The sequence below is a fragment of the uncultured Sphingobacterium sp. genome (genome assembly GCF_964277905.1).
GTDB classification, from domain to species: Bacteria; Bacteroidota; Bacteroidia; order Sphingobacteriales; family Sphingobacteriaceae; genus Sphingobacterium; species Sphingobacterium siyangense.
Genome location: NZ_CAXYKD010000020.1, coordinates 57,672 through 115,342 on the forward strand (window position 1 = coordinate 57,672; position 57,671 = coordinate 115,342).

The following is a 57,671-nucleotide window of genomic DNA, read 5'->3' on the forward strand; positions in this document are numbered from 1 at the left end:
GCGAAATATTACCGATCAAACAAAATGAAGGAACAACCTACATGGCTACGGGGCTACAGGAAGGTGAAAAAGTTGTTGTCAACAATAAGCTTTTGATCTATAGAGCACTGAATAATTAATCCGTCTTAGCATTTACACGAATGAACAAATTCATTAAAAATATCATTGCCTTTTCCATTAAAAATAAAGCATTTACCTTTATTTGGGTTGGCATTTTGGCTATAGCTGGTTTCATTAGCTTTAAAAGCATGCCCATTGAGGCATTTCCAGATGTAACCAATACACAAATAACCATCATTACCCAATGGAATGGAAGAAGTGCCGAGGAAGTCGAACGTTTTGTAACGACACCAATCGAACTAGGCATGAGTCCAGTTCAAAAGAGAACAAGTATACGGAGCACCACCATGTTTGGCCTCTCCATTGTTAAAATCATCTTTGATGATGGTGTTGACGACACTTTTGCCCGCAACCAGGTCAACAACCTCATGCGATCTGTAAGCCTGCCCGACAATGTCGACCCTGAAGTACAGCCCCCTTATGGCCCTACAGGAGAGATATTCCGTTATACATTACATAGCGATCAACGTAATTCACGCGACCTCCTTACTTTGCAGACCTGGGTCATTGACCGCGCTTTACGTGGTGTTCCAGGTGTAGCAGATATCAACGTTTTTGGTGGGCAGGATTTGGTTTACGAAATCAGTACTGACCCTATCAAACTAGACAAATTTAATTTGACTCCGTTACAGGTATTTGATGCTGTCAGCAAAAGTAACCTGAATGTCGGTGGAGATGTCATCGAAAAAAGTGGCCAGTCCTACGTCGTACGTGGTATTGGTTTGGTCAACTCAATCAATGATATCGAAAACATCACTGTAATCAACCAAAAAGGGAACCCTGTCTTTGTTAAAAATGTAGCCGAAGTAAGAGAAAGCGCGATGCCCCGCGTGGGCCAAGCCGGTTTTGGTAAAAATGATGATGTGGTAGCAGGAACCATCGTAATGCGGAAAGGCGAAAATCCAAGAGAGGTTTTAACTGCTGTAAAAGCGAAAATAGACGAGCTCAACAACAAAATCCTTCCCAAAGATGTCAAAATGCAAACCTTCTATGACCGTGACAATCTCATGGATTTCACGACTCATACCGTTATGCATAACTTGATTGAGGGTATTGTACTCGTCACCTTAATGGTATTGCTTTTTATGGCAGATTGGCGCACTACGGTCATCGTTTCCATTATCATACCTCTCGCATTACTTTTTGCCTTTCTATGTCTTAAACTAGCGGGTATGAGTGCCAACTTGCTTTCTCTGGGCGCAGTAGACTTTGGTATTATCATCGACGGTGCTGTCGTCATGGTTGAAGGGATATTTGTCATGCTGGACCACCAAGCACATAAGCTGGGCATGGAGAAATTCAACAAAATGGCCAAAGCAGGTTGGATCAAACAGACAGGAACAGGCTTGGGAAAAGCAATCTTTTTCTCCAAGCTGATTATCATCACCTCATTGATGCCTATATTCTCCTTCCAAAAAGTAGAAGGAAAAATGTTCTCTCCACTGGCCTTTACTCTGGGTTTTGCTTTACTGGGTGCATTACTGTTTACTTTGACACTCGTTCCCGCTTTATCGCATATTCTGCTCAATAAAAATGTGAAAGAAAGACACAATCCATTTGTTGAATTCTGGAATAGAATTGTCGCCAAGGGATTTGGATTTACATTCCGAAACAAGCGTCTGAGTATGATCGTTGCGATTACTTTACTAGCTGCAGTCTTATTTTCTGCAAAATTTTTAGGAACTGAATTTTTACCGACATTAAATGAAGGGTCTCTTTGGGTTACTGCCGAAATGCCTATGAGTACTTCTTTACGTGAATCGGTTAAAACTACCAAACTGTTAAAGAGTACTTTGGAAACCTTTCCTGAGGTCACAGGTGTACTGTCGCAAACAGGACGGAGCAACGATGGTACCGACCCCAATGGCTTTGGCTTTGTTCAGTTTGCTGTGGCCCTAAAACCTAAAGAGGAATGGACCCGTAAAATCACCATGGATCAGCTGATCGAAGAAATGGACCATAAACTCAAACAATTTCAGGGTATCACCTATAACTATTCACAGCCTATTTCGGATAATGTCGCCGAAGCCGTTGCTGGTTTCAAAGCCGAAAACGGCATCAAGATCTTTGGCGATAACCTCGCAACCTTAGACCGCCTAGCGAAAGAAGTTTATGCACAGGTCAAAGGTATTCAAGGCATTAAAGAGCCCGGTATTATTCTCAATATTGGTCAGCCCGAAGTGAGTGTGGTATTGGATCGGACCCGTATGGCAGCTTTCAACGTTCTACCGGCAGATGCACAGGCGGTACTGGAAATGGCCTTCGGCGGAAAGACCGCTTCCATTTTGTACGATGGTGAACGCAAATTTAACATTCGCCTACGCTACGCACCCGAATATCGGAAAACAGAAAAAGATATTGCACAGCTGATGGTTCCATGTGGTGATGGCACATTAATTCCATTGAAAAGTATCGCGACCATTGAAAAAGATAATGGTGCTGCTTTTATCTATCGCGACAACATCAAACGCTATATCGGCATCAAATTTTCCATCCGCGACCGTGACTTAGGAAGCACCATTGCTGAAGCACAACAAAAAGTAAGTAAAATTAAGCTTCCGGAAGGATATTCCATTGGCTGGACTGGACAATTTGAAAATCAGCAGCGTGCTACCCATCGTTTAGCACAGGTGGTACCAATCAGTTTGATCGTCATCTTCTTCCTATTGTTTATTCTATTCGGGAATATCAAGGATTCGCTGCTCGTATTGGCCAACGTTCCTTTTGCACTTATCGGTGGAATTATTGCCTTACACGTTACTGGTATGAATTTTGGAATTTCGGCTGGAGTAGGTATGATTGCATTATTCGGGATATGTATCCAGAATGGGGTTATCCTGATTTCGGAATTCCACCAGAACAAGAAGGAAGGTCTACCCAATGACCAATCAATTTATAAAGGTGTAAAATCGCGAACACGACCTGTGGTTATGACAGCTCTAATGGCTTCCATCGGACTATTGCCGGCTGCATTATCAACAGGTATAGGTTCGGAATCACAAAAACCTTTGGCGATCGTCATCATTGGCGGACTAATCTCAGCGACGATATTGACGTTGTTGGTATTTCCAATCATCTACGATATCTTCAACAGAAAAGAAAAGGTACAACAAACAATCGCTGAATAATGTTGTCCATATTTTATATACTATATACTTAGACCATTAAAAGGTCATCGATACTGCCTCATGCTGAGAAGCGGCAGGGCAGTATCATTTTTTTGATGATACTTTTGATGTAACATTTGTATCTATTCCGGCTTAAAAATTTCAAAAACAATAAAAAGCCCTTAAGTTTACAACAAATTACCTTCCATTAAGCGGAAGCTGCTTTTTGGATCACACAAACAAACAAATATTTATGACTATTCTCACCTTTACAATCATCCTTCTCCTGGGTGCTTTTGTAGCAGGACTCCTAGGATCCCTGACAGGCTTAGGCGGAGGGGTCGTTGTCATCCCTTTATTGACTCTGCTGTTTCATGTCGACATCCGTTATGCCATTGGAGCTGCCTTGCTGGCTTCCATAGCGACTTCATCCGGTGCAGCTACAGCTTACGTCAAGGAAGGCATCACCAACATCCGGCTCGGAATGTTTCTTGAAATTGCAACTACCATTGGAGCAGTGATCGGCGCTGTTATTGCCATTTACATGCCTACGAATACCATTGCAATCATCTTTGGTGTTGTACTTATCTTCTCTGCGGCTATGACGGTACGTAAGAAAAACGAACACGCACTTTCCGGCGGTTCGGTCCTGGCAGAAAAATTGAAGCTGAACAGTACCTATCCTGCTGATGGCAAATTAATTCCTTACAAACTTACCAACATAGCCGGAGGATTCTCTTTGATGGGGGTTGCAGGAATACTTTCTGGATTATTGGGCATTGGTTCCGGCTCCCTTAAAGTACTAGCAATGGACAGCATGATGAAAATACCCTTTAAAGTCAGTACCACAACGAGCAACTTCATGATCGGTGTCACCGCAGCTGCTTCTGCAGTGGTCTATCTACAAAGAGGCTATATGGATCCAGGTATTGCTTTTCCAGTTATCCTAGGCGTATTATGCGGCGCCATTACCGGATCAAAGCTCTTAAAACGGATGAATCCGAAGACTTTACGCATTATTTTCGCCGTCGCCATTACATTGGTGGCATTGGAAATGATCTTCAACGGATTCCAGCATAAATTCTAAAAACACGAGTTTACACGATTTAGAATTTTAGGTTTGTAACGTCCTTCCGCTAGACGATGAAGGACATAACTACTCAAAATGAAACAAGTATTTTCGAAACACTATTGGGGAGACAAGGACATCTCACTTTTGGTAGGGCAAATTTTACGTATTGGTGTTATACTCGCCTCCTCTATTCTTATCCTTGGTGGTATCTTCTACCTCATTGTTCATGGACAGGATACCGTACCGAATTACAGAGATTTTGTCGGTGAGGGGAATTCCAACACAACAATTACCGGAATTATTACCGGGGCATTTAGCCGAAATATTCCACAGGTTATACAGTTAGGTGTACTTCTATTGATTTGCACCCCCATTGTACGCGTGATCGGCTCGTTATTTGGGTTTGTCATCGAGAAGGACAGGCTTTACATTATTATCACATTGATTGTATTAACAGTCATTATAGGCAGCATACTCAGCGGAATCAAGGGATAATAAGGCTTTATCTCTTGATCCGCCGCCAGGCCGATTTTTCCAGTGCGTATTCAAAATTTTTACGTTCAGGTTCGTTCACATAGCTGACCATCTTTTCAGCCACTTTAATTGCGCCCAAGCGCTCAACTGCTGTCTGAGAACGATAATTTTCAGCCCCCACATGCAGGTAAATTCGATCCACAAAATTGAAGGCAAAATCAAACATCATCTCTTTGACCAATGGATTGATGCCTGCACCCCAATATGCACGGGCATAAAACGTATACCCAACAAAAATCGATTTTTCCGCTTCATCAAGGCCATAATACCGTGTACTGCCGATGCAGGCACCACTTACCTTATCCAAGATCAAATAAGCAGACTTACTTGCTAAGGCACCTTCAAAAAATAGGCGAAAAACGTCTTCCTTCCAGCGGTCCCTATTAGGATGCTGCTCCCAGATCAGAGGGTCTCTGGCAACTTGATATAGCGTATCAAAATCCGCTGGTTCTATGATTCGTAATACAACCTTATCGTTTTCAAGGGTATTGGGTGCAACAAACTTCATAAGATATATTTATAGTTTTAGCAATCAAATTATTTTAAATCCTACAGAAGATACCAATTATTGATGAAACTATTTGAATTACGGCAATATCCAGTCAAATATTACACCAAAATGTCGATTTCATCACTATTTTGATCAAATTGCATAAAAGCAATAGCCAGCAACTGAATTATTTTAACTTAGGATTGATAGGAATCAAACGGCTTATTAAATTAGCATTGCAAAATTTTGTATTTTACAGCCAAATGGAACAATTCAAGGAATTTGTAAAACAACGCATTGATGTCACTGAGGAAGAACTGAATGACATCGTTTCACGTTATCAGGTAAGGAAAATAAAGAAAAAAGAATACTTTCTCCGGGCCGGCGAGGTGTGCCACCATGAAGCATACGTGATCAGCGGTTTATTTAAATCATTCTATGTCACCGCGGATGGGATCGAACACATTCTACAGTTTGCAATTGAAGATTGGTGGATCGGCGATATTGCCAGCTTTAATTATCAGGAGCCAGCACTTCAAAATATCCAGGCTTTGGAAAACGCTGTGGTACTTACACTGTCAAAAAAAAATAAAGACAAACTTTACGAAGATCATCCAATCTTTGAGAAACTCTCCAGGATAATGGCCCAACGTGCACAAATAGCATCGCAGCACCGTATTATCTCGAGCATAGGTTTTACAGCACAAGAGCGGTATCTGGATTTCATCAAAAGGTATCCTAAAATCTACCCGCGGATCTCCAATATGCAATTAGCATCCTATCTTGGCGTCACGCAAGAGTTTTTAAGCCGTTTAAAAAGACAAATATTAAAGCCGAATCGAAATTCTTGACCTACATCAATTTTTTCGTTGTTAGTTTATCCCACCTTTGCAGAAGCTTGTTCAAACAAACATTTTGAACTTTTGAAGGTTAGATAAATAAAAAGAAAACACATGAATAAATTTTTCCAAATTTTAGCTGTAGCAGTATTAATGGTTAATGTTGCTGTAGCACAAGTAAAATGGTCTGCAGACCCTGCGCATACAAATGCAAGATTCGATGTAAAACACCTTGGAATCAGCTTCGTTGACGGTGAATTCACAAAGGTAGAAGGTACAGTTGAAACTGCAACAGGAACAGGCTTTAACAATGCTAAAGTTAATTTTTCTATCGACGTCAACAGCATCGATACACGTATCGCTGCCCGTGACAATCATTTGAAGACCGATGATTTCTTTGCTGCGGAAAAATTCCCTAAAATGACATTAAAGTCTATCAGTTTTAAAAATGCGAAAGTAAAAGGAAAATATATTATGATAGCAGATTTGACTATTCGTGATGTAACGAAAAAAGTAACTTTCGATGTGACTCAAAATGGCGGAATCATTACCGACCCTTGGGGAAAAACACGTGCTGGCTTTACTGCTAAAACAAAAATTAACCGTCAGGATTTCGGCATGAAATACAATGATAAATTACCTTCTGGTGTAGAAGCGGTTGCTTCTGATGTTGACATCATTGTCAATACCGAATTGGTATTGAACTAATTGAAAATAATAAATCACACAAACTTAGTGGCTATCCTATTTGATATAGGATAGCCACTTTTTTATAAGCCTTTTAACATACCGCCATCCAGGGGAATATTGGTCCCAGTCAGATAACCTGCATATTCGGAGCAAAGGAAAGCGACGAGATAACCGTATTCTTCAGGCTTACCCAGGCGCTGTGCAGGAACCTGTTTTAACCGCACTTGCAACGCTTCCTCATAGGAAATCCCCAGACGTTGTGCATCTAGCTTGGTTAGCGACTGGATACGATCCGTATCAAACAGACCTGTTAAGATGCTGTTGACAGTAACACCGTCTTTAGCGACATCCACGGCCAACGATTTACTCCAGCTAATCAATGCTGTACGGATCGTATTGGACAACACTAAATTAGATACCGGTTCTTTCACTGTTGAAGAAGACACATTAATAATACGTCCGTATCGGTTTGCCAACATATAAGGCAGCGCACATGAGGTTGTGTAACAGTGATTTTGGAATAAGAGTTCAAAAGCATGTTGGTAATCCGCCAGATTTTTTTGATCTATGGTTCCTGCTTGTGGGCCATTCGAATTATTGATCAAAATATCAACCTTATTCGACTCAAAATAATGTGTTATTTGCTTTTTGTATGCTTCGTGATCGTTGTAGTCCACCAGGATATACTGATGCACCTGCCCTTTGGAAGTATCAAGACTTTCACAGGTACGCTGTAGCTTTTCCTCATGTCGGGAAGCTAAAGTTACAGATACGCCACAAGAGGCAAGCACCTGGGCAATACCTGCACCTATACCAGCAGAACTCGCTCCGATCAACGCCTTTTTCCCATTTAGATTGATTTCCATATCTTTTTGTTTTCTATTTTATAGTGAGTATGTATGCATAGCCAGTCATCGTCGCTGAAAATACGTTCTAGATCCGGCTAATCGTTGTCCTTTGCCCGGATCATGGCGACAAATAAATATATGGCAAAGACCCATGCGGAGCCAAGACATATCCAGGCAAAAATGGGAATTCCCCACCACTGCGGTTCTACCCTTGCAACGATAATCATTCCGCCCAGTAAATTGAGTGACATAAACATAATTCCGATGACAATACGATTGACCCCCTTGCGTAAAATGGCATTAAAGGATCGTGCACTGATCAGACGATGGTTGAGTGTAAAATTTCCCGTCCGAAACAAACGTACAAGAGCACGCATATCTTCAGGGAGTTTTTCGACATCGCGGGCAAAAGATTCAACTTTATGTTTTCCTTTTTTGAATATCGCCTCTGGAGAGAGTCGCTCCATCATAATCCTTCGTGCAAAAGGCTTGATACTCTCCATAATATTAAGCTCGGGATATAACTGGCGTCCTATACCTTCCATCAACGAAATGCCCCGCATCAACTGATAGATATATTCCGGAAAATACAAGCGGTTGTCGCCAATGATGTTCCACAATTTATTGAACAATAAATCTAAGCTAAGATCCCCGAGAGACACATTGTCAATCATATCGAAAATCTCATATAGGGATCTTTCAAACCGGTTACGGTCGGGAATATGGCTCACCACCGCAACGTCTTCAATCACATCGGCTAAACGGACAGCATCTTCGGAAATAGCCGATTGAATAAACTCCTCAAGCTGCCTACGGTCTATTCCCAATAATTTACCCATATTTCCAAAATCCAAAAAAGCAATCCGTCCATCCGGCATCACCATCATATTGCCGGGATGGGGGTCGCCATGAAAGAAACCATGAATAATCACTTGCTCAAGGTATAAATTGATCCCATTTTTGACCAGCGTTTGGACATCCATTCCCCGACGTTTAATTTCAACGGCATCAGTTACCTTGAAACCATCAAGATATTCCATGCAAAGAACACGGTCCGAGGAGAGTTCAGGATAAACACGAGGCACCTTGATCAGTTTATTTCCTTTAAAGTTCTTCGTGAAGCGTTCGATGTTATGTCGCTCAATCACCAGGGACATCTCTTCCTGCATGGTCGTAGCGAAAGATTCAACAATTAGCAGAAGATTAAGGTTTTCCAGTACATCATTGTACATGGTCAGGATTTTGGCAATATCACGCATGAGTGCTAGATCACAGCGCATAACCTCATCGATACCGGGACGTCGGACTTTTAAAACCACATGGGTTCCATCTTTTAAGGTTGCGCGATATACCTGTGCAATAGAAGCCGCAGCAAAAGGTTCCGCAGCAATCTCCTGGAAATGCGCCTCAATATCCAGCTCCAGTTCTTCCTTCAGATAAGATTTAATATCCACTTCGAAGGGCGGAACATTGTCCTCTAGACGTTTCAGTTCCTCTACGAGCTCTTTTGGCAACAATCCTTCCCGGGTCGAAGCAGATTGTCCAAGCTTGATAAAAGCCGGACCGAGCTCCTCAAGCGCCATGCGAATACGGGCATAAACACTGATCTCATCGACATCAATAGGATGTTCTACGGCTGATCTGGGTCCTTTCCACGGCAATCGAGCGATTGCATCTTTAAAACCATATTTGGCCAATATACTTAAGATCTGGGAACTGCGCTGTAACTTCTTTGTCGGATTATACATAATGGACAATGATTTTCGATAACAATATACGAAATATCCTCGCGCTATAAACACGAACACCTGTAAAACAAAGTAGATATTTCATATGGTCGCTCTATTCCGTTTCCATTTGATCCAATTTCTCCTTGATCTCCGTGATATACCTACTGTAGTAGCAACGAATCATAATTTCTGTCAGGCCAACAACAAGGACGATAGACACAATTGCCGAAAGAATCATCCACACAATAAAGTTCGGTTCCTCTTGGAAAGTTTCCTTGAAATGGTACAACCGATCAAACCACACCGTTGTCTTATTCTGTGCTATCATAATAAGATATAGAAACAAAGCTTGTGGAATCATCACATAGGCCGCAATACGATAAGTCTCTACGGCATACTTCAAATCGTAATACAACTTGAGCAAGTGTTCTTTAGAAGCCAACAACTCGATCTTTTTCGTGCTCTTTACCAAATAAAAGAACCTCCGGTAATATAAAAGACTTGATAATGATATCTGTACGATAAAAAAGTAATAGGCAAATGCCGCATAACCTTCAATCTTATACATTGGCAAGATAGGCACCAAAAACAAAAAGCCCATACAAACGACCCAGGAGATAAACTCGCGTTTGATATTCTTGCGCAACTTGCCCATGATATTGCCAACTTCCTTATAGTATTTGAGATTTGGATTCTGTAAATCCTCATCTGTAGGCTGTTCCTGCCAAGATTTCTTTAACTCATCAAAATTCATACTTGTATTTTTTAATGATTTGTTGAATTCGCTCCTTCGTGCGGTTTAATTTTACGCGGGCATTGACTTCCGATATACCCAGATTCTCTGCAATCTCGCGATGACTTTGACCTTCCAAAAACAAAAATATCAGGGCTTTTTCAATTGCATTGAGCTCTTGAACGGCCTGGTAAAAGACTTTCAGTTGCTCATCTTTATCGGTATCGTAAGCTTCTTCTGCAAAATCATGCCGCTCCTCTAACGCATCGTAAATCTGATGCTTCTTTTCTTTTTTTAAGAATACCATTGCGGTATTGAGGGCAACACGGTACATCCACGTTGAAAATTTACTCTGTTGCTTAAATGTCGCATAGGATTTCCACAGCTGATACACGATTTCCTGATACAGATCTTGCCGCCCCTCATGATCATCCATATACATACGGCTCACCTTAACGAGAATACCTTTATTCTCGTCAATCAGTCGAAGAAATTCTATTTCCGATGGGTTCACCTAGCGATTTTTCTTTAAATATATTTAGGTAATAAGTATAGCAAACAAACAAAGTGTTACAGCTTTATTTAAAAATATGTAAATTGTTATTAAAAAAGAGACTAATCGCTGAAGATTATGGAGAATATATTTTATCAAGGTCAAATTATATGGGCGCAGATTGATGCAAATAGACATATGCGGCATTCTGCTTACGCAGACATATGCGCTCAGGCCCGTAGTAATATGTTGAACAAAATGGGCTTTTCATTGGATAAATTTGCCGAATTTCATATCGGTCCGATTTTATTCAGAGAAGAACTTATCTATTTTAAAGAAGTACATTTGGATGAATATGTACAGGTAAAAGTAGAACTGACGAAATACAACAAAACAAATAGTCGTTTTTCATTTATACATCAGGTTTTTCGTAATGACGGAGTTTTGTGCTGTACCGTTAACGTCGATGGAGCCTGGCTGGACCTTCAAAAGCGGAAATTAACCAAATTACCAGAAGAGATGGAACCTTATCTCGCCAAAATTCCCCGATCTGAAAACTATACGGAAACTGAATAGTCTTTTCATCATGTCAAGATCATCCTTATAAAAGAAAAAATCCCTCGGAACACAAACGGAACTCCGAGGGATTAAAACATAAACTAAACCTAAAAACTATTGTCTTTTATTCATCTTTTGGTCTTTCCCAAAATGAACTATTTCTTGTGTATTGCTGAATTATTTAACTTCAATCAAACGTTTTGCAATGATTGCATCTTCTTTCTTGCCAACAGTCAAAATTAATATCCCACCTTCATAGGCAGCCTCGATATTGCTGTAATCTACGGTCTCTGGCAATGTAAATGATCTTGAGAACGAAGAGTAATTGAATTCTTTTTTGCTGTATAATTTTTCTTCACTAATACTTTCCTCTTTTTTCTCAGCTGAAATCGTAATTAGATTTTTATCTACATTGATCTTAAAATCAGATTTATCCAATCCGGGCGCTGCCATTTCAACTTTAAATGATTTTTCGGATTCCGATATATTGACCGCCGGCACACGGGATACCAAACGATCTGAGATGAAGTTATCATTGAATAAATTGTCAAATACAGTGTTTACAAATGGATTTACTGCATCAGTGTTTAAACTTTTTGTAGGGAATTTAATTAATGCCATTTTTTGTCCTCCTAATTTTTTGTTTTATTGTTAAGCTTTTTTGTTCTAACTATTTGAAGAGAATTATTCAATTTGCGTACCAGCAGCTTTCAAAAGACAAAATGTCATTTTAAAGTGAAAACAAATGCCATTTTGACTCATTTACAAATTATTGTTAGCGACTTAGCGATCAATCTGTCATCGACACCCCGCCCTATCCTAAATTATCCCCATATACAGACTAACGTATAGGAGACAAAACAGTTTATCAGAAGGTGTTATTTTTTTATTAAGCATCTGAAGCGGAGCGTTCAACTAACAGACTCACGTAGAAGAGAAAAACAGTTTATCAGAAGGTGTTATTTTTTTTATTAAGTATCTCAAGCGGAGCGTTCAAAAAAATCATTAAGGTTGATTTTGTTCCAATGTAGCAATCAATAAGAATTTGACGGCATCGTAAATATAGTCCTTGGCCTCCGCATAGGAGATCCCATAGCGTCGAGGTACGACATCAGCATAATGCGGAAATGGCGTAAATAATTTATCATAATAAGCATCCAACTGCACCATTGTCGGCAGCTCAAAAGCCAAACGAAGCTGAAACCGCCGGATAATGGCTGTATCCAATATTTCGGGATGGTTGGTTGCTGCGATCAATACCGCTTCAGCAGGAAAATAATCGATCAGCTGTATAATGGTATTCACGAGACGACGCATTTCACCCACATCCTTTTCTTCACTAATCCGTGCCTTTCCTATCTGATCGAATTCATCTAAAAACAGAACAGCTTTTTCACGCCCAGCTTTATCAAAGACCTGTTTAATGTGCTGCGAGGTTTCACCAATACGAGAAGAAATGAGGTTGCTCAGATTCAACACATAAATTGGTTTTTCGAGCGCTGTGGCCAAGGCTTTCGCCGTTGTTGTTTTTCCGCAACCAGAATAACCGTGCAGTAAAATCTTATTGCTAACCGGCAGACCATATTGCGAAAGCTCTTTAATATAACGATGCTCTTTAATCAGCTGATGGAGCTTCTGACGGCTCTCCTCTTCCAAGAAGACATCTTCTAAAGCTATCCTTTCTTTATCGGCAATTACAAGATCGTAAATATTCATAATGTTAATTTAAGACTATCAGATAACAGTTGGCAAAACTAAATCTTTCAGCCAGCATATCGCTGATCCAGTTTCAATTTAATCCTTGAAATATTTAAGGCTAACTTGGGAGCAGGAAAGATCTCCACCAAAGGGAGGGTTCGATTTACGTATCACCACTTCGATCGTCACAGCATCGGCCACCCGCAGCCTAATCTGATCTAGTATTTCTGAAGCTGCAGATTCGAGCAATTTTCGTTTAGGCTGCATAACGCTAGCGGTAATCTGATAGAGTTCTTCGTAATTGAGCGTATTTTTTAAGTTCTCTGTCTCCGTATTCAAAAAGGGAAAACATACATCAATAGAAACAAAAAACTCATTGCCAAGCACCTGTTCTTCTTCATAGTAACCTATTGGTGCATAGAATCGGGCTTCTTTCAACGATACTGTTTGTAAAATGGTTGCCATGTACAAACCTAAGGAAATTGTTCCATACAAATGGGATTATTTGTATATTTAGCCATACCAAAAACCGAACAGATGAACTTTTTTTTATCATCAGCACTAGCAACAACGCTCTTATTTAGTGCCACAGCACTGCAGGCCCAAACCAATATGAAAGCCAGTGACACGGAATATTATAGTCCTGTCCCCCCTACATTAACAATCGATCATGGTATTCCCAGCGATGCAATTGTCCTTTTTGACGGGAAGGATCTCAGTAAGTGGAAAAGTGAAAAAGGAAAAGCCAATTGGACTGTAGCCAACAACGTGCTCGAAGTAAAACCTGGAGCCGGAGCCATTGAGACTAACGAACATTTTACCGATTTTCAACTGCATGTTGAATGGAAAAGCCCCGAAGTAATCAAAGGTGAAGGCCAAGGACGCGGCAATAGTGGAATTTTCCTACAGGGGCATTATGAAATTCAGGTATTAGACAACAATAACAACCCAACCTATGTCAATGGTGGAGCGGGTAGTCTGTATAAACAACGTCCACCATTGGCGCAGGTAATTGCACCGGACAAATGGCATGTATATGATATTATTTATAAGGCTCCTCAATTCAGTAAAGATGGAATATTGACCGCTAAAGGAACAGTAACAGTCTTACATAATGGAGTCGTTGTACAAAACAATACCCAAATCGACGGTACCACAGAATATATAGGACTACCTAAGCAGATAAGCCATGGCCCAGGCCCAATTATACTGCAGGATCACGGTGATTTGGTCCAGTTCAGAAACATCTGGTTACGTAAACTATAGGTTTGCAGCAAACAATTTTAGTTAGAAAAGCAACAATTCTGTATTAGGTTTTATAGGGCTATTTCCCTAATTTAGCCCTATAAAATTTAAAAACAAACGGAATGTAATGAGCTCCTTGCGCCATTAATTTCTTACCGCAATAGACTTAGAAGCCTTATGTGAGTGGATTAATGACACGCAAATAACCACTGGAATGGGCTCACTTATGCCGTTGAGTATAAACATTCACACAATATTACAGTTTAATGAAAAGAATTGCGCTATTCTTCTTGTTGGCAAGCTCCATCAGCAGCTATGCACAACGTAACCTCAATTTAGAAGAAACAGTATTTGGCCCCCGAACTTATGCCCCAACATCGATAGCCGGAGCATCGTGGATCCCAAAATCAAACAACCTCTCCTATCTCGATAAATCGTACCAGAACCTATTATCCAAAAGCGCTTCCAATAACTGGAGCGAAACAAATCTCGTATCTAAAACAGATCTCGAAAAAGCACTAAAAACAGCTATCCCGAACGAAACATTTAGTTTGCGCGTATTTCCTTACGACTACAAATGGCGCGACGGAAATGCACTATTACTACAAGTTGAAGGAAAAGATAAAACCTATACGGTAGCTTACAACATTAAATCAAAAAATATTGAAAGTTTTATCGGTAATGACAACAAGGGAGCTAATCGCGAGGTCAGTTCGGATTTTTCAAAAATCGCCTATTTAGTAGACAACAACATCGCAATTGTTGACAAAAACGGCAAAATTACCGCTGTAACCAACGATATAGACAAAGGGATTGTCAATGGAAGCGATTATACCCACCGTCAAGAATTTGGCATCAAGAAAGGAATGTGGTGGAACAATCAAAATGACAAACTGCTGTACTACCACAAAGACGAGACGATGGTTGCCAATTATCCGTTGCCGCAATGGAGTCCCAAAATTGCAGATATCAAATGGATCAAGTACCCCATGACAGGCCAAAAATCAGAAGAAGTTTCTTTGATCGTTTACAATACCACCACAGGGCAAAAGGTAACCCTTCAAACCGGCGAGCATTCAGAGCAATATTTAACCATGGTCACTTGGGATCCTTCTGGTAAATACATCTACGTCGGAGTACTTAACCGTGGGCAAAATGATCTTAAAGTCAACAAATACAATGCAGAAAACGGCTCCTTGGTCAAAACCCTGTTCGAAGAAACTGCGACAACCTGGGTTGAGCCAGAAAACCCATTGACATTTTTACCAAACAAACCGGATCAATTCCTTTATCAATCCGATAAAGATGGCTATAATCAACTTTACCTCTATAACACGGAAGGTAATTTGATCAAAAAATTAGGCTATAAAGATATTGTCATGGAAGCATTCCTTGACTTTTCGGCTGATGGCAACAAAGTAAGTTATACAGGAGTAACCAACAACGGTTTAGATCGCCAATTATTTGAAGTCGATCTAAAATCTGGGAAAACAGTTCAACTAACGAATGAATCGGGCATGCACCATGCTGCGCTAAGCAGCGATGGCAAGTACATCTACGATCAGTATAGTAATTTAAAGACACCAAATAAAATTCAGATCAAAGACGTTAAATCTGCTAAAGAAACAACATTAGTCAATGCAGAGAACCCTTTTGCCGGAAAAATAAATGATCCTAAAATCGAATTTGTACAGTTGACATCTGCAGATGGAAAATACCCATTGACAGGACGTATCATTTATCCCAACGATTTTGATCCTGCAAAAAAATACCCCGTCATGTACTATTTATACGGCGGATCACATTCGCAGCTTGTTTCTAACAAATGGCTAGGAGGGGCTGGTTATTTTGATATGTATATGGCCCAACAAGGATATATCGTGTTCACCATGGACAATCGCGGCACAAATTACAGAGGTCGGGATTTCTATACGGCCACGCATCGCAACCTCGGTCAAAACGAAATGGCCGACCAGATGAAAGGAATTGAGTTCCTTAAATCAAAATCTTTTGTTGACCAACAACGCATGGGTATTTTCGGGTGGAGCTTCGGTGGTTTTATGACGACTTCCTTCATGCTACATCATAACGATATTTTCAAGGCTGCTGTAGCCGGAGGCCCTGTAATCGACTGGAAATTTTATGAGGTTATGTATGGCGAACGCTACATGGACACTCCACAAGAAAATCCCGAAGGTTATAAATTGACATCTCTGCTCACTAAAGCCGATCAACTGAAAGGAAGACTATTGATTATTCATGGCGCCCAAGACCCTGTCGTTGTACAACAAAACAGCATGGAGTTTTTAGAAGCCTGTATTAAAGCCGGAAAGCAAGTAGATTATTTTCTATACCCGACTCATGAACACAATGTGATGGGGAAAGACCGTATTCATATGTACGAAAAAATTGCGGACTACTTTAATCAACACCTCAAAAATCCATCTTAAAACTCAGGCAAGCTAGAAAAATAAAAAAGGCACCTTTCAATATGAAAGATGCCTTTTTTGTTTTATAATGTACAATACGTATCTTTAATGACAACACTTTAACCGATTATCCGCAGGCTTTGAAAAAGAACATTCCTTTTACACTCATTATACTGCGCCTTGCCTTAGGCCTGCTGCTGTTGCTCTTTTACTGGCTCAAAGTGGATCATTTTAAATGGTATGCAATTTCATTTCTTGTAATCGGATTATTAAGCGACATATTTGACGGCATTATTGCCCGTAGGCTAGCTGTTTCTACCACGCTGTTACGCCGATGGGACTCCAGTGTTGATCTCCTGTTTTTTGCCTGTATTTCACTGGTAACTTACCTGAGCTGTCCCGAATTTTTTAAGGATAATGCTGCATTGATTTTGATCCTGGTAGGATCAGAGGTATTAACCTACATCATTAGCTTTGCAAAATTTAAAAAGGAAATTGCAACACACTCCATTGGAGCGAAGATCTGGACGCTGTTTTTATTCGCCCTTTTAGTCGAATTACTGCTACATTGCCAATCAACAATCTTATTTCAATTAACGGTCTGGTTAGGCCTTCTTACACGTTTGGAAATTATTGCTATTATCCTCACGCTCAAAAACTGGTCTAACGACATCCCAAGTATCTACCACGCTATCCAGCTACGCAAAGGAAAGGCGATCCTTAAAAACAAGTTGTTCAATAGTTAATGCGGCTCCTCATCCAAACCTTCAGATAAACTATATAATGTCCAATGTTTTGTTTTTATTGACTGAGATTCTGTCCGAAGCAATTGGATAAAATCCTGCACACCGAGTTCTTCATTCCCATTACCATGAATCAGAACAATACTTCCGTTCTTGGCTTGCTGTCCTTTAGCCAACCATGCATCCGAGCCAACTGCAATAAGACCATAAGACAACAGCCGTTCAATAATATTTCGATCTGAAACTAAGCCCGGACAACGAAAAAAAACGGAAGGCATAAGCCCATTCTTTAGCATCAATTTTTCATTCTCCAATACCTCATAATTTAGATTCGTATTTTTAGACAGCAGAAAATTGGACGTTAAAGGGTTATTATTAAAAACATGGTCGTACGTATGATTGATCCAGGTAATCTTTACACCTTTTGTATCCAATGACTTTAGCCATTTCAGATCTGCAGCATGATTTAGCATCCATTTGCCCGAAACAGAAACGGCCAATGGCAGGGTGCTATCAATTCCCTTAAACGCAACGAGAAGATCCTCAAAAATAGCTTTGTCCAAAGGTTTGTGTGAAGGACATAGATCGATCGTCAAATTAATACCAGCCTCTTTGGGAAGTCTAAAGTTCAGTCCCGCATCCTGTAAGTTATTTTCAGTTTTTCTGACCAAGGAAAAACAACTTTCATATACCGAACCACTTAGACTTTTCGTAACCTGAGCCGCATCTTTGTACAGAACGCTTACTGATCGATCTCCTACTACACGCGTTTGCAATGTAGTAGGATCTACCGTTAAATAATATTTTACAGCATTTTTCGTGAAACTACGGATCCCCACCAAGGACTTATTATTTTCACGAAGGATCAACCACTCGGTTCTGTAGTTTTCCAAATTAGCAAATGAAGCCTGTCCATAAGAGAATAGGACGCATACCAAAAATAGACAAACAAAAATGAGCTGTTTCATCATCAATTACCACTTGTTCTTTTTGACTGTAGATTTGTTGGCCATACCGTCTGCTTGCCATCTTTATCGATTGGCAATATGATCTTTTCCCGGGAGACCAAAGTTGGTTCTTCACAGGCTAGGTAAGTTAAAATCGCAACGATAATGGCATTTTGTTTCACCTCATCAAACACAATCTTATCGTAGGTATCGCGATTGGTATGCCAGGTCACTTTACCATAATCCCAGGAAGTGGAAGAGAGCCCAAAGGCTGGAATTCCTTTTTGAACGAAAGAAGAGTGATCACTCCCTCCCGTCCCCGGCATGCCCGGAAAACTGGTTTGGATTTCATTACGGAACTCTTCAGGCAAATATTGCACCCAGCGGCTAATGTATTCGTAGGACTTTTCAAAACCACTCCCCCCGATACGGACAATTCGCCCCGTCCCGTTATCCTGATTCCATACCACCTGTATATTTTTAGCGATCTCGGGATGGTCCTCGACAAATGCAGAAGAACCGTTCAGCCCCTGTTCCTCACTACCCCAGTTACCGACCAAAATCGTTCTTTTATTTTCGGGATAAACCTTTCTTAAAATACGGACTGCCTCCATCATTGTAATCACCCCGGTAGCATTGTCTGTCGCACCCGAAGCGCCGTCCCAAGAATCCAGATGTGCCGAAAGCACAACATATTCGTTCGGTTTTTCTTTTCCTTTGATCTCCGCAATACTATTATAGGTTTTTGATGTCCCAAGCTCTTTTGAATTTCCCTGTAGCGATACCCGAGGTTTAACCCCATGTTCTGCCATGCGGTATAACAGACCATAATCTTCCAATCCGACATTAAATACCGGAATCTGTTTAGACTTCGCATCAAAAATCCGTGTGATGCCTGGCAGCTCCGTCCAGTAGGAATCAATAACACCAACGGCTCCAGCATTCTCCAGGGCCAATGGCAATGTCCGACGGGTGCTTCCCGTGTAGGACATGCTGCCTTCCCATTTTTTCAACTGATCATTCTTTAAGGTTTGATATTTTTCATAACCTTTCGGGGAAGCAGACTCCTTCCAGTTGGCATCAGATCTTCCCGACAGTGGATTCATCCCAATCAATACAATCTTGCCTTTAACTGATTTTAGCCAGGACTGAAAATCAGATTGGGAGCTAAACAAGGGCATAGCGACCACTTCCGCCTCGATCCCTTTCTCCTTCGTCATAGGACTAAAAGCCAACTGTGTACCTTCTAAAGACTTTATTCTCGGATAGGTCATCGTCACTTGAGAAGTCCCCCGTTCCCAGGAACGCCATTCACCATAAGGCTCATTACGAGCCTGTGCTCCAAGCGCATTATAATTTTTGACAACCCAATCGTGCGCCTGTTGCATTTGTGGACTCCCGACAAGACGGGGGCCAATCATATCGACAAGCTCAAACGCATACTTCTCCAATTGTGAATTTGCATTTGCCTCCTGCACAATTGACGAAACCATCGCGTCTTTATTTTGCGCAAAAATAGTTGGAGCGCTCAATAATAGAAGTGCCAGCCCCAAAGATTTCATTCCATGGTATTTCATTGAATCTATCTTCATCTTTATATCATTATTTATAATTAATTGTTAACCAGCGAACACGATCATCTGGAATATATTGAATTGTACATTCACGTTCCTATTTTGTTCACCTATAGCTAATTCAGAAACTCAACGTTTCCTGTGATTGGTTTTTCCGAAAATTACTAAAGAATATTTAAAAAAACACATTCATTTTTAATCAATTAAATAATATCCCCTTATTTAATTAAAAAGAGAACATAAAAAAGCCTGAAAAGAATCTTTCCAGGCTTTACTAAATATAGATATGAGGGTTGATTAGTTACACTGCTTCCACTTTGGATTTCTCGTAGCTCTCTTGGTGGACTGAAGCTACAGCTCTTCCAGATGGATCATTCAGATTCTGGAAAGAAGCATCCCAAGCCAAGGCCTCCGGTGTACTGCATGCGACAGATTTTACCGAAGGAACAGTTTGTGCCGCCGCTGTTGAAGGAAAATGGGACTCGAAAATTGTCCGATATAAAAACTCTTCCTTATTTTTCGGTGTATTTATCGGGAAGCGCGTTGAAGCCTCTGCAAATTCCTGATCAGAAACTTTATTTTCAGCCTGCTCTTTCAAGGTATCGATCCAGCTATAGCCTACACCATCAGAAAATTGCTCTTTCTGGCGCCATGCGATGCTCTCCGGCAAGTAGTCTTCAAATGCCTTACGTACAACCCATTTCTCCATTCTTCCTTCACGAATCATTTTATCGGAAGGATTGATGCGCATGGCAATATCCATAAATTCTTTATCCAAAAAAGGTACACGTCCTTCTACTCCCCAGGCCGCAAGTGATTTATTTGCCCGCAGACAATCGTACAGATAGAGCTTTTTCAGCTTGCGTACAGTTTCTTCATGAAATTCCTGTGCATTAGGTGCTTTATGAAAATAAAGATACCCACCAAAAAGCTCGTCTGAACCTTCACCCGACAATACCATTTTGATGCCCATTGATTTGATTACACGAGCTAATAAATACATTGGTGTAGAAGCACGTACCGTTGTGACGTCATAAGTTTCCAGGTGATAGATCACATCACGAATAGCATCTAATCCTTCTTGGATTGTAAAGTTGATCTCGTGGTGTATCGTTCCGATATGATCTGCAGCTTTTTGCGCTGCAATTAGATCCGGTGCACCCTTCAGTCCCACCGCAAATGAATGCAATTGAGGATACCAAGCATCTTCTTTATCGTCACTCTCAATGCGTTTAGATGCAAATTTCTTCGTTACTGCGGCAATAACGGATGAATCCAATCCACCGGACAGCAGTACACCGTAAGGTACATCTGACATCAATTGACGATGTACCGCATCTTCCAAAGCTTTGCGTAAAACGGCGATATCGGTCTCGTTGTCTTTTACGACATCGTAACTTTCCCAATCACGTTGGTACCAGCGCTGCGGAGTTTTCCCCGCTTTGCTATACAAGTAATGTCCCGGAGGAAATTGTTCAATCGTCGTACAGAAACCTTCCAGTGATTTTAATTCAGATGCAACAAACAACTGTCCCTGTTCATCTTCACCGTAATATAAAGGGATAATACCCATATGGTCACGTGCAACAAAAAAAGAATCATCACGCGAATCATATAGTGCAAATCCAAAAATACCATTTAATTCATCCACAAATGAGGGACCTTTTGCTAAATATAAAGCCAAAACAACTTCAGAGTCACTTTGTGTAGAAAACTCATAATCAGGAAGGCTATTTCTTAATTCATGGTGGTTATAGATCTCGCCATTAACTGCTAGTACAACTTTACCATCCGGACTGTACAAAGGTTGACTTCCCGATTTGGGATCAACGATAGCTAATCTCTCGTGTGCCAACAAAGCTTTCTCACCAGTGAATATACCCGACCAATCAGGACCACGGTGACGAATACGTTTTGACATTTCTAATACTTGAGATCTCAATGAGCTTGCAGGTTGCTTTAATTCAAAAGCGCCAATAATTCCACACATATTATGAAAATTTTAAATATTTCGTTTTTACATTATGTTATTGACACAAAGTAAAACAATTAAAAACTAAATTCATAATGTTTTTTAATTTTTATTGTGTTTTTATTAAAAATAACTTCACAAACAAACAAAATTATCAACGAAACACTTATTTGTTTACAATTATCACACAATAGATTAACAATTGATCTGCGGATTTATCGTTAAATTGACGTCATAATCAAATAACCAGGACATGGATCTAATTAGAACCTTCTATAGTGAGCTTGCGCTCACACCACAGGAATTAACGGCCATCACGGAGAAACACGAAGCCATAACCGTCAAAAAGGGCGATTTTATATTGACCAAAGGGCAGGTTTCAAATGCTTACTACTTGATTGAGTACGGACTTACACGCTCCTTTTTACATGATTATGAAGGCAATGAAGTTACCATCGGCTTCTGTAGTGACAATGACGTTGTCATTGAAGTGGCTTCTTTTTTTCAACGCAATCCAACGGTGGAAAATATACAGGCGCTCACGGAAACCCGTCTCTGGAAAATAAAATTTGAAGATTTCCAGGAACTCTTTCATCAGATACCTGAATTTAGGGAATGGGGCCGTTCCTGGATGGCTAAAGAACTTGTTCACAGTAAAAATAGAGCTATTGCCATGATTACAGAACCTGCTACCGCCCGTTATCTACGCCTGATTAAGGAAAAACCAATATTGATACAGCAAGCCCCTTTAAAACATATCGCATCTTATTTGGGTATTACCGACACTTCCCTAAGCCGTATTCGAAAGGAAATTGTCCATGGAAATTAGTCCTTTTTAATGAATAAAGGACTGCTTTTTTAAATCTTGCCTTAAGGCAAGATTTTTAAGAAAACTTCAGTTTAATTTTACGAATGTACTCCCAAGCTATTTATTGTAGTCCCCTGGGAAGAATAATTGAGAAAAAGAACGAAAAGAAGTAATCATTATATTCAAAAATCAGAAATCATGGCAAAATTACACGCTTATCTAAATTTCAACGGAAACTGTGAAGAAGCATTCGATTTTTATGAAAAAGTCTTCAACACAAAGAACCCAGGCTACATGCGTTACGGAGATATCCCCGCTGATCCACAAATGCCACCTATTCCAGACGAAGCAAAAAACAAAATCTGTCATACAGCAATTTCGATCAATGGAGACAGTATGTTGATGGGTGCCGATGTCATTCCTGCTTTTGGTCAACAATACATTCAAGGAAACAACAGCTATGTTATGCTGATGTGTGAAAGCACCACAGAGGCAAAAACATTATACGATGCACTGAGTACCAATGCAAAGGCTGTTGAAATGCCGCTCGGCGAAACATTCTTTGCCGAACTATACAGCGCTTTTCAAGATCAATTTGGCATTTGCTGGATGGTTTATTTTGGCGGAAATAAAGAAGAAGATTGCGAAAGTAAGCCTTAAGCCAGCGAAACAGTCCGTAATATATTTGGCAAAAAAAGGGCGGTAACAACAGTTTACCGCCCTTTCTATTTTCGATGACTTCTGCCTATTTAGGCGATCTCAATTGAACCTGTCGCTACAGGAAGTCGTCTATTTCATCTCGAGCTTCCACCCTTCAGATGGACTATTATTTCTTTACCAATACCTCTTGCTCAAACAGGATCCCATCCCAGCCATTTGTCCTAAATTGACGGATGTTCTGATGTCCCTCTCCCTCAGGATTATCGAGTACATTCTGATAATGCTCGGCAAAAAGGCGCAAAGTATCCTCCTGCGAAAGACCATTCAACTGTGCAAAATAGAAAACTTTTGCACTGCCTTGATTTTCTTCTTTCGAATTTTTCAACGTCCCATTCTGAAATGCACTGGGACTATAGCTGTAATGATCGGCAATATGAGCCAATACTTCCTGAAACTGTAATTCGCTTCCTTTTGATTTAATCAATAATTCTGCTGTATTCATCTTGATGTTATACCTTTTAAAATCTATTCTAATATAATTTCTCAACCATAAACCTGAATGAACAGGCATTAAGCGCTCTTAAATAACTCCATGCAGCGAGCCTCCCTTCGCAGCAAGCTGATCCACACGTCTTTCTACCGCTTCATCTTTAATCAAAGCCGGGGCATGATGGGGTTTTGTTCGCGCATCAATAATCAGAGGACCTTCACAACCCCAATGTTTAAATGCTGTAAAACTATTTATTCCATAAATATCATACGCAGGGTTACTCCGGGTAAACGTTGTCCAAACAAAGTTATTGACAGTGGCAGCGGTAAAGTTAGCATCATCACATAAAACAATCAACGGAAAACCTTCCCAGGAACTTGCTGCGGCAGCGCGACACCATTCCGCCATAATTTTCGATTCATGCTCGTATGTGGAGAATACCTGTCCATCTATCGCAATCACACCTGGTATGACAAATTTTGCCTGATTAAAAGGTCGTGGCAGCTCAAAATTGGCTGGCAATTCACGGCCCAAAGTTCTTTTCTTTGAACCAGCGGCAGCAAAAACCACCTTTGAACCAGCATTTAATCCATCTCCAGAATAATCTAAGGTATCAATAGTCGTGTTGGTCTGAAAATGAACATCTCGAGTAAGGTCTATGCGTTCAAGGATATGCCCCAAAAAAGCCGGAATATCATAAATATCCAATTGCGGATTATCTTCATGTGCTGAAATAAACAAATATTTAGCAAGGCTGAGCTGGTTTTTACCCAGTATCTGATTGGCTATTGTTAAAATTTCCTGCGGTCGATCGACACGCTGATAAGGCGTATACCGTTCAGACCCTATTGCAAAAAGCAAGGGATGTACACCAGCCGCATCAACAGCATTAACGGCATGGAGACCTGAAATCTCCTTTGGAATAGCCGCACCCGTAATTTCGTGGATTAAAGCTCCAAAACTAGTATCTTCCTGCGGTGGTCGGCCCACAACTGTAAAAGACCAAATTGGATTTTTCTTGTGGTACACATTATGCACCTTCATCAGCGGAAACGGATGAGTTAAGCTATAATAGCCGATATGGTCACCAAAAGGACCTTCTGGTTTATTTTCGTTGGGATAAACGGTACCTGTAATAACAAAGTCTGCATCCGCAGAGATGCAAAAGCCTTCATCATCATAAAAATAGCGAAATCTTCTATTTCCCAATGCCCCGGCAAAGATCATCTCGGAGAGTCCTTCCGGTAGCGGCATTACTGCAGACAAGGGGTGGGCTGGAGGTCCGCCGACAAAAATACTCACCTTTAAAGGTTTACCGAGCGCGTTTGCCTTAGTTTGATGGACCCCGATACCACGATGTAATTGATAATGTAAACCAATCTCCTGATCGGGCAGATAATCATTACCGGAAAGCTGAATCCGGTACATCCCCAAATTAGCCTGCATAATACCAGGTTTGGCAACATCTTCCGTATATACCTGCGGCATCGTCACAAAAGCGCCACCGTCCATTGGCCAGTTGACAATCTGCGGAAGTTTACTAATTGATGTTTTTCCGTGAAGTATGGGAGCCCCCGACTTTTTTTTCCAGGGTAAAGCTCCTAGGGCGGTCATCGATGAACCAATATATTGAAAGGGATTTTTCAGCACTGCGGCAGGATTCATCTTAACATCCACCAATTTCTTCAGGTGATCCAGCGAATCCCGAAACATAAACTTCGAACGATCCAGCGTTCCAAATAAATTAGATACAGCGGGAAACTCCGAACCTTTGATATTTTCAAAATACAATGCCGGTCCTTCAACATCAAATACCCGCATATGAATTGCAGCCATCTCCAGATACGGATCGACCTCTTCTTTGATCCGGATTAAATGGCCATGTTTTTCAAGATCCGCAACACATGCTTCTAAACTATTGTATCCCATATATTAAATCTGCTTCAACACGTTAATCCACAAATTTAACAGAATAATTTATTAAACAGGATATAAAGAAAAAACCTTTAGCGATCTTCGATCTTGCTCCCCTACCATCGGATACAACCGACATAAGATGGCCAAAACATTCTAAAAGCAACGTTCAAACAAAAACAAGCACATCGAGCAAGGGCTTCAGTAGCCCACTAGGTATCCATGCAGACATAGGATTTCAAAGGAGTAAATTCAAATGCCTGTACCCGTTGCCAAGTTGAATTATCTACATTTTTCTCATAATAAAGTACTCTTCTAAATTCGTCGATATCTTCTTTATTGATATCATTCAACCTTGTCAGCAAGAGTTTAGCAAAAAATTTATTGACGCCTATTTCTCTCTTTTGACTCTCGGAAGTGCACTTGAGGAAATGGTAAAATAAGCCTCTAAACGTCATTTCTTCATTGCCGCCGAGGTAAATAACTTCTGATATAAAATTATTTTCCCAAGGCATTTCCCGCAGCCAGCGGTATACATCGAGCAAAGGCAGCGGTCGAAACTTCAGCGAAGCCACCCAGTTCCAATAAAATATGGTCTGCCGTTTGGCAAGTTTCGCAAATATCCGATTTAAAACACTCTCTTTCCCGATCACGCTACTTTTAATCACAATGGTATATTGGACGCGTAAGTTCTCCAGTAGATTACGTACTGGCTCCAAAAAATGTTCATCCATTAACCGAGCAACATAGATGACACGATTATTGCCGGCACGTTTACAAATTTCTACAAAATTGCGCAGGCCGAGAAGTTCAAGCTGAAGCTGTATATCATTGTCAAGCGAGGGAACTTGTGTAAAATAAATCCCAAAATTGAGATCAGTAATTTGAAAACGCTCGAAAGCTTCCCCTTTCCGCAGCAGGTCCAATTCAAAAAGCTTTGCCGTTACCTTTTCTTTCACTATTTTATTAAAAAGGGATAAGTTGCGCACTAATCCCGTCACATCAAAATCGCTGGATTGCAAATAACAGGATGCCCGTCGTCCCAAATAGGTATTTAGCCCGCTGATTAAAACCTTTTTCATTCGTATTCTCTATTTTTATGGCTATGAAACCATCACGATTTAATGATCCGTTCTCACGATCGTGAGCCATTAAATAAGATCGTTTCTTCCTAGTACGCTGTATTTATGTATTACCCTTTCAATCTCTTAAACGAACAAAATCCCTAGGATGGTTTCATTGGTGATGCAGCTATCTTTTCCATGTTTTTCTTACGCTTTTAATCTGTTACTCCGATCGTCTCAAGAGCAACGGCAATGACCTACAAATATCATAATTCCCTGATTTTAGAACAGAGAAACATCAAATAAGTTTAACACTATTTTTATTTTTTCCTAACCAAAATATAGTAAACCATTCAAACAAGTACCGTCATTGTCCTTTTTTTGTCAATTCGCGCATAAATACTTTCAGGAACACAATATCCTTATATATTTGTAAATCTTCTGAAAATAGGCTGCACTAAAAAGTATTTATCTTCACCTCTATGGACAAAAGGGCTACAATGATCTGGTTTAGAAATGATTTAAGACTTCATGACAATGAAGTATTTTATCAAGCTTCTGAAAAAAGTTCATTTATCATCCCGGTATACTGTTTTGATCCCCGATATTTCGACCGCAATCAATTTGGCACCTTAAATACCGGTGTTTTACGGGCGGCCTTTGTCATCGAAGCCGTAACCGCTTTAAAAGAAAAATTAAAGAGCCATGGTAGCGACTTATTAACTTATATTGGCAAGCCTGAAGATATTATCCCAAGAATAGCACAAAAATACCAAGTCAACGAAGTTTATCACCACCGCGAAGTGGCACTTCGGGAAACTTCTATATCGGAAAAAGTAGAAAGTGAGCTTTGGAGCAGCAAAATAAATTTGCGTCATTTCATTGGCCATACCCTGTACCACAAAGAAGACCTCCCTTTCCCTATTAAAGATATACCCAATGGTTTTTCTATTTTCAAGAAAAAAGTTGAGCGGGAAAGTCTAGTTCGGCAACCAATCCCGTTTCCTACCAATTTCCTTACCCCTCCCCATCTCGAGGACACCAAAATCCCTTCATTAAAAGATTTAGGCTATTCAGAGGAGGAGATCAAATCTGTTGATGACATCTATATTCTCGGTGGCGAAGACACAGCGCTTAGTATTATGCATGCGGTATTGTCAACCTATCCGGAAACGGACCAGGACCCCTTGATTCTAGGGCCTTTTATAGCTTCAGGTGCCTTGTCACCTATTTTACTCTATAACAATATCAAAAAACTTGGTGAAGGTAAAAAGGACAAACGATTTGAAAAAATTGTCGACATCCTTCTCTGGCGCGATTATTTTAGGTTTATGCTTAAAAAATATCCGAATATATTTTTTAAGCCACAGGGCACTAAAAACAGCTCCCATCAGGATCATCCGACCTTAGAAGGAAATGAGGAATTATTTGAAAAATGGAAATCGGGCCATACAGAACATGATTTTATAAACAGTGTGATGGTCCAATTACAGAAGACCGGCTATATCCCCTATCAAGCACGCCTAATCGCGGCCAGCTATTTAGTTCATGAGTATCAGGTAAACTGGCTTCGTGGCGCCTCCTGGTATGAAGAACATCTATTAGACTATTCTCCGGCAACTGTTTATGGACAGTGGTCTCATATTGCCGGGGTTGGGACAAGTGAAAAAGACAATAAGGCACTGGACTGGCAAAAATTGATCAAAACTCATTTCCCAAATGGACTTCCAAAACTGGAGGAAATACTGGTTAAATAAATCTTCGGCAGAAATAAATAATTCCAATAGAAAATAAATTTGTAGTACGCTAGAAGCCCTTTTTAAATCATGCTAAAAATGTTAAGAATTGGATAGATTTATTGATTAAATTATTCAATTTCAGTATTAGAAACTCTTTTTTTATTCATAACTTTGACAAATTTCATAGTTTTAATTGTAAATGGACAATCTGACATATTTGAGTAATGCTGATTCGGCTTATGTCGATGGCTTATATCAATCGTACAAGCAAGATCCCCAATCGGTAGATTTCGGATGGCAAAAATTCTTTGAAGGTTTTGATTTCGGTCAAAATGCTGGTGGAACAACAAGTTCAGTAGGCGAAGCTACTCCTGAGCACGTATTGAAAGAAATCAATGTGCTGAACATGATCAATGGCTACCGCGACCGTGGCCACCTATTCACACACACTAACCCTGTTCGTGAGAGACGTAAATACTATCCTGGAAAGGAATTAGAAACGTTTGGTCTTGCTGAAGCAGACATGAACACCGTTTTTAATGCAGGTGTTGAGGTTGGTTTAGGTCCAGCGACATTAAAAGACATCCGTCAATTGGTGGAGGATACTTACTGCCGTTCTATTGGTGCAGAATTCAAATATATCCGTAACCCAGAAAAAATTAAATGGTTACAGGACCGTATGGAAGCGGACCGTAACATGCCAAAATTCTCTTTGGACACAAAAAAGAGAATTTTAAACAAATTAAACCACGCCGTTGTATTCGAAAACTTTTTAGGCACTAAGTTTTTAGGTCAAAAACGTTTCTCATTGGAAGGCGCGGAAAGTTTAATCCCAGCATTAGATTCAGTCATTGAAAAAGGTGCAGAAATCGGTATCCAGGAATTTGTTATCGGTATGGCTCACCGTGGCCGTCTGAATGTATTGACTAATATCATGGGTAAATCTTACAAATCAGTATTCTCTGAATTTGAAGGTAAGACTTACGCTGATGATCCCGAAGTAAACTTTGGTGGTGACGTAAAATACCACTTGGGCTTTTCATCTGAGGTTAAAACAAACGATGGCAAATCTGTCCATTTAAGTTTGGCACCGAACCCTTCGCATTTGGAAACTGTAGATCCAATCGTTGAAGGTATGGTTCGTTCTAAGATTGATTTCAAATACGAAGGTGATTCTTCTAAAATTGCACCGATCATCATTCATGGTGACGCAGCAATTGCTGGACAAGGTGTAGTCTACGAAGTAACCCAAATGTCCAAACTCGATGGTTACAAAACTGGCGGTACAGTACATATTGTCATCAACAACCAGATTGGATTTACAACGAACTACAAGGATGCGCGTTCTGGAACATACTGTACAGACGTAGCAAAAATCACTTCTTCACCTGTGTTCCATGTGAACGGTGACGATGCTGAAGCGGTAGTTTATGCGATTAATTTAGCTGTTGAATACCGTCAAAAATATAAAACAGACGTATTTATCGATCTGTTATGTTATAGAAGATTTGGACACAATGAGGCTGATGAACCAAAATTCACACAACCATTGTTGTATAAAATCATCGAAAAACATCCGAACCCGAAAGAAGTTTACGCTAAAAAATTAATTACTGAAGGAAGTATTGACGAGGCGTATTCTAAAAATATCGAGAAAGAATTTAAAGCTGAATTGCAAACTAAATTTGAGGAATCTAAAACAGTTGAGGTATTGACTGAAGAGATCCCGATGTTTAAAGGTGCATGGGAAGGATTGCGTCCTGCTAAAAAAGGTGAAGTATTAACAACTTCGGATAAAACGAAAGTTGCAAAAGATCTATTCTTAAAATTAGCGAAAGAAATCACAACCTTACCTTCGGACAAAAAATTCTTCCGCAAGATTACACGTTTATTTGAAGATCGTGCCAAAATGATCACTGCTGATTCATACGATTGGGCAATGGGCGAATTGATGGCTTACGCGACATTATTGGATCAAGGTAACCGTGTACGTATCTCGGGTCAGGATGTACAACGTGGTACATTCTCACACCGTCATGCGGTATTGACGCTTGAAGATTCGGAAGAGAAATATGTTCCTTTAGCCAATATTAAAGGTGGCGATAAATTCTCAATCTACAATTCGTTACTTTCAGAATATGCTGTTTTGGGATTTGAATATGGTTATGCATCTTCTAATCCAAATTCGTTGACAATCTGGGAAGCTCAATTCGGAGATTTCTATAACGGTGCTCAAATCATCGTCGATCAATATTTATCGAGTGCAGAGACAAAATGGAAACGTTCTAACGGTTTAGTTATGATGCTTCCTCATGGTATGGAAGGTCAAGGTCCTGAGCACTCTTCAGCACGTATCGAAAGATTCTTAGAATTATGTGCGGATGAGAATATGATCTTAGCAAACTGTACTACTCCGGCTAACTATTTCCACTTGTTGCGTCGTCAACTTGTACGTGAGTTCCGTAAACCATTGGTTGTATTTACGCCAAAATCATTGTTGCGCCATCCTAAAGTGGTATCACCGTTGAAAGATTTTACAGAAGCTGCTTTCCAAGAGGTAATTGATGATGCAAATGTTGCGGCGAAAGACGTTAAACGCGTCTTATTCTGTTCGGGTAAAGTTTACTACGACTTATTAGAAAAACAAGAAACGGACAAACGCAAAGATATCGCTATCGTGAGATTGGAACAATTATTCCCAATTCCTACAGAGCAATTGAAAGCAATCCGTAAAAAATACAACAAGGCAAAAGAATTTGTTTGGGTTCAGGAAGAAAATGAGAACATGGGAGCATGGTCTTACTACTGCCGTAAACTAATGGGTACTGAGATTGCATTTACAGGTTTTGTTGCCCGTAAAGAAAGTGGAAGTACAGCTACGGGTTACATGAAACAACACGTTGCACAACAAGCAGAAATCTTAAATAAATCATTCGAATAAAAACAATTTAAAATCAATTGCGTCTTATCTATAGGACGCAATTGTCAATAAAGAACATTATATATGAGCTTAGAAATTAAAGTACCAACCGTAGGTGAATCAATCACGGAGGTAACCTTATCACAATGGTTGAAACAAGATGGCGATTATGTGGAGATGGATGAAAACATCGCCGAACTGGAATCAGACAAAGCAACGTTTGAATTACCAGCTGAAAAAGCGGGTATCTTAAGAATCATTGCACAAGAAGGTGATACTTTAGAAATCGGTGCTGTTGTTTGTACAATTGAAGAAGGTGCTGCTCCTGCCGGTGGTTCAGCTCCAGCTGCTGCCCCTGCTGCAGAAGCGTCAAATGCTGCTCCAGTTGCGGCTGCCGCTGCAAAAGATGAAGATCCAGATAGCTATGCTGCTGGTACAGCTTCTCCTGCTGCTGCAAAAATCTTAAGAGAAAAAGGAATTGATCCTTCTACAATAAAAGGAACAGGTAAAGAAGGTCGCATCACAAAAGAAGATGCCGAAAAAGCTCAACCTGTTGCTAAAGCAGCTGCACCAGCAGCAAAACCTGCCGCTGCTCCTGCTGCGACAGTTGCTCCGGTAGCGGGCTCTAGAAACGAACGTCGTGAGAAATTATCTTCATTACGTAAAACAATCGCAAAACGCTTAGTTGCCGTTAAAAACGAAACGGCTATGTTGACAACATTCAATGAAGTCAATATGCAGCCGATCATGGATCTTCGTGCTAAATATAAAGATACCTTTAAAGAGAAATTTGGAATCGGTCTTGGCTTCATGTCATTCTTTACAAAAGCTGTAACAACTGCATTAGCTGAATGGCCTGCCGTGAATGCACGTATCGAAGATAACGAGATTGTATATTCTGATTTCGCAGATATTTCAATCGCGGTTTCTGCCCCTAAAGGTTTAGTTGTTCCGATTATCCGTAACGCTGATGCAATGTCATTGGAACAAATCGAAAAAGCAATCGCTGCACTTGCGGTTAAAGCGCGTGACAACAAATTAACGATTGACGAGATGACTGGTGGTACATTTACAATTACCAACGGTGGTGTATTCGGATCAATGATGTCTACGCCAATCATCAATGCTCCACAATCCGCAATCTTGGGTATGCACAACATCATCCAACGTCCTATTGCTGAAAATGGCCAAGTGGTGATCCGTCCAATGATGTATATTGCACTTTCTTATGATCACCGCATCATCGATGGTCGTGAATCAGTAAGCTTCTTGGTTCGTGTAAAACAATTATTGGAAGATCCAGCTCGTTTATTGTTGGGTGTTTAAACCTCAATAAAATTGGAAATATAAAAGACCTATGCTTTGCGGCATGGGTCTTTTTTTTTGAAAGAGTGTCCTATTATTGGCCAGAAAGAACCTTCAGTTCGCTTTCATTGCTGTGGGTGCCTGCGAAATCATGAAGGTTTTTATTGACATCGGAATAGAAACAATATACTTGACAAATATGAATCAGAGATAGACGAATATAAATCGCCTTTTTAATTTCTCCTTTTTAATTTTTACTTCCATCTTGCTAAAGATCAAGCATATCCTAATATACAGCCGACACTGTAATTTAAAGGCCGGCATACGAATATGAAACTTGATATTAAGCAGACAATATCAAGCAAATGAAGTATAAAATTCTACTAACAACCGTATATCTACTACGCGCTGTAATGACACTGTTTGCCAACATGGCAAATCCAATGAGCCCCCACAGTATAACAGGACAGCTTGTTCCTGCCGCAAAGCTGAAAGTTACCAATGAGCGTATTGACATTCATCTTTTGGCAGACACTGCTGATTATAATTCGGACTATCGCAGTCACTTCAGCATTGTCTATAACATCCATGCAGAAGAGGCTATCGAATTGCCACTGGTATTTCTCGCTTTAAATATGGACGGATTAGATCGCATACTTGTTAATCAGAACGAAATTGAAGGAAAAAAAATGGATCAGCCCGGTTCAAAATTTCCTTTTTTACGTTTAAAGGATGGCTATTATGAAATCAGCTACGACAGCGATGAATGGAAGCGTATTTCGCCGAATGATGCATTTCATTTTACGGCTAAGCTACACAAAGGTGATAACAGTATTCAGGTTCAATACAGCGCTTATATGGGCTATGACCGTCGGGATATTCGGACCAGATACAAAATTGATTACCTCCTATTCCCTTCCAGGTACTGGTCGTCTTTTGGCCCGATTGAACTCTATCTGCACCTCGACGGGAAGATGGATGTACTTACACAGGATCTGGGAACTGCCAAATTACAGACAGATTCCATTGTTCACTGGAGAATTGATCAGGTAGAAAAGAAAGAGAGTTTTCATATTGAAGTTGGCTTAAAAACCTCCATGTTAGCACAAGCGATTCTTTGGGTACATCCCGAGCTGCTCGCCCTGATTGGGTCAATATGCCTGCTATGCCTGCATATCCGCTGTATTTATCTAAAATACAAAACTGGCCGATACCGCTATGCACTCCTACTTGGAAATCTAATCATTCCAAGCTCTTTCTACTTCTTCATCTGGTTTTGGTCCAGTGTGGCCAACTATCTTGTCAATGGAGTCTTTGACGAAAAGTCCAGAGGTTTTATCCTGTTGATCATCTTCACCTTACCCCTGATCTACCTCGTCTATGATTTGATTTTGTTTATTATCGATAGAAGCATTCGCGCTAAATTGAACAGGTAGAAAACCGGCTGTTATTTTTTATAGGTCAGCTTGTTTTCGATCATACGGTTGTTATATTGCTGGATAAAAGCTTTCATCTTGGTCTCCATCGTATCCAATACCGCTGGATGTTGTTTTAACAGATCCTGTTTCATCAAGCGGTCCTTCTTAAGATCATAAAATGATGTCACTTTCAGTCCATCATAAGACATCATATAATCTTTATAGTAGAGATTATAGCTTCCTGAGTTATTATTAAGCACAAAATTATCCTTACCCGGTTTGAAAGCATCTGAACCAAATGCGAAATAAGGCTCATCATAGTGCAGATAATTCAAAATAGTAGGCATAATATCTATTTGCTGTACCAGTTTATCCGCTTTGCCAACTAGATTATCACCGGGTGCATAAAATATAATAGGAATTTGGAAGCCCCCTGCTGCCGTTTGATATTCCGGCAGGTAGCTTACAGTAGCATGGTCTGCACAGATAACAAATACCGTATTCTTATACCAAGACATTTTCGATGCTGTTGCAAAAAATTCACGCAGCGCATTATCGGTATATCCAATGGGTTCCTGTACCGGCAAAGGTCCTTTAGGAAATTTCCCCTGATACTTTTCAGGTACCTTAAATGGGTGATGCGAAGATAAAGAGAAGAAACTAGCGAAAAATGGCTGATGAAACGTGTTGATCTTATTCGCTACAAATTGCAAAAAAGGTTCATCCCAGATTCCCCATATACCATCAAAGTCAGCGTCATTGTTATATTCGTTTTTACCAAAATAATGCTGGATACCCGCCAGTTTCATATAAGCGGAGAAGCCCATGCTGCCATTGGGTGCTCCGTGAAAAAAAGCCGTCTCATATCCCTTTTTCCCTAAAAGCTTCGCTAAGCTTGTGGTTTCATTTCCAGAATATATCGAAAGCACAAAAGGCTCACCTATGGAAGGAATGCCGGTAATGACTGATGGTAAAGCATCAATTGATTTACGGCCATTGGCATAGGTATCTGTAAATGTGTAAGCATTGCGGATTAATGAATCCAAAAAAGGCGTATAACCTTTGTATTTTCCACCTTGGATATCTCTATTCAACTCACCAAAATGTTCTTTTGCAAAACTCTCCAAAATCAGAACGACGACATTTTTCTTCGCAAAGGGCTTGTCTGATTGTGGCACATGAATAGGGTTGTATAACTGTTCAAGCTCTTGTTCGGAATAATAATGGATAGGTTTAAGATTGACAGCCTTTAAAGTTTTCAATATACTGAATGGCGTATTCAGCACAATATTCATTTCTTCCGGTGTCTCCACATAATCACCTGCATTGCTCAATGTAATGGGACGGGTACTATGGGCCCAACCGCCACGCACACCACCAATGAAAAGGAAGGCCGTCAATAAAAACAAAGGCAATTGGATCAAAAATGACTTCCAGCTATATTTCGTAGTCCTTTCAATTTGAATAAGTTTATACGATTTAATCAAACCATACACCACCAGTACCAACACTATAATGAGATACCAATAATCCAAAAAGAAATCAAAAGCCAGCTTCATCAGGTTGGATTCATTGGAAAATTGGTCAATTACCGTTCCTGTCGTCCTTTTTAGGGTAAATGGATAGTAGGCAAAATCAATCAGATTTAACGCTATACCAATTGAATTGGTCACGACAAAGATCCATTTTGCAACTTTTTGATAGATTTTATTCGATTTAAACGGACCTGGAACAGTCAGCATCACAATATAAAGAATATTAAAATACAGCAGGGCTACAATGTCGAATCGTACACCACCCGCAAACATCACCAAGAGCTTACCTGCATCGACATGAGGAAATAGGGAAGCATTGACGCCATAAAACCCCAATCGCAATAACGCATAGATGACCAAAAGAAAGATAAAACGAATTGCGACAGCAAAATAAGGTGCAAATACTCCTCTTAATTTCATAGCTCTAATATTTTAAAAATTCACGATATACGTCTTGATAATACGCTTTGCCGATATTCAATAAGCTGTCTGTTTTGCCAGCGGGATATTCCTTATTGGACCTATAATTAATAATCCGTCCTACATTATCAAAAGAAACAGCCTGTTGAGGGGTAATCACTCCAAAGGCATCTTTGGAATTATAGAACGCTATTTGAGGTGTCGTCGGATTAAAAAGATCCCGGCTCCAATGATAACGATCTGTAGGGAGTTTCAGTTGTGTCAATAAGGTAGTCGCCAAATCCGTTTGATTGCCGATTCTATTGAATATTTTCCCACGATATTCAGGTTTGATCACATCACCGAAAAAGATCAGCGGAATATGAAAGCGATTGGGGTGAAATAGCTCCCATTTTTCTGAAGGAAGGCGATGGCCATGATCAGCCACAATTACGAAAAGGGTATTTTTATACCAAGCTTCCTTTTTAGCTTTATTGATAAAATCAAAAACAGCTGAATCCGTATAGTTTGCCGTACTTCGGAATTTATCCGCATTGGTAGCATTGCCAAATTTATAGCCGTGTTTTAACTCAAATGGTTCGTGATTAATTAAGGTAAAGATCGTCGAAAAGAAAGGTTGTTTTTCTTTTTTAAAATCCTTGATCATCTGATTAAAGACCACATGGTCATATACACCCCATGAGGCACGTTCTGCATCCAATCCAAAATTGGCATTATCCACCACCCTAGACATCCCATGCGTCAGCATATACGATTTAAAATTGTAAAACTCGCTCTGACCACCATGATAAAATGATGTTTCATAGCCGGCATGATCGAACTCCTGACCAATGGCAGGCATATTTTCATGTTTGTCGATATACTTGATAATACTCTCGGGTCCTTGCGCCGGAAAACCGCTCAACACCGCTACCATGCCCTTATCGGATCGATCAGCAGCAGAATAAATATGGTCAAACAAAATACCGCCTTTAATCAATTCTTCCATGTGTGGCGTAATTCCCTTTTCCCCGCCAAGAGACTGAATGAGATCGCCGACAAAACTTTCCAACATAATAATAACGACATTCGGACGAGACGTTGACAATACCTCAACGGCAGAATCAGGTTGGCTTTGAAAGGCGGGTCGTAGCTTGTCCTGAATATCCTTCTGATCCGCGTAATAATTATAGGGGTTTTTCAGTTTGGTACTTTCGGCAAAGAAATCCCGTAAAAAAGACCATTGGGTATTAACCGCTGCATGATTATAAAACGTGTCCTCGGAATAATAGGCTTTACTAGGGTTTAGTGTCGCTCTCCCATATCCACCGCGGATAAAGGTAAAAAGCACAAAAACTCCGATCGCCAGTTTGAAAAAATTACCTACAGGAGATTTGATATTGAAAAAAGAGACTTTTTTAAACATCCAGCGGTACAGAAAATAACCACAGAATATACCGATCAACATCCCAACGATGGGGAGAAACACCGGCGTGGACTCTGCCGAAGCTACGGCTCCCGAAGGTGAGGCAAAAAATGCATCGATGGCACGTTTAGAAATTTTGTCACCCCATTCCCGGTAGATGTTAACATTGATAAAGCTTGTCACAAAGAACAATACCAGAACAATAATGGTATAGATATCCAGGATCAGCCGTTTGGGTTTCAGTTTTGGGAAAAAACTTAACATGCAATACACAAGAAACGGCAGCGCACATATATAGGAAACAGCAGAAAAATCCAGGTTCAAACCGTGGTAATAAATTCTGAAAATCTCCGTAAAATTCGAAAAACCTATTTTCTCAAAAAAAGCAGTAACAAAAATCAATCTATCTATAAAACAGATAATTAACCAGAACAGAAAATACTGTGTTAAAGCTCTAAGCTCATTCGCAAATCGTTGCATCCCTTCGTGTAAAAATAAAACAGGCAAATTTACATTAATTTACATGAAATACGGGCTAATTACTTAGTAATATGAAGAAAAGATTAAAAAAGTATAAATCCTGCGTTATGCTTTACCTCACTGCAATAACCGACTCTTTTGCTTAGGAGGATCATCAATGAACTTATTGTTTAACCTTTATTCATAACTTCTTTTTGTTTGAGAACAAGATCAATGGATTACTAAGGAAAATAACATAGAATTCCTTACTTTTGTGTTCCTTAAAAGTTTGAATACAAAAATTTAAAATGAGCATAGCGAAAACTTACAATCCAAAAGAAGCTGAAGAAAAATGGTACAGCTATTGGAAAGCGAATGGATTTTTCCGTTCCACCCCGGACGAACGTGAACCTTACACGATTGTGATGCCTCCTCCGAATGTCACGGGAGTATTGCACATGGGGCATATGCTGAATAATACCATTCAAGACGTTTTGATTCGCCGCGCACGTATGCAGGGAAAAAACGCTTGTTGGGTACCGGGGACCGATCACGCCTCCATTGCCACTGAAGCTAAGGTCGTCGCTATGTTGAAAGAACAGGGAATTGACAAACGATCTTTATCGCGTGAAGATTTCTTAAAACATGCTTGGGAATGGAAGGAAAAATACGGTGGTATTATTCTAAAACAACTCGAAAAACTTGGCGCTTCCTGTGACTGGGATCGTACACGTTTTACCATGGATCCGGAGCTATATCAATCTGTTATCCGCGTATTCGTAGATCTATATCGTAAAGGATTGATTTATCGTGGTTACCGCATGGTCAACTGGGATCCTGAAGCAAAAACAAATATCTCAGACGAAGAGGTTATTTATAAAGAGAAAAACGGCAAATTATACCACCTGAAATATCAGGTTGAAGGAACAGATCAATATATTGTTGTGGCGACTACCCGTCCTGAAACCATCTTTGGTGACACAGCGGTGTGTATCAATCCCAATGATGAGCGCTACACCTGGTTAAAAGGAAAGCAAGTCATCGTGCCGATCGTTGGCAGAAAAGTGAACATCATTGAAGATGAATATGTCGACTTGGAGTTTGGTACAGGATGCCTTAAAGTTACTCCAGCGCACGATGTGAATGACTACGCACTAGGTAAAAAGCACAACCTGGAATTTGTCGACATCTTTACCGACGAAGCAAAACTAAACGACAATGGCCTGCATTACGCCGGTATGGATCGTTTTAAAGTCCGCAAGGAAATCGAGAAAGAGCTGGAGGAAAAAGGATTATTGGAGCAAGTTGAAAACTATACCAATAATGTTGGAACTTCAGAGCGAACAGGTGCTGTTATTGAGCCTAAAATCTCTAATCAGTGGTTCCTTAAAATGGAAGACTTGGCAAAACCTGCATTGGATAACGTCATGGACGATACCATTAAATTTCATCCGACGAAATTCAAAAATATTTACCGCAATTGGATGGAGAATGTTACCGACTGGAATATCTCAAGACAATTGTGGTGGGGGCACCAAATACCGGCTTATTTCTATGGCGATGGAAACGAAGACTTTGTGGTTGCACAAACGGTTGATGAAGCCCTTGTTTTAGCGCAGGAAAAATCAGGTAATACAACGCTTCAATTGACCGATCTACGTCAAGATGAGGATGTGCTTGATACCTGGTTTTCAGCTTGGCTATGGCCAATTTCGGTTTTCAATGGCATCAACGAACCGGAAAATGCAGAAATCAACTACTATTACCCTACGCAAGATTTAGTCACTGCCCCAGACATCATTTTCTTTTGGGTAGCACGTATGATCGTTTCAGGATATGAATTCCGCGGACAATTGCCTTTTGAAAATGTTTATTTCACGGGTATTGTACGCGACAAACTGGGCCGTAAAATGTCTAAATCACTGGGCAACTCTCCTGATCCGATTGATTTAATGAATGAATATGGTGCAGATGCTACGCGGATGGGAATGTTATTGACTGCTCCAGCAGGTAATGACCTTCCTTTTGATGTAGAACTTTGTGTACAGGGCCGTAATTTTGCCAATAAGATCTGGAATGCATTCCGCTTGGTTAAAGGCTGGGAAATTACAACTACTCCAGCTTCGGATTCAGATAAGATTTCGGCAGCTTGGTTTGAGGCAAGGTTAAATCAAGCTCTGGTCGATATCGAAGAAAACTTCAAACACTATCGTTTATCAGATGCACTGATGACAACCTACAAATTGGTATGGGATGACTTCTGTGCCTGGTACCTTGAATTAGTGAAACCGGCTTATGGCTCCCCTATTTCTAGCGAAACCTTAGCAACAGTAAAATCTTTTTTCCAACGTATACTCACGTTAGTACATCCTTTCATGCCTTTCCTAACAGAAGAATTGTGGCATGACGAACTGTTCGGTGTGAAAGACGAGAAAGATTGTATTATCGTTGCCCCTTATCCTATAGCGAATGATTTTGATGAGCAGCTTATAAAAGATTTCGCTATCGCTCAACAGATTATTTCGGAAGTTCGGAATATTCGCAATTCTAAAGGTATCTCCCCTAAAGTTGCTTTACCATTAGCGATCAATCAACAATCGGACGTCAACCTGGAGCAATATATTGATATCATCACCAAGATTGCAAACTTGGAAGGCGTAACTTTTGTTTCTGAGAAAGTAGCTGGTGCCGCAAGTTTCCTTGCTGGCAAAGACGAATGTTATGTTACGTTGGAAAATAATATTGATGCGGATGCTGAACGTGAGCGTATCGAGAAAGAATTGGAATACCTAAAAGGCTTCCTTGTATCTGTAGACAAAAAGCTTTCCAATGAACGGTTTGTGCAAAATGCTAAACCTGAAATTGTTGAAAACGAAAAAAGTAAAAAGGCTGATGCCGAAGCGAAGATTAAAATTCTTCAAGAAAGCTTAACAGCATTAGGTTAACAGCTACGCTATAAATCTCGAAAAGTCCCGTGCAATGCACGGGACTTTTTTTATGTTTAACGAGCGATCAAATTCGGAGATCATTCGGTGCTTGTTCGGTACTTCTTCGGAGCTCGTTCGGTGCTTCTTCGGTGCTTCTTCGGTTGCCAGCGAATAAGCTCCGTTAAATATCCGAAGTATATCCGATAAAAAAACGTATTAAGAGCGAATTTGATTGACAATTGTACCCCACGAAGAGCACGAGCTTTCACGAAAGAGGCCAACAGACGACTCAAGTAAATTTTGATCCGTCATGCACAGGCAATATATAGGACAAGGATATACGATAAAAACTTTTGAAACAAAAGGCAAAAGCGCTTTGCCCTATTCCAAAATAACCCTACAGTTTATAATTAACCAAAGATCAACCATGCTGATAACTTTATATAAATTCCTGTAAAAAAATGAATAACTTTATAGGAGCGAACTTAAATTATATCATTATGGGATTCAAAGAGACATTTCAGATTAACGGTGAAAACCTTTTACAAAAGATCAAAGAAATCATTGCTGAGGGCAATGTGAGCAAAATCAGCATTTCGGACAAACATGGCAAAGAAATCATGAGCTTTCCAGTAACTGTTGGTGCCATAGGCTTGATCTTAGCACCTGTTTTTGCTGCAATCGGTGCTGTAGCCGCATTGCTTACAGAATGTACGATCACCGTGGAACGAAATACAAACAAAGACGAAGAAGACAAAGAAGATAACAGCACTGATCCCCCTACAGCGATAACCGTAAAATAATCAATTTAAAATTGACCGTTATGAAGATCTTTAAAAATATACTTTGTATTTTATTTGCCTTGCTATTCATCAATGCAGGGCTGGATAAACTTTTTCATTATATGCCTACGCCACCAATGGATATGGACATGAAAAAAGTATTTGAGGCTTTTGCCACGATCAAATGGCTAATGCCACTGGTTGGAATCATCGAACTTTTGGGCGGTTTATTGTTTATTTTCCCAAAAACGAGAACACTGGGTGCATTGGTCATCTTCCCCATACTCATTGGTATTTTTACCCACAACATGATTTTTTACAGCCAACAGGGACTAATTATTTGGGCTGTACTTTTCATTATTTGGCTATGGGTGGTATTCGAAAACTGGGGCAAGTATAAAAAACTGATGGAATAATTGCCTATATTCTTCTCCAAACGAATATCGAGCAGGATAATGCATCTATTAAATACCTATTACTTTGACAAATTGATAGGTATTTAATGTTTTTATTAACATAAAATTAAAAAACAAAAAACTTTGTACGACTAGAATGGTTTGGTCAATTATTTGATGTGTTTTTAGAACATTCCCACGATAAAATGATTTTATACAAGGGAAATGAAGAACTGTCTAATATTTGCTAGCAAGTATAGCACATAAATTAAACTTGCATTTACACGCAAATTTATCTTAGTTTGCTGAAATCGAAACGATATACGTTATATAGCTGAAAACTTAGCAAACTTTTTTCCGTTTTAATTTTTATTAATAGATACTTAAATCAAATTATACGTTGAACAGATTTACCCGAATTGCTTTCAAAACAATATTGTGGATTATTGGAGTAATAATTGCGCTGGCTATTTTAATCGTATTTTTAATCAGAATACCCTCCGTTCAGAATTATATTGCTGGAAAAGTAACACACTATGTCGAAGGTAAGATCGGTACCCCCGTTAAAATTGGCTACATTAATATTGATTTCCCTAAAAAACTGGTTTTAGAGGACATCTATTTAGCTGACCAAAGCAAGGATACCTTAGTAGCAGGAAAAAGCATAGCTGTCGATATCAACATGCTAAAACTTCTGAAAAATACCGTTGAAATTCAAAGCATTGAAGCAGAAGGAATCACCGCAAAAATCCGCCGTACATTGCCGGACAGTTCATTCAACTTTGATTATATTGTTAAAGCTTTCGCTTCTCAAAAGGAAAGCAAACCGACTGCAGACAGCAGTTCAGCCCTTCTATTTAACCTTGATAAGGTCAAATTTGATAAATTTCATATTGTCTATGCCGATGATGTTATTGGAACGAGTGCTGATGTTTACCTGAACAGCCTAAATACCAACGTCAAGAAGTTCGACCTCACAAAAAACATGGCTTTCAATCTGCCCAAAGTGAAGATAGATGGTCTGAGTGCCACAGTGAAACAATGGCGACCAGTTGTTGATGGCACGGCACCCACGGTCAAAGATTTTGGCATTACAGATAAAACGGCACAAGTAACCACCTTGCTTCCCGATGTCGGTATACAGATTGCTGACCTGACCAATATCTTAGTGCGCTATGAGGATCAATCCAGTCTGCTGAATACAAAATTTTATATCAAAAATCTTCATGCAGACATTAACAAGATCGACCTTAACAAAGAACTTGTCGATATTCAAACGATCAATCTTGACGGTTCAGACAATAATGTGCTCTTTGGAAAGATCCAGAAAAAAGTAAACACAGAAGCGAAAAACACCGCGGATACCACCAAAATAAACTGGGTTGTCTCAGCCAAAGAAATCCAAATCAACAATACAAGCTTAGCGTATAGAGACAACAATCAGGCCCGTATGAAAGGCTTTGATTACTTCAATATTAAGATCCCTGGAATGAAAACCAGTTTAAATGATCTTTACTATAGCGCCGATTCGATCAGCGGATCATTAAAAGAGCTTGTAGCCTCTGATCATTCCGGGTTTGTGATCAAGCAATTGAAAGGGGATTTTAAGTATACAAATACCGGCGCGGAGATCAAAAACCTGTACGCAGAAACACCACGTACCCTACTGCGTGATTACTTAAAAGTAACCTATCCATCTTTGGATATTATTGCCAAAAAGCCAGAGCTGATCTATGTCAATGCAACGATCAAAAAGAGCCACGTAGATATGCGCGACATCTACTATTTTGCTCCTTTTTTGGATACCATGCAGGTGATGAAACCATTGATGGACAAAAAGTTTAATATTGATGGTCGCGTTGTGGGTAAGGTAAATGATTTAAATATTCCGGCAATTGATTTCCAAACCCTGTCCAATACACGTGTCATTGCAAGTCTGCATTTAAAGGGTCTACCCAACGTCGATAAAATGTCAATGGATCTTAATTTAAAGAAATTAACCACAGGCCGCTCGGATATCGAAAAGTTGGTTTCAAAAAAAATGCTTCCTAGCGGAATAGAGCTGCCTAATACGATCGGCCTTACGGGAACTTTTAATGGGGGGATGAATGCCTTTAACACCAATCTTTCGCTGGTAACAGAGAAAGGAACAGCCAAGTTCAATGGTAAAGTAGGCATGATAGCTCGCGACACAACCTATGATGCATTTGTGAGTATTCGTGATTTTGACATTGGTAAGATCATGAAAATGGACAGTACTTTAGGCATACTTTCATTTGAGGGAAAAATCAAAGGTCATGGAACAGATCCGAAGAAACTTGTCGCCAATTTTGATGGCAAAGTAAATCGAATGGATGCGATGGGTTATCGTTATCAGAATATCGATATGAATCTCACTGCAGATAAAGGGGATATCAAAGCTTCCGTGGTTAGTCCCGACCCTAATATTCAATTGAAGTTAAATGCAACGGCCAACATGAAGTCCAAATATCCGCAGGTGGATTTTGAGCTTATGGTAGATACCATTAATCTTAAAAACTTAAAATTAATGGACGACGATCTCAAATACCATGGTAAACTTGTGGGCAATTTCAGTTCAGCCGATCCGAATTTTTTAAATGGGGAAGCACATATCACCAATTCATCCGTTCTTTACAACGACGCATATTATACTTTAGACAGCATTTCACTTGTTGCAAAAGCCGATACCAGTCGCAATTTGCTGCTACTCAAATCGGACTTTTTGAATGCCCATTTGGTCGGGAAATACAAAATTTTAGAATTGCAGAATGCCATTCAAGACATTTTACAGGTATACTACCAGCCGGGAAAAGCTGTTAAAGTTCCCAAATATGAGCCTCAGAATATTGAGTTTTCGGCCCAATTGACCAGGACTAAATTTATAAAGGATTTTCTCCCAGAACTAACGGAAATGTCTGATATTACGTTGGATGGTATGTTCAATAGTCAGTCAAAAACTATTCTTGCCAAGCTAGATGCCCCTAAAATCACCTATAGTGGCACCGAAATCAATAACGTCACCTTGGATATTAATACCTTGGATAGTACACTTTACTACTCGGCCTTGATCAATAAAATCAAGGTGAGCAATATCGAACTCGTGAATACAGTCTTCAGTGGTAAAGTCATTCAAAACAATTTGGATTTTGGCCTTTGGATTAAAGACAAGAAAGAGAAAGAGCAGTATCATTTGGGCGCCAATATGCGCGTTGATAATGGAGCATTTGTTTTTAGCCTACTTCAGGATGGCCTTATGCTGAACTACGACAAGTGGACGATAAATCCAAACAACGTGCTCAAATTTGGAAGTACAGGTATTCAGGCCAATGACTTTATCTTAAGTAATAAAGGACAAGAGCTGAGTATATCATCGCAGGACAGTGTGCTCAATTCGCCACTCAACATTGCCTTTAAAAATTTCCGCATTGAGACATTAAGTAAAATGCTTGAAAGTGAAACAGTCGATCTTGGCGGTGGGATTAATGGTCAGGCAACCATATCACGTTTGGAAAGTAGCCCTGTCTTTGTATCCGATCTTGTGATCGACAAATTCTATATTGGACAAGATACTGTCGGGAACGTCAACATAAAAGTTAACAATGAAAAGGAAAACACCTATAATGCGAACATCAGTATCAGTGAAAATGGCAACAATGTCGTATTAAGTGGTGATTTTATCAATCCTCCAAAGGGAGAAGCAAGCTTGGATTTCACCTTAGATATTGCGCCACTCTCCATGCAGACGGTTCAGGCATTCAGTTTGGGTTATCTAAAAGACTCGAAGGGAAATCTTGAAGGCCAGTTAAAAATAACGGGATCGCCATCCAAACCACTCATTAACGGCGATGTGAAGTTTAAAGATGCACAATTCAATATTGCTATGTTGAATGCGCTTTTCAAAGCTAAAGATGAAACCATTCATCTGGATGAAAGGGGTATTACTTTCCCTAAATTTGCATTAGAAGACAAAAAAGGGAATATTGCCAAGGTAACGGGATCCATAGAAACCAAAACGTATACTGATTTTGATTTTAATCTCAATGTCAATACAGACAATTTTGAGGTACTCAATTCAACACAAAGCGACAACGACATGTTCTATGGTAAAATGTATCTTACGTCGAACCTTCGCATTAGGGGGAATCTTGATAAGCCTATCGTTGATGGTACAATCAAGGTATTAGATGATACCGATTTCACCTTTGTCATGCCAAACGAGGATCCCGGGATGGCCGATCGTAAAGGTGTTGTCGAATTTGTTGATAAGAGTGATACCACAAGAGCCAATGTATTTGCTAAATTAGATTCTATGACCGTAACCCGTCTGACGGGAATCGACGTAGATCTGAATCTTCAAACGGATAAAGATGCCAAATTTAAGATCCTCTTGGATGCCGGTTCACAGGATGCACTGAATATCCAAGGAGAAGCGGAACTGAATGCAGGCATTGATGCGAGCAGCAAAATTACCTTGTCAGGTACATTTACCGTAGACAAAGGAAGCTATTCATTTAGTTTTGGTCCCGTAAAAAAAGATTTTACATTCCGAAAAGGAAGTACGATCACCTGGAACGGAGATCCCTTGGATGCGCAGCTTAATATCACAGCAGCATACACAACCAAAGCACCAACGCTGGAGCTTGTAGCGACGCAACTGGGATCAGAAAACGCTAATTTATACAAGCAACGTATTCCTTTCAATGTCTTGTTGAAGATTACAGACAAATTGTTCCAACCGCAACTGAATTTTGATATCGACTTGGACGAAAACAACTCCGTTGTTTCCCAAGATGTGATCAGCAAAGTAAATAACGCATTGACCACCTTGCGTGAAAATCCATCTGAACTTAACAAACAGGTCTTTTCACTCATCGTTTTAGGACGCTTTATGTCGACCAATCCATTTGAAAGTTTATCCGGTGGCGGTGGTACAGAAGCCATTGTCAGAAATAGCATCAGTTCATTCCTGAGCGGTCAATTGAACCGCCTTGCCTCCGAGCTTATCACCGGAGTAGAACTGGATTTCAACTTAACTTCGGAGGAAGATTATGCTACTGGAGCGGGCCAAACCCGAACAGATCTGAATATCGGTGTATCTAAAATGCTTTTAAATGATCGTCTAAAAATTACCGTTGGTTCTAATTTTGAAGTTGAAGGAAATACACGTCCGGGAGAAACCGCCAACAATATTGCTGGGGATATCCAATTGGATTATCAACTTTCGCAAGATGGCCGCTATTTTGCAAGGGTATATCGTAAAAATCAATATCAGGTTACGCTCCAAGGCCAATATGTAGAAACAGGTATCGGATTTATCATCAATATGGATTACAACAGATTCCGGGAAATCTGGATGAGCTCGAAAAAACTCAAAGAGTACTATGACACGAATAGCAAAGGTTTCAGAAAACGCTTTGATGTGGAACGTATGGAAACCGATTCAGTGTATCGTGATAGCGTACGCACAGTCATCAGAGATAGTTTGATGACCCATAGCCCTGAGTACAGAAAACGTATGGAGGAAAGAGAGCAAGAGAAACGTAAACAACAGTTGGACTCCAGTAAAAACACGCCGAAAAGCGATAGTCCAAAATCAACTATAGATACCATCAGAACGACAGCTATAAAAAATGAAGATGAGGAAAGGAGTTATCATGCAAGCTAAACTAAAGTATATTGTTGGAATAGTTTCATTCGCTGCATTTATAGCATCCTGTTCTTCAACCAAGAATCTGAAAGAAGGGGAAAGCTTATATGTTAAAGGCAACGTGATAGTCGATTCGGACACCATCTCCAAGGAAAACAAGGAAAAGATTGCGACCCATTTAGAAGCGGCATTGATGCCCAAACCCAATAAACGTCTAGCTGGCGTACCATTCAAGTTGTACTTCAACAATATGGCCGGCGATTCTGCGGGGAATAATATCATTAAAAAATTTTTCAAGAAAATTGGTGAGAAACCGGTATTGTTGAGCGATGTCAATCGCGAGTACAATGAAAATCTACTGCGTAATCGTCTGGAGAATTTTGGTTTCTTTAATGCTGAAGTAAAATCCGACACTTTAGTTGAAAACAAAAAAGCAACGGTTAATTATACGGCCAAGCCAAATTTTATCTACCGAATAAGATCTGTTCAATTTGATATTGACAGCACCACACAGCTGGGTAAAGATATTCGTTCGAGCTCCGATAAAAGTCTCTTACAGGTGGGCAAAAATTATAGCCTTGATGTTATCCTAAATGAGCGTGACCGCATCGACAATGACCTCAAAAATAAAGGATATTATTATTTCAGCCCTGATTACATCCTAGTTCAGGTAGACAGTTCACACCGGAACAACAAGGTCGACATGTATGTTACTGTAAAGAAGGAAACACCGGCACAGGCGAGGGTACCGTCAAAGATCAATAAAATCTACGTTTACCCGAACTACACGGAAACAAGCTCGGGCTACCAGCGATCCACCCGTAACGCGGAACTATATGATAGCAGCTACTATTTTATAGACCGCCAGCATCTTTATAGAAAGCCTGTTATCGCGAATCATATCTTCTTCCACCCCGGCGACGTCTACAACCGTAATGCCCACAACCAAACCATCAGCCATCTGGTGAATCTCAATAGCTGGAAATTTGTCAAAAACAACTTTGTTGACAGCAAAGAAGTTCCCAATGCACTAGACGTCTACTACTACTTAACCCCATTGCCAAAAAAATCACTCCGTGTGGAACTTTTGGGAAAAATGGCTTCTGTATACAATGGTACAGAAGTTAATGTCAACTGGACTTTACGCAACGCATTTAAAGGTGCGGAGCAGTTAAGTTTTAATGTATTCGGTGGTTATGAAACCCAGACCGGTGGATCGGCTGACCTCAATTCGAGTTATTACCGTTACGGGATGGAGGCTACACTGACTTTCCCGCGGATATTGTCCCCTTTTGGAAGGATTTCTCCTACGCGACGTTTTATCCCGAAGACTTATGTCAAAGGCCGCTATGAATTTTTAAATCGCCGCAAAGCATATACCTTAAATTCCATCGCATTGGATTACGGTTATATCTGGCAGGAGTCTGAGGAGAAGCAACACGATCTTGCGTTAATGGAGATTACCTATGTTCAGCCTAAAGGTATTTCTGAAAACTACCAAAAACAAATGGATACTATTCCGGCGTTAAGGCACGCCATAGATCCACAATTTACGATTGGCCCAAATTATAACTTCACGTTTCAAAATACGATGAAGCAGCATTTGAAAAATACATTTTATTTCAAAGGCAACCTGGACCTCTCGGGGAATATACTCGGTTTGATAAAAGGAGCTGATTTCAATAAAGGGAAAACGTTCAAATTGTTCGATGCTTATTTCTCCCAATACATCAAGATCAGTGGCGATGGCAGACACTATCTCAAATTGTCGGAGAATTCGCAGCTTGCTTCTCGGGTCAGTTTAGGATTAAGCTATTCCTATGGTAACTCTCGGTCACTTCCCTATTTAAAACAATATTATGTGGGTGGACCTAACAGTATCCGTGCATTTGGTGCTCGTGCAATTGGACCAGGAACAGTTGCCCCTGAAAAATTAAGCAACGGCCTCTTCTATGCCGACCAGACCGGTGATATCAAATTGGAACTTAACACAGAATACAGAGCTAAATTAGCAGGCTTTGTTCATTGGGCAGCATTCATTGATGCCGGGAACGTGTGGTTGCAACGGGATGATGTCAACAAGCCGGGTGGTAAGTTCAGCAAGAACTTTTTAAATGAATTAGCCGTCGGCGGTGGAGCTGGATTACGCTTCGACTTTACGTTTTTGATCATTCGTACAGATATGTCCATACCTTTCCGCATTCCCTATCTTCCAAAAGGAGAACGTTGGGTATTTAAGGATATCGACTTTGGAAGTTCAAAATGGAGAAAGGATAATTTGATGTTCAACCTAGCCATCGGCTATCCGTTCTAGGATTTCAAATTTGATTTTACACGATAGAAATAACAGGCTTGAACGAATTTCAGGCCTGTTATTTTTTTTGCTATTTTATAAAAGTCATCGATTTTGGAGGGGTCTATTTCTTATGTCAAAAAACAAGTTATTCCCGCTAAATACATTGATTTACTGACAATAATTGATTAAATTCAAGAATTATTTAATAATCCACATAAATGCTCATGAAATATCCATATAAAAAAAGTACAAGCATTCGTGAAGATGGACCGGGTATGCGATGTGGCATAAAAACCGCCGAAGGCAGCTATATAATTAAAAGGCAGATGTCTATACTTAAGCGGACAATTAGCTCATGAATAAACAAATAATTTACATATGAAAGTAACTATTGTTGGTGCTGGAGCTGTAGGCGCAACTACAGCGGACAATTTAATCCGTCGAAATGTCGCAGAGGAGATTGTATTATTGGATATTAAAGAAGGTTTTGCAGAAGGCAAAGCGCAAGATATGGCACAAACTGCCGCATTATTGGGTTTTGAATCAAAAATCAAGGGGGTAACCAATGATTATCTGTCAACCGCAGGTTCAACTGTTGCCGTTATTACGTCGGGGATTCCACGTAAACCTGGAATGACACGCGAAGAATTGATTGGGACAAATGCCAATATTGTCAAGTCGGTTGTCGAAAACTTAGTAAAACATTCTCCGGATATTATCATTGTTATCGTATCTAATCCCATGGATACCATGACCTATCTAGCACTTAAATCAAGTGGATTGCCTAAGAATAGAATTATTGGAATGGGCGGTACATTGGATTCAGCACGATTCAAATACCAACTGAGTGAAAAACTGAATGCTTCTGCGGCCGATCTCAATGCCATTGTCATTGGCGGTCATGGAGATACAACGATGATACCACTCATCAAGCACTCCACGTGGAACAGTATTCCAGTCACTGATTTCCTTACCCCGGAAGAGCAAGGCGAAATTGTACACAAAACTATGGTTGGTGGAGCAACATTAACCAGCCTAATCGGCACCTCAGCCTGGTATGCTCCGGGAGCCGCAACAGCTGCAGTCGTCGAAAGTATCGTACGTGATCAAGGAAAATTATTTACAGCATCCGTTTATTTGGAAGGTGAATTTGGTCAAGAAGATATCAATCTGGGCGTACCGGTTATCATCAATAAAAAAGGATGGGATCGCATCGTCCCCATTCAACTCGATGAAGAGGATAAAGAAAAATTCAATAAAAGTGCAGAAGCAGTACGTACAATGAATAATGTACTGAAAGAAATAAAAGCGCTGTAGCTCATAAACAATAAAAAGATAAGCTGTAGCTTATAAACTATCAAGAGATAAAAAGCTGTTATTCTATCAATAACAGCTTTTTTTATGAACGTTCAACACGCACTGCGGGTTTTAAAATTTCTTTTTTAAGGGAATTTTTGGGTATGTTTGGCTATATGACAACAGTACCATTTCAATTATTGGATTTACAAGGCCAGGGCACACACATTTTAGTCGATGTAGAAATATATAATCGTTCGTTCAAGATGGTAGTTGATACCGGGGCTTCTAAAACTGTATTTGATAAAACGCAATTGGGGCATCTTTTGGATGACCAATTGCAGCTTGAACCTTCAGAAACATTATCAACAGGACTTGGCACCAATTCAATGGAGAGTTTCAATATAAAAATTCCGAGTCTGACATTAGGTGAATGGCAGATAAAAAACTTAAATACTGCGGTATTGGATTTAAGCTCGATCAATTATGCCTATCAGCAGATGGATCTCGAACCAGTGATCGGCGTACTGGGCGGAGATATTTTTGCAGACTATGGCGCTGTCATTGATTATGCAAAGCGCACCTTAAAATTAAGAACCCGGAAATTAAAACTTAAATAGACGTTTGTGGATATGGAGCCGGAGATAGCTATAGTACACAATTGCAATCAATATCCCCAGTCCCCCCATGACGTATAATGTCGTTCGAAGCCCACAGTAACTGGCTAAGGAACCTATCATCAATGTACCAATGGGAAATATCCCCTGAAAAGCCATGACGTAATACGAGATTGCCCGAGCACGATAGATCGGTATGGCATGCGTCTGAATATATGTATTGATACTTGAGTTTTGCATCATCATGGCAAAGGATACCAACATCACATAGACGAGTGCCATCTGCAGCATACTCGAATGCGCCAAAAATAATAATGCAACTCCCATAAGTGCAGCTGCCCCCATCACCTGATAGCGTAAATTGGTACCCGATTTTAAACGGGCCATATTAAAAGCACCAATCATCGCACCCAGGCCGGCCGCACTTTCAAACCAGGAGAACGTGCGCTCATCACCATGAAACATTTCTTTTGCTATAGCGGGCAACAATGAGGTGTAGGGAATAACAATCAAGCTAGAAAAAGTCATGATAATAATGAGCGAGGAGATATGCGGTGAACGTTTGAGGTAACGAAAGCCTTCGACCAAGCCTTCCCAATTGCTTCCCTTGCTCAGTTGAACATGTGTTTCATCAACCTGCATCATCAATAATGTAATAATGACCGGAACAAAACTGATAAAATTCAGGGCAAAACAGACGAGTTCACCGTATGTACTCAGTAAAATACCGCCTATTGCAGGTCCCAACATTCGGGCGCCATTGAAAATTGTTGAATTCAGCGCTATGGCATTCGGCAGATCTTTACGGTCACCAACCAAATACATCATCAGCGACTGACGCCCCAAAACATCGAAGGAATTAATGACTCCCTGTATAAGACCTAAGATGGAAAGCCATAAGACACTCTCCCATTTCAGATAAACGACCAAGGTCAAGATCCCAGCTTGTATCATCAAACCAATTTGGGTTATCAGAACCAATTTATACTTTTTATGCTTATCGACAAAACTGCCGATAAATGGAGACAGGACCAAAGAAGGCAATAGGGAGATAAACTGCACAAAACCAAGCCAAAACACAGATCCAGTCAATTCATAGACTAACCAACTGATGGCTATCCGCTGCATCCAAGTTCCCATAAGGGAAATTGCTTGACCTATAACATGTAACCGGAAATTTCTATAATGGAGCGAACGAAAGACCTGCATACGTAAAGATAATACTATATTAAAAGTATAACAAAAAATTAGGAGAAGAGATTCCTTTTTGCTAAAATAAAGATACAATAGGTGAAAATCAATGCTTCAATACTGGAATATAATCAATAACTTTACATCATTATTTTGAACATTAGAATAATCAAATAATTATCATTCAATAACATATACAATGAAATTTTTTATTGACACAGCGAACCTAGAGCAAATCAAAGAAGCCCAAGACTTAGGCGTATTAGACGGGGTAACAACCAATCCAAGTTTAATGGCTAAAGAAGGTATTAGCGGTGATGAAAACGTAATCAACCATTATAAAGCGATCTGTGCAATCGTTGATGGCGATGTCAGTGCTGAAGTTATTTCTACAAATTATGAAGAAATGATCAAAGAAGGAGAAGCGTTAGCAGCTCTTGACAGCAAGATAGTTGTTAAAGTCCCTATGATCAAAGATGGCGTAAAAGCAATTAAATATTTCAGCAAAAAAGGTATTAAAACAAATTGTACATTGGTATTTACAGCTGGTCAGGCACTATTGGCTGCTAAAGCTGGGGCAACCTATGTATCTCCTTTTATCGGTCGTTTGGATGATATCTCTACAGATGGATTAGCGTTGATCGAAGATATTCGTTTAATCTATGATAACTACAACTATCCTACACAAATTTTAGCTGCTTCTGTACGTCACAGTGCACACATTTTAGGATGTGCTAAAATCGGTGCTGATGTTATGACAGGTCCTTTATCAGCGATCCTAGCCTTGTTGAAACACCCATTGACAGACAGCGGTCTAGCGACATTCTTAGCTGATCACGCTAAAGCTGCAGGCAAATAAGATTCCTATATTTCCATATAGCAACGAAAACCGATAAGTAAGATGACACTAATCTTAAACTTATCGGTTTTCTTATTTTTAATAGATTCCGTATTTTTGTACTGTCAAAAGCATCTTTGAGAAAGAAAATGGTCCATTTCTGTTCGTTAATGGTCTATGCAAAGAAAAAAAATACGATGAATAAATTCGTCGGATAGTTTTTAAACTTGCAAATAAAAGTAAATTTCTCTTAGTTTGTATTTGATCTAAGGCTTAACGAAGAAATCCATGGAAGATTCCAACACTGTATATCCAGAAATTCTCAAACGCAATAGTTTAAAAGTTACCCAACCCCGGTTGAAGGTACTTGAAATTATTTCGAGGAAAGAGTCTGCAATTTCGCAGCCGGAACTGGAAAAATTACTGGGCAAGGATATTGACCGTGTCACATTATACCGGGTATTGGCCAGCTTTGAAGAGAAAGGGATTATCCATAAAATCTTTGATCTACATGGTACAGCTACTTACGCTATGTGTTCGACAAACTGTTCAGAACATGATCATCATGACCAACACGTACATTTTATTTGCCGGGTATGCAATTCAGTGTACTGTCTGGAAGATATGATCTTACCAAAAGTATCGATCCCAGAAGGCTTCAGTCTTGAAGCGATAGCCGTAAATGCACTTGGTGTGTGCAATCATTGCAAAAAGTAAATCAGGCTGTACGAATCCAAAACTATTTTTCGGCTGAACTGTCTATACATTGGCTATCGGAAGATGCTCCGTTTAGCTCGTTATTGTCGTGTCAAATGCTGTTTTTTTCGTACATTGTAGTGGCATCGATCTTGATGTACGGCTCGCTCATGATCTATTGTATCGGCTGAATTTACAAATTCGCTATCACAGCAATTTCTATGCAATAGGAAGACTGCCGCAAATCGATGCAAATGAATAATTAACAAATAATAATTGGATGAAAACAAGAAAAGAAAATCCATATAAAGAGGTCTTAACACAACTGATTATCGATATCTTCGAAAAATCGGGTAACAAGCCGCTCAACTATAAACAAGTTTCGTCAAAATTGAATCTTACCGATAACGACTCAAAAGTCGCTATAGCCGATATTTTACATGATAATGTAAGAAATGGGCTTTTTATTGAGGTCGAGCGCGGCAAATTTAATCTGAAGCAACTTAAAGTTTATGTCACAGGAAAAGTAGATATGACTGCAGACGGTTCTGCCTATGTAATTCCTGATGACGAATTTGAAAATGATATCTATATCGCTCCACGGAAACTTAGACAGGCACTCCATGGCGATATTGTAAAGGTCCATACCTTCGAAAAAAGAAAAGGTGGCCGTAAGAAAGAGGGTGAAGTCGTTGAAATCCTGCAAAGGGCCAAGACTGATTTCACGGGAACGATCAGCATCTCCAACAATTTTGCTTTTTTTATTGCGGATGACCGCAAGATGTTACACGACATTTTTATCCCTTTGGACAATCTGAATGGAGCCAAGGACAAGGAAAAAGTGGTCGTTTCGATTATCGACTGGCCAAGCGGGAGCAAAAATCCTGTCGGAACGGTAAAACATGTTTTGGGTACCAAAGGGGAAAATAACACCGAGATGAACGCTATTTTGGCCGACTATGGTTTCCCATTGGAGTTCCCTAAAAAAGTTGAAGCTGAAGCCAATCAGATTTCGGAAAAAATAAGCGAGGAAGAAATTGCAAAGAGACGTGATTTTAGAAACGTTACGACCTTTACCATTGACCCAGCAGATGCAAAAGATTTCGATGACGCCATCTCCTTTCAAAAATTAGAGAATGGCAATTATGAAATCGGTGTTCATATTGCGGATGTTTCGCATTTTGTCATCCCCGACACAGAATTGGACAAAGAAGCATTCAACCGCGGCACATCCGTTTATCTGGTTGACCGCGTTATTCCGATGCTTCCGGAGCGTCTTTCTAATGGTGTCTGTTCGTTACGTCCGCATGAAGATAAACTTTGTTTTTCGGCTGTTTTTGAATTGGACGAAAAAGCCAATGTGCATGATCAATGGTTCGGCCGTACGATTATCCATTCGGACCGACGTTTCAGTTATGAAGAAGCACAGGAGGTGATCGAAACGAAATCGGGTGATTTCAGTGAAGAGATCCTAAAATTAAATGAACTGGCTTATATTCTGCGGGAGCGTAAATTTAAGAATGGTGCAATAGCCTTTGAAAGTGAAGAGGTAAAATTCACCTTGGATGAAAATGGAAAACCTACAGGGGTATATACCAAAGTTCGTAAAGATGCGCACAAGCTGATTGAAGATTTTATGTTATTGGCGAACCGGAAGGTTGCCGAGTTTATTGGCAAACAAGGCCGTGGAAAAAACAAGCTTACTTTTGTATACCGGTTCCACGATGTTCCTAATCCGGAGACGCTGACAACTTTCTCTCAATTTGCAGCACGGTTTGGCCATAAATTGACCATCAAAACGGATAAGGAAACAGCGAAATCTTTAAATGCGCTGATGACGAAGATAGAAGGTAGCAAAGAGCAAAATATGCTGACCTCACTTGCGGTACGTTCGATGGCCAAAGCGATCTATACGACAAAGAAGACAAGTCACTATGGACTCGCATTTGATTATTACACCCATTTCACCTCTCCTATCCGTCGTTATCCCGATGTGATGGTACACCGTCTTTTACAATTCTATCTGGAGGGCGGTACCAAGATCAATGCGGAGCATTACGAGAAAATGGCCGAACATTCTTCACAAATGGAGAAAAAAGCGGCTGAAGCAGAACGTGCATCGATTAAGTACAAACAGGCAGAATACTTGCAGGATCAAATTGGTACCGAATATACGGGTATTGTCTCGGGTGTTACCGAATGGGGGATGTATGTGGAGATTGAGGAAAACAAATGTGAGGGTATGGTCAGGCTGCGGGATATCACCGATGACTTTTACGTACTTGACGAGAAGAACTATGCGATCATTGGCCAACGGAAGAAAAAGAAATTCCAGCTGGGTGATGAGGTTCAAATCCGCGTAAAGAAAGTGGATCTGGATAAAAGGCAGATTGATTTTACGTTGTTGAGTTAAATAAAAAAGCCGCATCAAAGTTGATGCGGCTTTTTTATTTAATATTGAAAACTAAGCACTGTAGGTGTAGTGTTTGGTAGAATTTCTTTCGTTTGATCGACAATTACTTTTCCACCTTGTTCAATTTTATAGACCAATGTGAATGGTTTTGAATAAGCAGCAGCAGAAATGGTAACAGTAGCAGCCAAATATGACGAGGAACTTTCGAATATAGCCGTTTTTCCACCTGCAAAATATTCTTTGTTTAAGTCATATATAGACTGACCAGAAGTGCCTGCTACACCATTTACTTTCCATAATGTTGGGTTTTGTCCATTTGAACCAATTACCTGTGCTGACATAGTGCTTCCGTCTTCCCCTGTATAACCTTGAGCTGTAACTGTAACCTTAAGAGCCCCTTTGTTCTCTGATGGTACAGTATTATCATCGTTCTTAGAACATCCGACAAAAGCGAAGGTTACCAAGGCCAATACCATTGCATACATTAATTTCATTTTGATTTTCATAACTTGAATACATTAATTTGTTTCTACTAAATATTTATACGTTTTTATCAAACACTTTGCCAAACAGAACGCAAAAACATGCAGGAG

Annotated in this window: 44 protein-coding genes (1 of these 44 only partly in view); 26 read left to right on the top strand and 18 right to left on the bottom strand. The window is 40.0% G+C overall.

The genetic code is table 11. The annotated features are described in order from the left end of the window. The 4 genes from ACHWSC_RS08895 to ACHWSC_RS08910 all read left to right on the top strand — a co-directional run. Window positions 1-119, top strand: partial view of an efflux RND transporter periplasmic adaptor subunit gene (locus ACHWSC_RS08895; RefSeq protein WP_075994078.1) — the end only. The gene continues 973 nt to the left of window position 1, outside the view; only the last 119 of its 1,092 coding nucleotides appear in the window; its start codon lies off the left edge, out of view; its stop codon occupies window positions 117-119. Window positions 120-140: 21 nt separating this feature from the next. Then, window positions 141-3,248: an efflux RND transporter permease subunit gene (locus ACHWSC_RS08900; RefSeq protein WP_088162861.1), complete on the top strand. Its 3,108-nt coding sequence runs from the start codon at window positions 141-143 to the stop codon at window positions 3,246-3,248. Window positions 3,249-3,480: 232 nt separating this feature from the next. Next, window positions 3,481-4,314: a sulfite exporter TauE/SafE family protein gene (locus ACHWSC_RS08905; RefSeq protein WP_088162862.1), complete on the top strand. Its 834-nt coding sequence runs from the start codon at window positions 3,481-3,483 to the stop codon at window positions 4,312-4,314. Between the two features lie 78 nt (window positions 4,315-4,392). Then, window positions 4,393-4,794, top strand: coding sequence for a DUF1634 domain-containing protein (locus tag ACHWSC_RS08910; RefSeq protein ID WP_088162863.1), 402 nt, complete (start codon window positions 4,393-4,395; stop codon window positions 4,792-4,794). Between the two features lie 7 nt (window positions 4,795-4,801). Here the strand turns inward: ACHWSC_RS08910 and ACHWSC_RS08915 are convergent, their stop codons facing one another. Next, window positions 4,802-5,341: a GNAT family N-acetyltransferase gene (locus ACHWSC_RS08915; protein WP_394676507.1), complete on the bottom strand. Its 540-nt coding sequence runs from the start codon at window positions 5,339-5,341 to the stop codon at window positions 4,802-4,804. Window positions 5,342-5,586: 245 nt separating this feature from the next. On the opposite strand from ACHWSC_RS08915, the gene ACHWSC_RS08920 reads away from it, so the two are divergent. Further along, window positions 5,587-6,174: a Crp/Fnr family transcriptional regulator gene (locus tag ACHWSC_RS08920; protein WP_145328318.1), complete on the top strand. Its 588-nt coding sequence runs from the start codon at window positions 5,587-5,589 to the stop codon at window positions 6,172-6,174. 102 nt (window positions 6,175-6,276) lie between these two features. Then, entirely contained in the window at window positions 6,277-6,870 is a 594-nt protein-coding gene (locus ACHWSC_RS08925; RefSeq protein ID WP_088162866.1) for a YceI family protein, read from the top strand. Window positions 6,871-6,932: 62 nt separating this feature from the next. Here ACHWSC_RS08925 and ACHWSC_RS08930 read toward each other — a convergent pair whose 3' ends face one another. From ACHWSC_RS08930 to ACHWSC_RS08945, 4 genes are all read right to left on the bottom strand, one after another. Beyond that, entirely contained in the window at window positions 6,933-7,718 is a 786-nt protein-coding gene (locus tag ACHWSC_RS08930) for an SDR family oxidoreductase (RefSeq protein WP_120333284.1), read from the bottom strand. A gap of 77 nt (window positions 7,719-7,795) precedes the next feature. After that, entirely contained in the window at window positions 7,796-9,448 is a 1,653-nt protein-coding gene (locus ACHWSC_RS08935) for an ABC1 kinase family protein (protein WP_394676508.1), read from the bottom strand. Window positions 9,449-9,542: 94 nt separating this feature from the next. Continuing rightward, a complete protein-coding gene (locus tag ACHWSC_RS08940) occupies window positions 9,543-10,184 on the bottom strand; it encodes a hypothetical protein (RefSeq protein WP_088162869.1) in 642 nt (213 codons plus the stop codon). Continuing rightward, window positions 10,174-10,677: an RNA polymerase sigma factor gene (locus ACHWSC_RS08945; RefSeq protein WP_075994087.1), complete on the bottom strand. Its 504-nt coding sequence runs from the start codon at window positions 10,675-10,677 to the stop codon at window positions 10,174-10,176. Before ACHWSC_RS08945 ends, ACHWSC_RS08940 begins: the two co-directional genes overlap by 11 nt. A 117-nt stretch (window positions 10,678-10,794) precedes the next feature. Here ACHWSC_RS08945 and ACHWSC_RS08950 point away from each other — a divergent pair, with 117 nt between their 5' ends. After that, window positions 10,795-11,232, top strand: a complete 438-nt coding sequence (locus tag ACHWSC_RS08950) for a thioesterase family protein (RefSeq protein ID WP_145328322.1) — start codon at window positions 10,795-10,797, stop codon at window positions 11,230-11,232. Window positions 11,233-11,391: 159 nt separating this feature from the next. Here ACHWSC_RS08950 and ACHWSC_RS08955 read toward each other — a convergent pair whose 3' ends face one another. The 3 genes from ACHWSC_RS08955 to ACHWSC_RS08965 form a co-directional block, all read right to left on the bottom strand. Beyond that, window positions 11,392-11,835: an Hsp20/alpha crystallin family protein gene (locus tag ACHWSC_RS08955; protein ID WP_394676509.1), complete on the bottom strand. Its 444-nt coding sequence runs from the start codon at window positions 11,833-11,835 to the stop codon at window positions 11,392-11,394. A 384-nt stretch (window positions 11,836-12,219) separates the two neighbouring features. Continuing rightward, on the bottom strand, window positions 12,220-12,930 hold the full coding sequence (locus ACHWSC_RS08960) for an AAA family ATPase (protein ID WP_120333282.1): 711 nt from the start codon (window positions 12,928-12,930) through the stop codon (window positions 12,220-12,222). Window positions 12,931-13,008: 78 nt separating this feature from the next. Continuing rightward, window positions 13,009-13,377: a dihydroneopterin aldolase gene (locus tag ACHWSC_RS08965; RefSeq protein ID WP_120333281.1), complete on the bottom strand. Its 369-nt coding sequence runs from the start codon at window positions 13,375-13,377 to the stop codon at window positions 13,009-13,011. 72 nt (window positions 13,378-13,449) lie between these two features. Here ACHWSC_RS08965 and ACHWSC_RS08970 point away from each other — a divergent pair, with 72 nt between their 5' ends. The 3 genes from ACHWSC_RS08970 to ACHWSC_RS08980 all read left to right on the top strand — a co-directional run bounded on the left by ACHWSC_RS08970 (window position 13,450) and on the right by ACHWSC_RS08980 (window position 17,332). Further along, window positions 13,450-14,178: a DUF1080 domain-containing protein gene (locus ACHWSC_RS08970; protein WP_394676510.1), complete on the top strand. Its 729-nt coding sequence runs from the start codon at window positions 13,450-13,452 to the stop codon at window positions 14,176-14,178. Window positions 14,179-14,423: 245 nt separating this feature from the next. Beyond that, the gene (locus ACHWSC_RS08975; RefSeq protein WP_120333280.1) at window positions 14,424-16,607 is read left to right on the top strand and encodes a DPP IV N-terminal domain-containing protein; all 2,184 of its coding nucleotides are present in this window, start codon (window positions 14,424-14,426) and stop codon (window positions 16,605-16,607) included. Between the two features lie 119 nt (window positions 16,608-16,726). Beyond that, window positions 16,727-17,332, top strand: coding sequence for a CDP-alcohol phosphatidyltransferase family protein (locus ACHWSC_RS08980; protein WP_394676511.1), 606 nt, complete (start codon window positions 16,727-16,729; stop codon window positions 17,330-17,332). On the opposite strand, the gene ACHWSC_RS08985 is transcribed toward ACHWSC_RS08980, so the two are convergent. From ACHWSC_RS08985 to asnB, 3 genes are all read right to left on the bottom strand, one after another. Beyond that, window positions 17,329-18,300 (bottom strand): polysaccharide deacetylase, encoded by a 972-nt coding sequence (locus ACHWSC_RS08985; RefSeq protein WP_394676512.1) that lies wholly within the window; start codon window positions 18,298-18,300, stop codon window positions 17,329-17,331. The genes ACHWSC_RS08980 and ACHWSC_RS08985 overlap by 4 nt on opposite strands. Continuing rightward, window positions 18,300-19,868 carry a M20/M25/M40 family metallo-hydrolase gene (locus tag ACHWSC_RS08990; protein WP_394676513.1) on the bottom strand — a complete coding sequence of 523 codons (1,569 nt, stop codon included), beginning with the start codon at window positions 19,866-19,868 and terminating at the stop codon, window positions 18,300-18,302. The genes ACHWSC_RS08985 and ACHWSC_RS08990 overlap by 1 nt, the downstream gene beginning before the upstream one ends. Window positions 19,869-20,151: 283 nt before the next feature. After that, the gene (asnB, locus tag ACHWSC_RS08995; RefSeq protein ID WP_201667269.1) at window positions 20,152-21,840 is read right to left on the bottom strand and encodes an asparagine synthase B; all 1,689 of its coding nucleotides are present in this window, start codon (window positions 21,838-21,840) and stop codon (window positions 20,152-20,154) included. Window positions 21,841-22,075: 235 nt separating this feature from the next. On the opposite strand from asnB, the gene ACHWSC_RS09000 reads away from it, so the two are divergent. Together ACHWSC_RS09000 and ACHWSC_RS09005 are read left to right on the top strand one after the other, a co-directional pair. Further along, window positions 22,076-22,651, top strand: coding sequence for a Crp/Fnr family transcriptional regulator (locus ACHWSC_RS09000; RefSeq protein WP_120333275.1), 576 nt, complete (start codon window positions 22,076-22,078; stop codon window positions 22,649-22,651). A gap of 177 nt (window positions 22,652-22,828) precedes the next feature. Beyond that, on the top strand, window positions 22,829-23,290 hold the full coding sequence (locus tag ACHWSC_RS09005) for a VOC family protein (protein WP_394676514.1): 462 nt from the start codon (window positions 22,829-22,831) through the stop codon (window positions 23,288-23,290). Between the two features lie 166 nt (window positions 23,291-23,456). On the opposite strand, the gene ACHWSC_RS09010 is transcribed toward ACHWSC_RS09005, so the two are convergent. From ACHWSC_RS09010 to ACHWSC_RS09020, 3 genes are all read right to left on the bottom strand, one after another. After that, entirely contained in the window at window positions 23,457-23,792 is a 336-nt protein-coding gene (locus ACHWSC_RS09010) for a HopJ type III effector protein (RefSeq protein ID WP_075994097.1), read from the bottom strand. Window positions 23,793-23,870: 78 nt separating this feature from the next. Beyond that, window positions 23,871-25,709 (bottom strand): UbiD family decarboxylase, encoded by a 1,839-nt coding sequence (locus tag ACHWSC_RS09015; protein ID WP_394676515.1) that lies wholly within the window; start codon window positions 25,707-25,709, stop codon window positions 23,871-23,873. 197 nt (window positions 25,710-25,906) lie between these two features. Next, the gene (locus ACHWSC_RS09020; RefSeq protein WP_075994099.1) at window positions 25,907-26,776 is read right to left on the bottom strand and encodes an NAD(P)-dependent oxidoreductase; all 870 of its coding nucleotides are present in this window, start codon (window positions 26,774-26,776) and stop codon (window positions 25,907-25,909) included. 482 nt (window positions 26,777-27,258) lie between these two features. Here ACHWSC_RS09020 and ACHWSC_RS09025 point away from each other — a divergent pair, with 482 nt between their 5' ends. From ACHWSC_RS09025 to ACHWSC_RS09040, 4 genes are all read left to right on the top strand, one after another. After that, window positions 27,259-28,515 (top strand): deoxyribodipyrimidine photo-lyase, encoded by a 1,257-nt coding sequence (locus tag ACHWSC_RS09025; protein WP_232475611.1) that lies wholly within the window; start codon window positions 27,259-27,261, stop codon window positions 28,513-28,515. A 181-nt stretch (window positions 28,516-28,696) separates the two neighbouring features. After that, window positions 28,697-31,438: a 2-oxoglutarate dehydrogenase E1 component gene (locus ACHWSC_RS09030; RefSeq protein WP_070562932.1), complete on the top strand. Its 2,742-nt coding sequence runs from the start codon at window positions 28,697-28,699 to the stop codon at window positions 31,436-31,438. Between the two features lie 63 nt (window positions 31,439-31,501). Next, entirely contained in the window at window positions 31,502-32,743 is a 1,242-nt protein-coding gene (gene odhB, locus ACHWSC_RS09035) for a 2-oxoglutarate dehydrogenase complex dihydrolipoyllysine-residue succinyltransferase (RefSeq protein ID WP_070562935.1), read from the top strand. Between the two features lie 344 nt (window positions 32,744-33,087). After that, window positions 33,088-34,158: a hypothetical protein gene (locus ACHWSC_RS09040; RefSeq protein ID WP_394676516.1), complete on the top strand. Its 1,071-nt coding sequence runs from the start codon at window positions 33,088-33,090 to the stop codon at window positions 34,156-34,158. An 11-nt stretch (window positions 34,159-34,169) separates the two neighbouring features. Here ACHWSC_RS09040 and ACHWSC_RS09045 read toward each other — a convergent pair whose 3' ends face one another. Next, complete coding sequence (locus ACHWSC_RS09045) at window positions 34,170-36,095, bottom strand: LTA synthase family protein (RefSeq protein ID WP_394676517.1); 1,926 nt, start codon at window positions 36,093-36,095, stop codon at window positions 34,170-34,172. Window positions 36,096-36,099: 4 nt separating this feature from the next. Next, window positions 36,100-37,764 (bottom strand): LTA synthase family protein, encoded by a 1,665-nt coding sequence (locus ACHWSC_RS09050; protein ID WP_394676518.1) that lies wholly within the window; start codon window positions 37,762-37,764, stop codon window positions 36,100-36,102. A 503-nt stretch (window positions 37,765-38,267) separates the two neighbouring features. Here ACHWSC_RS09050 and ACHWSC_RS09055 point away from each other — a divergent pair. From ACHWSC_RS09055 to ACHWSC_RS09085, 7 genes are all read left to right on the top strand, one after another. Next, a complete protein-coding gene (locus ACHWSC_RS09055) occupies window positions 38,268-40,904 on the top strand; it encodes a valine--tRNA ligase (RefSeq protein ID WP_394676519.1) in 2,637 nt (878 codons plus the stop codon). Between the two features lie 443 nt (window positions 40,905-41,347). Further along, window positions 41,348-41,689, top strand: a complete 342-nt coding sequence (locus ACHWSC_RS09060; RefSeq protein ID WP_394676520.1) for a DUF4342 domain-containing protein — start codon at window positions 41,348-41,350, stop codon at window positions 41,687-41,689. A 20-nt stretch (window positions 41,690-41,709) separates the two neighbouring features. Further along, window positions 41,710-42,084, top strand: a complete 375-nt coding sequence (locus ACHWSC_RS09065; RefSeq protein WP_046671871.1) for a DoxX family protein — start codon at window positions 41,710-41,712, stop codon at window positions 42,082-42,084. Window positions 42,085-42,463: 379 nt separating this feature from the next. After that, window positions 42,464-47,749 carry a translocation/assembly module TamB domain-containing protein gene (locus tag ACHWSC_RS09070; RefSeq protein ID WP_394676521.1) on the top strand — a complete coding sequence of 1,762 codons (5,286 nt, stop codon included), beginning with the start codon at window positions 42,464-42,466 and terminating at the stop codon, window positions 47,747-47,749. Further along, window positions 47,715-50,045: a BamA/TamA family outer membrane protein gene (locus tag ACHWSC_RS09075; RefSeq protein ID WP_394676522.1), complete on the top strand. Its 2,331-nt coding sequence runs from the start codon at window positions 47,715-47,717 to the stop codon at window positions 50,043-50,045. The genes ACHWSC_RS09070 and ACHWSC_RS09075 overlap by 35 nt, the downstream gene beginning before the upstream one ends. Before the next feature lie 360 nt (window positions 50,046-50,405). Then, window positions 50,406-51,344 (top strand): malate dehydrogenase, encoded by a 939-nt coding sequence (locus ACHWSC_RS09080; protein WP_153846792.1) that lies wholly within the window; start codon window positions 50,406-50,408, stop codon window positions 51,342-51,344. 155 nt (window positions 51,345-51,499) lie between these two features. Then, on the top strand, window positions 51,500-51,943 hold the full coding sequence (locus ACHWSC_RS09085; RefSeq protein WP_088163761.1) for a retropepsin-like aspartic protease: 444 nt from the start codon (window positions 51,500-51,502) through the stop codon (window positions 51,941-51,943). Here the strand turns inward: ACHWSC_RS09085 and ACHWSC_RS09090 are convergent. Next, window positions 51,929-53,149 (bottom strand): MFS transporter, encoded by a 1,221-nt coding sequence (locus ACHWSC_RS09090; RefSeq protein WP_394676523.1) that lies wholly within the window; start codon window positions 53,147-53,149, stop codon window positions 51,929-51,931. The two genes, ACHWSC_RS09085 and ACHWSC_RS09090, sit on opposite strands and share 15 nt — an antisense overlap. 181 nt (window positions 53,150-53,330) lie before the next feature. On the opposite strand from ACHWSC_RS09090, the gene fsa reads away from it, so the two are divergent. From fsa to rnr, 3 genes are all read left to right on the top strand, one after another. Further along, window positions 53,331-53,990, top strand: a complete 660-nt coding sequence (fsa, locus tag ACHWSC_RS09095) for a fructose-6-phosphate aldolase (RefSeq protein WP_075994110.1) — start codon at window positions 53,331-53,333, stop codon at window positions 53,988-53,990. Between the two features lie 267 nt (window positions 53,991-54,257). Next, the gene (locus ACHWSC_RS09100; protein ID WP_075994111.1) at window positions 54,258-54,686 is read left to right on the top strand and encodes a Fur family transcriptional regulator; all 429 of its coding nucleotides are present in this window, start codon (window positions 54,258-54,260) and stop codon (window positions 54,684-54,686) included. A gap of 259 nt (window positions 54,687-54,945) precedes the next feature. Beyond that, entirely contained in the window at window positions 54,946-57,078 is a 2,133-nt protein-coding gene (gene rnr / locus ACHWSC_RS09105; RefSeq protein ID WP_201669593.1) for a ribonuclease R, read from the top strand. Between the two features lie 38 nt (window positions 57,079-57,116). On the opposite strand, the gene ACHWSC_RS09110 is transcribed toward rnr, so the two are convergent. After that, on the bottom strand, window positions 57,117-57,584 hold the full coding sequence (locus tag ACHWSC_RS09110; RefSeq protein ID WP_394676524.1) for a hypothetical protein: 468 nt from the start codon (window positions 57,582-57,584) through the stop codon (window positions 57,117-57,119). Window positions 57,585-57,671 lie beyond the last annotated feature (87 nt).

Excerpts from the sequence above, each read along its gene's own strand:
- ACHWSC_RS08900 (WP_088162861.1), top strand. The coding sequence starts at position 141 with ATGAACAAATTCATTAAAAATATCATTGCCTTTTCCATTAAAAATAAA.
- ACHWSC_RS08905 (WP_088162862.1), top strand. The coding sequence starts at position 3,481 with ATGACTATTCTCACCTTTACAATCATCCTTCTCCTGGGTGCTTTTGTA.
- ACHWSC_RS08910 (WP_088162863.1), top strand. The coding sequence starts at position 4,393 with ATGAAACAAGTATTTTCGAAACACTATTGGGGAGACAAGGACATCTCA.
- ACHWSC_RS08915 (WP_394676507.1), bottom strand. The coding sequence starts at position 5,341 with ATGAAGTTTGTTGCACCCAATACCCTTGAAAACGATAAGGTTGTATTA.
- ACHWSC_RS08920 (WP_145328318.1), top strand. The coding sequence starts at position 5,587 with ATGGAACAATTCAAGGAATTTGTAAAACAACGCATTGATGTCACTGAG.
- ACHWSC_RS08925 (WP_088162866.1), top strand. The coding sequence starts at position 6,277 with ATGAATAAATTTTTCCAAATTTTAGCTGTAGCAGTATTAATGGTTAAT.
- ACHWSC_RS08930 (WP_120333284.1), bottom strand. The coding sequence starts at position 7,718 with ATGGAAATCAATCTAAATGGGAAAAAGGCGTTGATCGGAGCGAGTTCT.
- ACHWSC_RS08935 (WP_394676508.1), bottom strand. The coding sequence starts at position 9,448 with ATGTATAATCCGACAAAGAAGTTACAGCGCAGTTCCCAGATCTTAAGT.
- ACHWSC_RS08940 (WP_088162869.1), bottom strand. The coding sequence starts at position 10,184 with ATGAATTTTGATGAGTTAAAGAAATCTTGGCAGGAACAGCCTACAGAT.
- ACHWSC_RS08950 (WP_145328322.1), top strand. The coding sequence starts at position 10,795 with ATGGAGAATATATTTTATCAAGGTCAAATTATATGGGCGCAGATTGAT.
- ACHWSC_RS08955 (WP_394676509.1), bottom strand. The coding sequence starts at position 11,835 with ATGGCATTAATTAAATTCCCTACAAAAAGTTTAAACACTGATGCAGTA.
- ACHWSC_RS08960 (WP_120333282.1), bottom strand. The coding sequence starts at position 12,930 with ATGAATATTTACGATCTTGTAATTGCCGATAAAGAAAGGATAGCTTTA.
- ACHWSC_RS08965 (WP_120333281.1), bottom strand. The coding sequence starts at position 13,377 with ATGGCAACCATTTTACAAACAGTATCGTTGAAAGAAGCCCGATTCTAT.
- ACHWSC_RS08970 (WP_394676510.1), top strand. The coding sequence starts at position 13,450 with ATGAACTTTTTTTTATCATCAGCACTAGCAACAACGCTCTTATTTAGT.
- ACHWSC_RS08975 (WP_120333280.1), top strand. The coding sequence starts at position 14,424 with ATGAAAAGAATTGCGCTATTCTTCTTGTTGGCAAGCTCCATCAGCAGC.
- ACHWSC_RS08985 (WP_394676512.1), bottom strand. The coding sequence starts at position 18,300 with ATGATGAAACAGCTCATTTTTGTTTGTCTATTTTTGGTATGCGTCCTA.
- ACHWSC_RS08990 (WP_394676513.1), bottom strand. The coding sequence starts at position 19,868 with ATGAAGATAGATTCAATGAAATACCATGGAATGAAATCTTTGGGGCTG.
- asnB (WP_201667269.1), bottom strand. The coding sequence starts at position 21,840 with ATGTGTGGAATTATTGGCGCTTTTGAATTAAAGCAACCTGCAAGCTCA.
- ACHWSC_RS09000 (WP_120333275.1), top strand. The coding sequence starts at position 22,076 with ATGGATCTAATTAGAACCTTCTATAGTGAGCTTGCGCTCACACCACAG.
- ACHWSC_RS09005 (WP_394676514.1), top strand. The coding sequence starts at position 22,829 with ATGGCAAAATTACACGCTTATCTAAATTTCAACGGAAACTGTGAAGAA.
- ACHWSC_RS09010 (WP_075994097.1), bottom strand. The coding sequence starts at position 23,792 with ATGAATACAGCAGAATTATTGATTAAATCAAAAGGAAGCGAATTACAG.
- ACHWSC_RS09015 (WP_394676515.1), bottom strand. The coding sequence starts at position 25,709 with ATGGGATACAATAGTTTAGAAGCATGTGTTGCGGATCTTGAAAAACAT.
- ACHWSC_RS09020 (WP_075994099.1), bottom strand. The coding sequence starts at position 26,776 with ATGAAAAAGGTTTTAATCAGCGGGCTAAATACCTATTTGGGACGACGG.
- ACHWSC_RS09025 (WP_232475611.1), top strand. The coding sequence starts at position 27,259 with ATGATCTGGTTTAGAAATGATTTAAGACTTCATGACAATGAAGTATTT.
- ACHWSC_RS09030 (WP_070562932.1), top strand. The coding sequence starts at position 28,697 with ATGGACAATCTGACATATTTGAGTAATGCTGATTCGGCTTATGTCGAT.
- odhB (WP_070562935.1), top strand. The coding sequence starts at position 31,502 with ATGAGCTTAGAAATTAAAGTACCAACCGTAGGTGAATCAATCACGGAG.
- ACHWSC_RS09040 (WP_394676516.1), top strand. The coding sequence starts at position 33,088 with ATGAAGTATAAAATTCTACTAACAACCGTATATCTACTACGCGCTGTA.
- ACHWSC_RS09045 (WP_394676517.1), bottom strand. The coding sequence starts at position 36,095 with ATGAAATTAAGAGGAGTATTTGCACCTTATTTTGCTGTCGCAATTCGT.
- ACHWSC_RS09050 (WP_394676518.1), bottom strand. The coding sequence starts at position 37,764 with ATGTTAAGTTTTTTCCCAAAACTGAAACCCAAACGGCTGATCCTGGAT.
- ACHWSC_RS09055 (WP_394676519.1), top strand. The coding sequence starts at position 38,268 with ATGAGCATAGCGAAAACTTACAATCCAAAAGAAGCTGAAGAAAAATGG.
- ACHWSC_RS09060 (WP_394676520.1), top strand. The coding sequence starts at position 41,348 with ATGAATAACTTTATAGGAGCGAACTTAAATTATATCATTATGGGATTC.
- ACHWSC_RS09065 (WP_046671871.1), top strand. The coding sequence starts at position 41,710 with ATGAAGATCTTTAAAAATATACTTTGTATTTTATTTGCCTTGCTATTC.
- ACHWSC_RS09075 (WP_394676522.1), top strand. The coding sequence starts at position 47,715 with ATGAAGATGAGGAAAGGAGTTATCATGCAAGCTAAACTAAAGTATATT.
- ACHWSC_RS09080 (WP_153846792.1), top strand. The coding sequence starts at position 50,406 with ATGAAAGTAACTATTGTTGGTGCTGGAGCTGTAGGCGCAACTACAGCG.
- ACHWSC_RS09085 (WP_088163761.1), top strand. The coding sequence starts at position 51,500 with ATGACAACAGTACCATTTCAATTATTGGATTTACAAGGCCAGGGCACA.
- ACHWSC_RS09090 (WP_394676523.1), bottom strand. The coding sequence starts at position 53,149 with ATGCAGGTCTTTCGTTCGCTCCATTATAGAAATTTCCGGTTACATGTT.
- fsa (WP_075994110.1), top strand. The coding sequence starts at position 53,331 with ATGAAATTTTTTATTGACACAGCGAACCTAGAGCAAATCAAAGAAGCC.
- ACHWSC_RS09100 (WP_075994111.1), top strand. The coding sequence starts at position 54,258 with ATGGAAGATTCCAACACTGTATATCCAGAAATTCTCAAACGCAATAGT.
- rnr (WP_201669593.1), top strand. The coding sequence starts at position 54,946 with ATGAAAACAAGAAAAGAAAATCCATATAAAGAGGTCTTAACACAACTG.
- ACHWSC_RS09110 (WP_394676524.1), bottom strand. The coding sequence starts at position 57,584 with ATGAAAATCAAAATGAAATTAATGTATGCAATGGTATTGGCCTTGGTA.